At 59.6% G+C, this 45,112-nt stretch carries 44 protein-coding genes (1 of these 44 running past the window's edge); 9 read left to right on the plus strand and 35 right to left on the minus strand.

Annotated elements, in window-relative coordinates; all coding sequences use genetic code 11:
• The 10 genes from tssH to ACW9IB_RS07890 all read right to left on the minus strand — a co-directional run.
• On the minus strand, positions 1-1,765 hold the 5' portion of the coding sequence (tssH, locus tag ACW9IB_RS07845) for a type VI secretion system ATPase TssH (protein WP_457413079.1). It extends 872 nt beyond the left edge of the window; 1,765 of the gene's 2,637 nt are visible here — the first part of the coding sequence; its start codon is at positions 1,763-1,765; the stop codon falls past the left edge of the window.
• The gene (gene tssG / locus ACW9IB_RS07850; RefSeq protein WP_457413081.1) at positions 1,758-2,780 is read right to left on the minus strand and encodes a type VI secretion system baseplate subunit TssG; all 1,023 of its coding nucleotides are present in this window, start codon (positions 2,778-2,780) and stop codon (positions 1,758-1,760) included. Before tssG ends, tssH begins: the two co-directional genes overlap by 8 nt.
• A complete protein-coding gene (gene tssF / locus ACW9IB_RS07855) occupies positions 2,765-4,642 on the minus strand; it encodes a type VI secretion system baseplate subunit TssF (RefSeq protein ID WP_457364161.1) in 1,878 nt (625 codons plus the stop codon). Before tssF ends, tssG begins: the two co-directional genes overlap by 16 nt.
• Complete coding sequence (gene tssE / locus ACW9IB_RS07860) at positions 4,639-5,157, minus strand: type VI secretion system baseplate subunit TssE (protein ID WP_457364162.1); 519 nt, start codon at positions 5,155-5,157, stop codon at positions 4,639-4,641. The genes tssF and tssE overlap by 4 nt, the downstream gene beginning before the upstream one ends.
• Positions 5,158-5,279: 122 nt before the next feature.
• Complete coding sequence (locus ACW9IB_RS07865; RefSeq protein WP_457364163.1) at positions 5,280-5,762, minus strand: type VI secretion system tube protein Hcp; 483 nt, start codon at positions 5,760-5,762, stop codon at positions 5,280-5,282.
• Positions 5,763-5,791: 29 nt separating this feature from the next.
• Positions 5,792-7,291, minus strand: a complete 1,500-nt coding sequence (gene tssC / locus ACW9IB_RS07870; RefSeq protein WP_457364164.1) for a type VI secretion system contractile sheath large subunit — start codon at positions 7,289-7,291, stop codon at positions 5,792-5,794.
• Between the two features lie 91 nt (positions 7,292-7,382).
• Positions 7,383-7,883, minus strand: a complete 501-nt coding sequence (tssB, locus tag ACW9IB_RS07875; protein WP_457364165.1) for a type VI secretion system contractile sheath small subunit — start codon at positions 7,881-7,883, stop codon at positions 7,383-7,385.
• Positions 7,884-7,922: 39 nt separating this feature from the next.
• Entirely contained in the window at positions 7,923-8,969 is a 1,047-nt protein-coding gene (gene tssA / locus ACW9IB_RS07880) for a type VI secretion system protein TssA (RefSeq protein WP_457413083.1), read from the minus strand.
• A gap of 78 nt (positions 8,970-9,047) precedes the next feature.
• Positions 9,048-10,082, minus strand: coding sequence for a catalase family peroxidase (locus tag ACW9IB_RS07885; RefSeq protein WP_457413085.1), 1,035 nt, complete (start codon positions 10,080-10,082; stop codon positions 9,048-9,050).
• Positions 10,083-10,133: 51 nt separating this feature from the next.
• Positions 10,134-11,051, minus strand: coding sequence for an anti-sigma factor family protein (locus tag ACW9IB_RS07890; protein ID WP_457413087.1), 918 nt, complete (start codon positions 11,049-11,051; stop codon positions 10,134-10,136).
• Positions 11,052-11,524: 473 nt separating this feature from the next.
• Here ACW9IB_RS07890 and ACW9IB_RS07895 point away from each other — a divergent pair, with 473 nt between their 5' ends.
• Complete coding sequence (locus tag ACW9IB_RS07895) at positions 11,525-12,076, plus strand: RNA polymerase sigma factor (protein WP_457364169.1); 552 nt, start codon at positions 11,525-11,527, stop codon at positions 12,074-12,076.
• A 42-nt stretch (positions 12,077-12,118) separates the two neighbouring features.
• Here the strand turns inward: ACW9IB_RS07895 and ACW9IB_RS07900 are convergent, their stop codons facing one another.
• Positions 12,119-13,156, minus strand: a complete 1,038-nt coding sequence (locus tag ACW9IB_RS07900) for an AraC family transcriptional regulator ligand-binding domain-containing protein (RefSeq protein WP_457364170.1) — start codon at positions 13,154-13,156, stop codon at positions 12,119-12,121.
• Positions 13,157-13,360: 204 nt separating this feature from the next.
• Between ACW9IB_RS07900 and ACW9IB_RS07905 the strand changes: the two genes are divergently transcribed.
• Positions 13,361-14,302, plus strand: coding sequence for a SphA family protein (locus ACW9IB_RS07905; RefSeq protein WP_457413088.1), 942 nt, complete (start codon positions 13,361-13,363; stop codon positions 14,300-14,302).
• A gap of 146 nt (positions 14,303-14,448) precedes the next feature.
• Here the strand turns inward: ACW9IB_RS07905 and ACW9IB_RS07910 are convergent, their stop codons facing one another.
• The 4 genes from ACW9IB_RS07910 to ACW9IB_RS07925 all read right to left on the minus strand — a co-directional run bounded on the left by ACW9IB_RS07910 (position 14,449) and on the right by ACW9IB_RS07925 (position 18,394).
• Entirely contained in the window at positions 14,449-15,657 is a 1,209-nt protein-coding gene (locus tag ACW9IB_RS07910; protein ID WP_457413120.1) for a DSD1 family PLP-dependent enzyme, read from the minus strand.
• A 59-nt stretch (positions 15,658-15,716) separates the two neighbouring features.
• The gene (locus ACW9IB_RS07915) at positions 15,717-17,045 is read right to left on the minus strand and encodes a D-arabinono-1,4-lactone oxidase (RefSeq protein WP_457413121.1); all 1,329 of its coding nucleotides are present in this window, start codon (positions 17,043-17,045) and stop codon (positions 15,717-15,719) included.
• 77 nt (positions 17,046-17,122) lie between these two features.
• Entirely contained in the window at positions 17,123-17,479 is a 357-nt protein-coding gene (locus tag ACW9IB_RS07920; protein ID WP_457413089.1) for a c-type cytochrome, read from the minus strand.
• Between the two features lie 96 nt (positions 17,480-17,575).
• Positions 17,576-18,394, minus strand: a complete 819-nt coding sequence (locus tag ACW9IB_RS07925) for an arylamine N-acetyltransferase family protein (RefSeq protein ID WP_457413090.1) — start codon at positions 18,392-18,394, stop codon at positions 17,576-17,578.
• 120 nt (positions 18,395-18,514) lie between these two features.
• On the opposite strand from ACW9IB_RS07925, the gene ACW9IB_RS07930 reads away from it, so the two are divergent.
• Complete coding sequence (locus ACW9IB_RS07930; RefSeq protein WP_457364174.1) at positions 18,515-18,751, plus strand: DUF6555 family protein; 237 nt, start codon at positions 18,515-18,517, stop codon at positions 18,749-18,751.
• A gap of 109 nt (positions 18,752-18,860) precedes the next feature.
• On the opposite strand, the gene ACW9IB_RS07935 is transcribed toward ACW9IB_RS07930, so the two are convergent.
• On the minus strand, positions 18,861-19,808 hold the full coding sequence (locus ACW9IB_RS07935; protein WP_457413091.1) for an alpha/beta fold hydrolase: 948 nt from the start codon (positions 19,806-19,808) through the stop codon (positions 18,861-18,863).
• 242 nt (positions 19,809-20,050) lie between these two features.
• Between ACW9IB_RS07935 and ACW9IB_RS07940 the strand changes: the two genes are divergently transcribed.
• Positions 20,051-20,554, plus strand: coding sequence for an NUDIX hydrolase (locus tag ACW9IB_RS07940; protein WP_457413093.1), 504 nt, complete (start codon positions 20,051-20,053; stop codon positions 20,552-20,554).
• Between the two features lie 87 nt (positions 20,555-20,641).
• On the opposite strand, the gene ACW9IB_RS07945 is transcribed toward ACW9IB_RS07940, so the two are convergent.
• The 3 genes from ACW9IB_RS07945 to ACW9IB_RS07955 form a co-directional block, all read right to left on the minus strand.
• Complete coding sequence (locus tag ACW9IB_RS07945) at positions 20,642-21,160, minus strand: hypothetical protein (protein WP_457413094.1); 519 nt, start codon at positions 21,158-21,160, stop codon at positions 20,642-20,644.
• A 15-nt stretch (positions 21,161-21,175) separates the two neighbouring features.
• The gene (locus ACW9IB_RS07950; RefSeq protein WP_457413096.1) at positions 21,176-21,586 is read right to left on the minus strand and encodes a hypothetical protein; all 411 of its coding nucleotides are present in this window, start codon (positions 21,584-21,586) and stop codon (positions 21,176-21,178) included.
• Positions 21,587-21,865: 279 nt separating this feature from the next.
• Positions 21,866-23,083, minus strand: coding sequence for an MFS transporter (locus ACW9IB_RS07955; protein ID WP_457413097.1), 1,218 nt, complete (start codon positions 23,081-23,083; stop codon positions 21,866-21,868).
• A 98-nt stretch (positions 23,084-23,181) separates the two neighbouring features.
• Between ACW9IB_RS07955 and ACW9IB_RS07960 the strand changes: the two genes are divergently transcribed.
• From ACW9IB_RS07960 to ACW9IB_RS07970, 3 genes are all read left to right on the plus strand, one after another.
• Positions 23,182-24,132 carry a LysR substrate-binding domain-containing protein gene (locus tag ACW9IB_RS07960; protein ID WP_457413099.1) on the plus strand — a complete coding sequence of 317 codons (951 nt, stop codon included), beginning with the start codon at positions 23,182-23,184 and terminating at the stop codon, positions 24,130-24,132.
• Positions 24,133-24,289: 157 nt separating this feature from the next.
• The gene (locus ACW9IB_RS07965; RefSeq protein ID WP_457413100.1) at positions 24,290-24,715 is read left to right on the plus strand and encodes a GNAT family N-acetyltransferase; all 426 of its coding nucleotides are present in this window, start codon (positions 24,290-24,292) and stop codon (positions 24,713-24,715) included.
• Between the two features lie 415 nt (positions 24,716-25,130).
• On the plus strand, positions 25,131-26,195 hold the full coding sequence (locus ACW9IB_RS07970; RefSeq protein WP_457413102.1) for a RelA/SpoT domain-containing protein: 1,065 nt from the start codon (positions 25,131-25,133) through the stop codon (positions 26,193-26,195).
• A 255-nt stretch (positions 26,196-26,450) separates the two neighbouring features.
• On the opposite strand, the gene ACW9IB_RS07975 is transcribed toward ACW9IB_RS07970, so the two are convergent.
• The 6 genes from ACW9IB_RS07975 to ACW9IB_RS08000 form a co-directional block, all read right to left on the minus strand.
• Complete coding sequence (locus ACW9IB_RS07975) at positions 26,451-28,736, minus strand: nSTAND3 domain-containing NTPase (protein WP_457413104.1); 2,286 nt, start codon at positions 28,734-28,736, stop codon at positions 26,451-26,453.
• Between the two features lie 754 nt (positions 28,737-29,490).
• Positions 29,491-30,174: a hypothetical protein gene (locus ACW9IB_RS07980; protein WP_457413105.1), complete on the minus strand. Its 684-nt coding sequence runs from the start codon at positions 30,172-30,174 to the stop codon at positions 29,491-29,493.
• A 209-nt stretch (positions 30,175-30,383) separates the two neighbouring features.
• Positions 30,384-32,159: a hypothetical protein gene (locus ACW9IB_RS07985; RefSeq protein ID WP_457413107.1), complete on the minus strand. Its 1,776-nt coding sequence runs from the start codon at positions 32,157-32,159 to the stop codon at positions 30,384-30,386.
• A 95-nt stretch (positions 32,160-32,254) separates the two neighbouring features.
• On the minus strand, positions 32,255-32,713 hold the full coding sequence (locus tag ACW9IB_RS07990) for a hypothetical protein (protein WP_457413108.1): 459 nt from the start codon (positions 32,711-32,713) through the stop codon (positions 32,255-32,257).
• A gap of 654 nt (positions 32,714-33,367) precedes the next feature.
• A complete protein-coding gene (locus ACW9IB_RS07995; protein WP_457413109.1) occupies positions 33,368-33,565 on the minus strand; it encodes a DUF6021 family protein in 198 nt (65 codons plus the stop codon).
• A 14-nt stretch (positions 33,566-33,579) separates the two neighbouring features.
• The gene (locus tag ACW9IB_RS08000) at positions 33,580-33,756 is read right to left on the minus strand and encodes a hypothetical protein (protein WP_457364190.1); all 177 of its coding nucleotides are present in this window, start codon (positions 33,754-33,756) and stop codon (positions 33,580-33,582) included.
• A gap of 117 nt (positions 33,757-33,873) precedes the next feature.
• Here ACW9IB_RS08000 and ACW9IB_RS08005 point away from each other — a divergent pair, with 117 nt between their 5' ends.
• Positions 33,874-34,395 (plus strand): DUF3087 family protein, encoded by a 522-nt coding sequence (locus tag ACW9IB_RS08005; protein ID WP_457413110.1) that lies wholly within the window; start codon positions 33,874-33,876, stop codon positions 34,393-34,395.
• Here the strand turns inward: ACW9IB_RS08005 and ACW9IB_RS08010 are convergent.
• The 10 genes from ACW9IB_RS08010 to ACW9IB_RS08055 form a co-directional block, all read right to left on the minus strand.
• Complete coding sequence (locus tag ACW9IB_RS08010; RefSeq protein WP_457364192.1) at positions 34,392-34,865, minus strand: MEKHLA domain-containing protein; 474 nt, start codon at positions 34,863-34,865, stop codon at positions 34,392-34,394. The two genes, ACW9IB_RS08005 and ACW9IB_RS08010, sit on opposite strands and share 4 nt — an antisense overlap.
• A 10-nt stretch (positions 34,866-34,875) precedes the next feature.
• Positions 34,876-36,006 (minus strand): MFS transporter, encoded by a 1,131-nt coding sequence (locus tag ACW9IB_RS08015; RefSeq protein ID WP_457413112.1) that lies wholly within the window; start codon positions 36,004-36,006, stop codon positions 34,876-34,878.
• A gap of 70 nt (positions 36,007-36,076) precedes the next feature.
• On the minus strand, positions 36,077-37,441 hold the full coding sequence (locus tag ACW9IB_RS08020; protein WP_457364194.1) for an MFS transporter: 1,365 nt from the start codon (positions 37,439-37,441) through the stop codon (positions 36,077-36,079).
• An 86-nt stretch (positions 37,442-37,527) separates the two neighbouring features.
• The gene (locus tag ACW9IB_RS08025; RefSeq protein WP_457413115.1) at positions 37,528-37,980 is read right to left on the minus strand and encodes an alpha/beta fold hydrolase; all 453 of its coding nucleotides are present in this window, start codon (positions 37,978-37,980) and stop codon (positions 37,528-37,530) included.
• Complete coding sequence (locus tag ACW9IB_RS08030) at positions 37,973-38,722, minus strand: HvfC/BufC family peptide modification chaperone (RefSeq protein WP_457413117.1); 750 nt, start codon at positions 38,720-38,722, stop codon at positions 37,973-37,975. The genes ACW9IB_RS08025 and ACW9IB_RS08030 overlap by 8 nt, the downstream gene beginning before the upstream one ends.
• Positions 38,719-39,543, minus strand: a complete 825-nt coding sequence (gene bufB, locus ACW9IB_RS08035) for an MNIO family bufferin maturase (RefSeq protein WP_457364197.1) — start codon at positions 39,541-39,543, stop codon at positions 38,719-38,721. Before bufB ends, ACW9IB_RS08030 begins: the two co-directional genes overlap by 4 nt.
• Positions 39,544-39,602: 59 nt before the next feature.
• Complete coding sequence (gene bufA2 / locus ACW9IB_RS08040; protein ID WP_457364198.1) at positions 39,603-39,875, minus strand: BufA2 family periplasmic bufferin-type metallophore; 273 nt, start codon at positions 39,873-39,875, stop codon at positions 39,603-39,605.
• A 27-nt stretch (positions 39,876-39,902) separates the two neighbouring features.
• Positions 39,903-40,664, minus strand: a complete 762-nt coding sequence (locus ACW9IB_RS08045) for an alpha/beta fold hydrolase (RefSeq protein WP_457364199.1) — start codon at positions 40,662-40,664, stop codon at positions 39,903-39,905.
• Positions 40,665-40,693: 29 nt separating this feature from the next.
• Positions 40,694-41,101: a DoxX family protein gene (locus tag ACW9IB_RS08050; protein WP_457364200.1), complete on the minus strand. Its 408-nt coding sequence runs from the start codon at positions 41,099-41,101 to the stop codon at positions 40,694-40,696.
• Positions 41,098-41,370 (minus strand): BufA1 family periplasmic bufferin-type metallophore, encoded by a 273-nt coding sequence (locus ACW9IB_RS08055; protein ID WP_457364201.1) that lies wholly within the window; start codon positions 41,368-41,370, stop codon positions 41,098-41,100. Before ACW9IB_RS08055 ends, ACW9IB_RS08050 begins: the two co-directional genes overlap by 4 nt.
• Before the next feature lie 574 nt (positions 41,371-41,944).
• On the opposite strand from ACW9IB_RS08055, the gene ACW9IB_RS08060 reads away from it, so the two are divergent.
• Positions 41,945-44,782: an ATP-binding protein gene (locus tag ACW9IB_RS08060; protein WP_457413118.1), complete on the plus strand. Its 2,838-nt coding sequence runs from the start codon at positions 41,945-41,947 to the stop codon at positions 44,780-44,782.
• The last annotated feature ends 330 nt before the right edge of the window (positions 44,783-45,112 follow it).

Consider the following 45,112-nt stretch of genomic DNA (forward strand, 5'->3'; position numbering starts at 1 on the left):
GCGCGTGGTTCTGGCCGATGATGCGCTGGCCCAGACGGTCGGCCAGGCGCAGTACGTTTTCGATCTCGTTCTTGACCATGCGCCCCACGGGAATGCCGGTCCAGTCCTGCACCACCGAGGCCACGGCCTGCTCGTCGACGCTGATCAGCACCAACGGGTGTTCACCTTGTTGCGCCGCCAATTCGTCCTGCACCTGGCGCAGCTCCGCCAGGCCGGCTTCACGGTCGGTCGCTTCGGCCAACTGGCTGCGCAGACGCTGGATCTGCTCCACCAGCGCCAGCTCGTTGTCCCAGCGCCCCTCCACTTCGTCGAGGCGTTCACGCTCGGTCACCAGCAGCGCTTCGACGGACGCGCGACGGCTGGCGGTCTCGACGCCAATCGCGGTTTCACGCTCGATGATCGCCAGTTCGGTTTCCAGCGCTTCGATGCGGCGACGGCTGTCGTCCACCTCGGCTGGCGTGGCGTGCAGGCTGATGGCGACGCGGGCACAGGCGGTGTCGATCAGGCTGACGGCCTTGTCGGGCAACTGACGCGCCGGAATGTAGCGATTGGACAGGCGCACCGCCGCTTCCAGCGCCGAGTCGAGGATCTGCACCTGGTGGTGGTTCTGCATGGTTTCAGCGATGCCACGCAGCATCAGCAGGGCACGGGTTTCGTCGGGTTCGTCGACCTGCACGGTCTGAAAACGCCGGGTCAGGGCCGGGTCTTTTTCGATGTGTTTCTTGTACTCGGCAAATGTGGTCGCGCCCACGGTGCGCAGGGTGCCACGGGCCAGTGCCGGCTTGAGCAGATTGGCCGCATCACCGGTGCCGGCGGCACCGCCTGCGCCGACCAGGGTGTGGGTTTCGTCGATAAACAGCACCACCGGTTTGACGCTGGCCTGCACCTCATCGATCACCGAGCGCAGACGCTGTTCGAACTCGCCTTTCATGCTCGCGCCGGCCTGCAACAGGCCCACGTCCAGGGCCAGCAACTGCACGTCTTTCAGGCTCGGTGGCACGTCGCCCCGGGCAATGCGCTGGGCGAAGCCTTCAACCACGGCGGTCTTGCCCACGCCCGCCTCGCCCACCAGGATCGGGTTGTTCTGGCGACGGCGCATCAGGATGTCGATCACCTGGCGAATCTCTTCATCGCGACCGACGATGGGGTCCACCTTGGTGGTGCGCGCCTGTTCGGTGAGGTCAACGGTAAAGCGCTTCAACGCCTCCTGCTTGCCCATGGCCGCCGGTGCCAGCGCGCCTGCGTCTTCACCGGGCACCTGGAAGCCATCGCTGGCGGTCATCTGCGCTTCGGGGGAGTCCTTGAGCAACGCGCTGAACTGTTCGCTCAGGTCGTCGACGCCGACCTTGTTGAACTCGCGCGAAACGCCATACAAGCCGTTGCGCAGGCTCGGGGTTTTCAGCAGCGCCAGCAGCAAGTGACCGGAACGTACCTGGGTTTCGCCGAGCATCAGGGTGGCATAGACCCAGGCGCGCTCGACGGCTTCTTCGACCTGGCTCGACAGATCGGTGACCGAGGTCGAGCCCCGGGGCAGACGATCGAGGGCAGCGGTAAGATCCCGGGCCAACACCGCCGGGTCGATGCCGTAGTGCCGGATCAGACGCAGCAGGTCCGAGTCGGTCAGTTGCAGGATCTGCTGCAACCAGTGCACCAGCTCCACATAGGGGTTACCGCGCATCTTGCAGAACACGGTACTGCTTTCGATCGCCCGGTAGCACAGGCTGTTGAGTTTGCCGAAAAGCGCGACGCGACTGATATCAGCCATGGGCAGATCCTTGAGAAGAATGGACGGAGATGCGCGGGTTGATCAGCAATTGCCGGTCATCCTGCTTGGGGGCTTTGCTGCTCAGCCAGCTGGTCCAGCCCAGGGGCGCGGAACCGAGGCGCAAGCCAGGCAATTGTTCTTTTTTGACGATCAGGTTGACGTCCCAGTCCATCGCCAGGCCGACGTACTGGCGTACCCAATCCTGCACCCGTTGCAGGCTGTCGCCACCGGGCAGCAGGCGGCGGGTCTGGTCCAGGTCCAGGGGGCCGATCAGCAGGCGGAATTTGTGCTGGGTGTTCCAGACTTTCTTGCCCATCACGGTGGTCTGGCCGAGCACCGGCGCATCCGGGCCGCTGCGCAAGGCACACAGGCCGTCAGCGGGCAGCGTCATCCAGTGGCCGACAAACTGCTCGACCTTCACCGGCACCCCGAGGTAATCCGTGAGCAACGCCGCCAGGCCTTCGGCATTGCGCGTCTGCGGGCCCAGGCGACCGGCGAAGTGCAGCTTGCCCACGTCCGGCAGCGAGTCACGCCCCAACAACGAGGGCATGCCGATGCCGATCAGCGACCCCAGGTAATGGGCAAAACGGTCGGCGCCGGGCCGGTCCAGGCTCACCGCCGGCTGGGCGCTGGCCCAGGCGCGGTAGAACAGGCTGATCATGCGGTGATGGAACACGTCGCAGAATGCGGCGAGCGTCGGGTCATTCTGGTTGCGCTGACGGTCGCGAATGTATTCGGTGAGGTGAATCGGCAGCGGGCCATTGGCGCCCATCAGGCCGAAGAAATTCAGCAGCAGTCTGGGCGTTGCACCCGGCTTGAGCCCGGCGATCATCGCCGGCTCGAATGCCAGCGACGGTTGCTGGCCGAATCGCACCGCCTCATCCGCCGGGCGCGCGGCCTGGCCGATGCGGGGCAGTTGCGGGAACGCGCATTCCAGCTGGCGCAGGGCGCCATAAAAATCGAAACGCCCCGGGTGCGCTTCAAGGGCGCTGAGCAGGCTCAGAGGATCTCGCATCTGCCCACCCGCGCCGGCCATTGCATGATCACACCACGGGTGGTGCTTTTGATCACCGTTTCGGTGAACGAATTGAGCGACACGTACTTGGCGAAAAACTGTTCCAGCACCGAGCCCAGCACAAACACGCCGGCGCCTTCGAAGGCGGCTTCATCCAGGGTCACGCACACTTGCAGGCCACGCCCATAGGTGATCGGGCCCGGCAGCGGCAGGCGCCGCACAATGCTCTCGGCGGTGACCGAGCGCAGGCCTTCGATCTGCTTGTGGGCGGCTTCGTCTTCGACGCGGCAGTACAGGCGCAACAGGTCACGCAACGCCGTGGCGCCCTGCTCCTTGTCCTGGTCCAACAGCGACAGGTAGTTGAGCGACAAGTGACTGACCAGCCGCCACGCCGTCTCGCCTTCGGCAAACGATGGCGCGGGCACGGTGGGCCCGGCCACGCAACGCACTGACTGCACCGGCGCGCCGGACTCGACGCTGAAATCGGTGCGGCCGCTGCCCACCGGCATGCTCAGCACCAGGTCGCGGTTGCTGCACAGGGTGTCGATGCCCAATTGGCGCAGATCGCTGCGGTGCGGCGCTTCCTGGGCGTCGACCAACGACAGGAACAACTCGCTGCCGATATAACTGGAGCGCGGCCCCTGGCGTCGTTGCTGCTCGGACAACACCCGCGTGTCGCGACGTACCTGGTAGAACGCCTTGGGCGGCGTACGCGCATGCAGGTCGTTGGCGCGGTAAAACGATTCGAACGTCTGGCTGGCGTCGGCGCCGCTGCCATAGCCGGTGACGTCTTCGACCTGGTAGATCTCGTAATCCATCGGCCGGGTACGGTCGGGAATCACGTGGTATTCGGCTTGCTGGTCCGACAGGTGCACCCGCTCGGCGCGCATCGGGAACAGGTTGATCGCCGGCGTGCAGTGCAGGCCGAAGTTGGCGGCGCTGAGGCTCTGCTCCAGCACCGGGTCGAGCTTCTTGAACAACACGATCACGTCCAGTTGTTCGGCGGTGCAACGGCTCACGCTGTTCGCCAGCCCGGCCACTTCAGCGAACAGGAAGCGCTGGGGCATGGCGAAGTATTCCTGCAGCAGCCGATAGCCCTGGAACGAACGCGGACCGGTGGGCAGCAAGGCTTCGCTGTCGCTGTAGCCCACGCTGCGAATCGCGCTTTTGGGCAGGAACTGGTGCCAGTCCACATGCTCCTGCACCGGCATTACCAGCACCCCGGCCGCCTGGGCCAGCAATTGCTCGAGGATGCGTGACGGCATGGCTTCACCGCCACGGATGTGCAGCGACAGGTTGTCCAGCGCCAGCTCGCTGAAGGTCAACCCGGCGCCCACCCGCAGGCGCAGACGCAAGGCCGCCTTGACGGTGCCGAGGCGCGACAGGTCGACCCCGGCCACTTGGGCACCGCAGGCGAAGTAGCGCGCTTCCACCAGTTCCATTGGCCACAGGGTCACATCGTGGGCGGTGCGAAACTCACAGGCGGTCTGGTCGCCTTTGCCCAACTGGCTGTGCAAGGCACTGTCGCGGGGGACCTTGAACCCTTCGGCCAGCCTGCCCTCGCCCATGTCCGGCTGTAATTGCACCACCGCCATCGAAGGTGTGGGCGCCAGGTATTGCGGGTAAACCAACTCCAGCAGGTGGTTGGTGAAGCGCGGGAATTCGGCGTCGATTTTCAGTTGCACGCGTGCGGCCAAAAAGCTGAAACCCTCCAGCAAGCGCTCCACGTAGGGGTCGGCGCAAGCGTAGGTTTCCAGCCCCAGGCGACCGGCGACCTTGGGGTAGTCGCGGGCGAATTCACCGCCGACTTCCCTCAGGTGGGCCAGTTCACGTTCGTAGTAGCGCAACAGTTTGGCGTTCACCGCACGTCCCTTGTTTCGATATCGAAGACCCTGGCCTCGCCTGCTTCCAGGTCGAGTTCGGTCTTCAGGTACAGGCGCTCGGGCAACGGCTGGCCCCAGAGTTCGCCATGAATTTCAAAGGCCACCTGATTGGGGCTGGCCGCTGCGCCTGCGGGTGCAACCGGCACCACGCGTACGCTTTCACGCAGAATTCGCGGTTCGAAGTCCCAGATCGCCTGGCGGATACGTCGCGCCAGCTCTTCACGGTCCAGACCGGCGGCGGTCTTGCCGGCGAGGTCCGGCAAACCAAAATTGATCACCGATTGCACGGCCAGCGGGTGCGCACTGAGGTCGCGAAAGCTGCCCAGGCTGGTGCTGTTGAGCAGCCACCCCAGGTCACGCAGCACCGCCTTGCGCAAGCCGCGCATGGACAACACACGCTTGTCGCGCGGCTCCACGGCGTGGCCGGTGTCGTCATCGCTCAAGCGATCGAGCAAGGACGGCTGCAGGCGTTCGCGGCTGGTGAGTTCAGCCATTGGATAAAGCCTCCATCAGTCAGTGAGCGGGCCTATCGGGATGAAGGGCTTCTTGTGGTGAGCGGGCTTGCCCGCTCACTACAAAAAAACCATTCAGTGCAATAGTCCGCCGGGCAGCCGGATCAGATCTTCTGGTTCTTTTCCAGGTCCCACTTCTTCGGTGTACCGGTTTTCACGGTGTCGCCGGTGAAGGAGTCGAACTCGTAGCTGATGGTGGTGAAGTTGATCGAGATGGTTTCGCTCGGGCGCTCGCCGTTACTGCTGGCGGAGTACGAGCTGATGATGGCGCTGCCGAGGATCAGCTTGAGGAATACCTGTTGTTTCTTGTCCGGACCGCCGGTCTGGATGAAGTGAATCTCGGCATCGCCCAGGCTCTTGCCGCACACCGCTTGCATGAACAGGTCGGCCGAGGCCAGGTCGGTGGCCTTGCTCAGGGAGATTTCCGAGAACGACGGGTTGCTGGTGTCACGGTCGGTGCCGCCACCGCTGGTGGAAATCGCGCGGCCAACGCCCATCTGCATGGCGTCGATGGTGATCCAGTCAGTGTGCGCCTCAACGGTGGAGGTGCCTTTGATTTGGGTGCCTTTGAAGTTCAGCAGGATCATGATGGTTACCTTTCAGGGTTGATCAGTTTTTATGAGGCTTTGGTGGACGGCAGCTTGGAAACCAGACGCAGGGACACGGTCAGGCCTTCGAGCTGGTAGTGCGGGCGCAGGAAGAACTTGGCGCCGTAGTAGCCGGGGTTGCCTTCGATCTCTTCCACCACCACTTCAGCGCCGGCCAGTGGCTTGCGGGCCTTGTCGGCATCGGTGGCGGTGGCCGGGTTGTGTTCCACGTAGCGACCGATCCAGTTGTTGAGCCAGATCTGCATGTCGTCGCGCTCTTTGAACGAGCCGATCTTGTCGCGCACGATGCACTTCAAGTAGTGCGCGAAGCGGCAGGTGGCGAACAGGTACGGCAGGCGCGCGGCCAGGTTGGCGTTGGCGGTAGCGTCCGGGTCTTCATACTCGGCAGGCTTGTGCATCGACTGCGCGCCGATGAACGCGGCCAGGTCGCTGTTCTTCTTGTGCACCAGCGGCATGAAACCGTTCTTCGCCAGTTCGGCTTCACGACGGTCGCTGATGGCGATTTCGGTCGGGCAGGTCATGTCCACGCCGCCGTCGTCGGTCGGGAAGGTGTGCACGGGCAACCCTTCCACCACGCCGCCGGATTCGATGCCGCGAATCTGCGAGCACCAGCCGTAGTGTTTGAACGAGCGGTTGATGTTCACCGCCATCGCATAGGCGGCGTTGGCCCAGGTGAAGTCCTTGGCGCCGGCGGCGTCGGTGGTCTCTTCGAAGTCGAATTCTTCCACCGGGTTGGTCTTCGCACCGTAAGGCGCACGGGACAGGAAGCGCGGCATGGCCATGCCCACGTAGCGGGAGTCTTCACTGGCGCGGAAACTGCGCCAGGCGGCGTGTTCCGGGGTCTGGAAGATCTTGGTCAGGTCACGCGGGTTGGCCAGTTCCTGCCACGACTCCATCAGCATCACGCTGGGGTCGGCGGCGGTGATCAGTGGGCAGTGGGCAGCGGCACTGACGCGAGCCATCTGGGTCAGCAACTCGACGTCCGGCGCGCTGTTGTTGAAGTAGTAATCCGCCACGAACGCGCCGTAGGGCTCGCCACCGAACTGGCCATATTCCTCTTCGTAGAGTTTCTTGAAGATCGGGCTCTGGTCCCAGGCCACACCTTTGAACTTGCGCAGGGTCTTGTGCACTTCGTTCTTGGAAATGTTCATCACCCGAATCTTCAGCGACTCGTCGGTCTCGGTGTTGTTGACCAGGTAATGCAGGCCGCGCCAGGCGCTTTCCACGCCCTGGAATTCCTCGTGGTGGAGGATGTGGTTGACCTGCTCGGTGAGCTTCTGGTCGAGGGCGGCGATCAGGCCTTCGATGGTGCCGAGCACGTCGTTGGGCATCAGGTTGGTGCCGTGCAAGGCCTGCTCAGCCAGGGTGCGTACGGCGGTTTCCACCGCTTCCTTGGCCTTGTCGGTCTTGGGCTTGAACTCTTTCTGCAACAGGCTGGCGAAGTCGCCGGCGTCGAATTCCGTGGCCGGAGCGAGTTGCCCTGGCTGTTCCGATTGCGTAGTGGACATGACGGTATCCTTGAATTTTGGGCAAACGCGTCCCGTACCGGGGCAAACGAGGCACCGGCGGCGTAAGCGTTCAGTCGGTTATTCGGGGTGGTTATTCAGTCGGCTTGGGCGCACTGCTCAAGGCTTGCATCACGGTCGGATCGGCAAGCAGCTTGGCCAGCAGTTCCTCGGCACCGACCTTGCCGTCCATGTAGGTCAGCAGGTTCGACAACTGGCTGCGCGCGGTGAGCAACTGGTTGAGGCTGGGCACCTTGCTGGCAATGGCGGCCGGGCTGAAGTCGTCCATCGACTCGAAAGTGATTTCCACCGGCAGGTTGCCTTCACCGGTCAAGGTGTTGGGCACCTGGAACGCCACGCGTGGTTTCATCGACTTGAGCCGCTCGTCGAAATTGTCGATGTCGACTTCCAGAAACTTGCGTTCGGCCACCGGCGGCAGCGGCTCGGCCGGTTTGCCGGAAAGGTCGGAGAACACGCCCATCACGAAGGGCAGCTGCACGGTTTTTTCCGAACCGTAGATCTCCACGTCGTACTCGATCTGGACGCGCGGCGCACGGTTGCGGGCGATGAATTTCTGACTGCTTTCTTTGGCCACAGGAATAGCTCCAGTGAGTGAGGGTTAGGACGAAAAGGGTCAGTTGTCGCTGTTGCGAATACCGCTGACCAGCGCCAGTTGCGCAAGCCCGTCGGGGGCGAGGTCTTGCAACAATTCCATGAAGTTCTTGTCGATCAGCGTCTTGGCCCGTTGCAACAGAAACGGCACCGGGCTTGCGGGTTCGTGGGTCTGGAAATAAGTGCACAGGCGGTCGATGGCCTGGCGCGCGTCGTCGCGACTGTTGATCTCGCCGCGTGGGGCCTGGGGCGCGGCGGCGACAGGCGCTGTTGCGGCTTCTGGCGTGACGTTCTCGACGGCCTGCACCGATGCGCCTCCGGGCTGATACCGATGAATCGCTTCGCCGGCCCGGCGCAGCAAGGTGGCCAGGCCGCTCAGGTCGATGGCGCGGCCCACGCCGACTTTTTCGGTCAAGCGTTGCTCGATCTGCACGCTCAGGGTCATGGCCTGTGCCAATGCCGCCTCGGTGGCGCTCAACGCGGCCGGATCCGCTTCGGCAAACGCGCCGTCGATCATGCCCAGGCTGAGGCCGTCACCCTCGCCGCCTTGCTCGGTGCCGGCCAACTCGATCTGGCGCAGGCTGATGGGTCCCACATTGCGGGCGTTGACCAGCGGCGCATCCAGCGCATCGCGCAACAGGCCGACGGGCTCACACAGGAACGCCAGGATATTGATGCGCAGCAGCGGGTCGTTGTCGTCGTCAGGATCCAGTTGCGGGTGCAGGCCGTCCCAACAGTGTTCCAGCAACGCGTGCACCAGTTGCAGGCCCGCGGCCAGCCCGGCGAAGCCTTGCAGGTTGAGTTGGGCACGGGTCAGCCAGATGGCCAGACGCAGATCGCGACTGCGCTCCATCAGGGGCAAGGCGAGTTGCATCACCCGCTTCCAGTTAGGCTCGATGGCTTGGGTGATGGTGTCGCCGTACTGCACTTCGGGTTTGCCGAGGGCCTCTTCTTCCAGTTCGAGGAATTCGGGGTCGTATTCGAAGTTCTGGCCACAGGCATCGGCCTCGCCCAAGGGCAAGGCCAGCGCAGTGAAATCCAGTGGTTGAGCTTCGGTGGGCAGGCCCATCGTACTTCCCTCGTGCAAGTTGTTCTGGGGATAGAACAAGCGAGGGAAATGATTTATTCCGCGGGACCGGAAAATTTCTTAATGCGAGCTTTCCTCAGCCACACGCCGCCGATGAGACTCGGCATACGCCGCCTTGCGCGACAGCAGCAACGGGTCGTCCGAAGGCTCGATGCCGGGCGGTAACTGCAGCGGGTTGAAATCAACGTCGCGGCAGGCACCGTCCATCTGGGACTGCTGGTCGTCGATCACCAACACGCCGGCGTCGATCTGCCGACGACCTTCAGGCCAGAGCACCGTGGCATCGGTGGTGACATCCCCGGGCTCGGCCAGGGTGAAGATCAGGTGCCAGCGCACCGGGCCTTGATCCAGCAAGGTGGCGAAGCCAAAGGCGAGAAAATCCGGGTCGCTGCGCTGCTCGGCTGTCATCTCCTTGTAAGGCGTCTCAGGCACCATGCTCCAGCGCACGAAGCGCACCCGCCCCTGGGCGTCGATCATGCGGAAGGCGTTGACGCTGTAGAACGTGGTGTTGTCGAACCCGGAAGAGCCGGGATGCTCCTCCAGCCAGGTCTCGAACGGGCGCATTTCGGGATGGGTATCCTTGAAGGCCTGCATCTTGTCCGGGTCGGGACCGACGCCGCCGTACTCCGGCACCGAGGCGCGCAATTGCGCGTAGAAGCCTTCGGGCGTGTTCACGGCGAACACCGGCACGGAGTTCATCGCCAGGTACCAGGGCTCTTCATCGCTGCCGACCAGCCACAGGGCCATGCTGCGAACCATGCCATGTTCATCGGCCTGGGTCGGGTCGCCGCCGGCGGCGGACAGGCGGCCGATCACGGGCACGGTGCCACGCTGCAACACGGCGGCGCGGGAAATTTCCACCGCGTTGCCGTTGCTTTCAAATCGGCCGCTGATGCACTGGCCCTTGGCGTGATTGCGACGAAAACCGGGATGGGCACCGCCGGCGACGTTTTCCATTTCATCGACGATGCGCTCGGCGGTGGCCGAGGGAACATACAAGGAGGAAAAAAGCCACGCACCGAGGCCGACGATTGACACCGCAGTGAGGGCAAGAGGCAGGCGATGACGTTTTTTCAGCAGAAGAAGTTTTTTCATCAAGCTATCTGGGATCGCGGCATTGGGTACCCATGCCCGACCCCAGCATGGTCATTTCTGGAGGCCGGCGATCCACAGGGGAGCGGGCGAACCAGTAAACAACTGGCCTGCACTGCGGTCGGCGACAAGTCGGGCAACGGCGTTGAGGTCCACACCTTCGGGCTCGCCGATCAGGGCGTAGCCCAGTTCGGACTGACGCCAGGTGACAACGTTCATTTGCGCGACGCTTTGCTGGGTGATGGACTGGTCCGGTTTCGGCTCTTTCATCACACACAGCGCGACGGGCGCACCATTGGCCGGCAAATATACCAGCTGAATCAGCGCTTTGTTGTTAAAACGCAAACGCTGCACACGCTTGAAGGTCAGGCCGGCGGCGCTGAGGTCCGGCACGCGCAGGGCAAGACCGTCGATGTTGCGGATATCGGCCAGGGTCTTGATGACCGCATCGGACGGCTGAGCGCCGTAGGCCACGGTTTCGCGCGTATAGAGATGCTGGTATGCCGCCGCCTGTTGCACCCAGGGCGAGGCTTGCGCAACCGCGGGCGCGGCTGCATCAAAACCGGGCTTGAGCACGCCGCTGAACGCACCAACTTGAAGCACCAGCGCGTAACAGGCCGCGCCCGCGACGAAGGTCAGCGCAGGCCATGCAAATTTAGGTTGGAGAAACGCGAACAGGCGACCGAAAACGCTGTCTGTTCTACCAGTCGTCGGAGCAGAGGCCGTTTTCGGCGCCTGAGCAGCCGTATGCTGAGCCGCCAATGCCGCAATACTGAGCTTCAGACTTTCGGGAACCGGTGGCACGTTCTGCCGGGCAAATGCTTCCTCATAAGGCAGGCAGGAAGCCATCAACCGAGAGACTCGTTGAGCCAGGTCCGGCGAAGCGTCTATGAGCCGCTCTAGCTCCTGGTTCTGTTGCGGCGAAAGGTCGCCGTCAACATAAGCCATTAGCAAGGCATCATCCGCTACCATGGGGTTATCTCTCCGTTTGTATTCATCAATTTTTTGCTGTGTGGTTCCCGGCTTTGTGAGCCGAAGCGGCGAGTCAGCGGGTAGCGACAAGCCATCATATTGATATCATCTTTACTGTTGCAACAGGGCAAAAAAACTTTAAAGCAACCAGCGAATACTCGGCGACACGTGCAAATACTCTAAGAGAACACCCTAAAACTGAAAATATTCCCAGCGTCGAATAAATCTTATATGTTTCACTCAGTGTCTGGCGAATTTTCCTGACACGATTGTCAGAAATACTGGCCTGTTACATGCATAAGCTTTCAAAAAGCTTTCAAATTGATACACTTTGTCAGCATCTTGATACAATTCACTGCGACCCCAGGACCCTCAGCACGCAAAAAGGACGCCGCGACACAGGCATCCGCTACGGTATCGACCTCGTAGCCTGACCGCACCATTTTAGGCAACAAGAAATAAAAAGAGGAAATATGTCGATCACCGGTGCTGACTTACCCGCACTGCTCCCGGAACTGCTGCCCCGCTTGTGGGCATTCGCCTTGCGCATTTCCGGCGACAAGCACGATGCCGAAGACCTGGTTCAGCTCGCCTGTGTCCGCGCGCTGGAACGCTCCCATCAGTTGCAGCCCGACACGTCGGTACTGAGCTGGATGTTTTCGATCGTCCATTCCACCTGGATCAACGAACTGCGCTCGCGCAAAGTACGCAGCCGTTCGCGCATGGACTGGAACGACGAGTTCCTGGAAACCGTCAGCGACCCCGAGGCGCCCAACCCGGAGTCCGACCTGATGCACCGGCAGATCATCGAAGCGGTGGAAAAACTCCCCGAAGGCCAGCGCGAAGTCATGCTGCTGGTGGGGGTCGAACGCTTCAGCTACAAGGAAGCCGCCGAAATGCTCGACCTGCCGATCGGGACCATCATGAGTCGCTTGTCCCGGGCGCGTCAGGCGATCGGCGCGCTTTTTGATTCGCCAAAAAGCAAACCTTTGCGCGCTCGGCCCCAAAGTTCGTCCGCCTCCTGACAACCGCTCTGGATCGGCCTCCTGACGGGATCACCCGAAGGATTACGCCACCCCGCCGCCTTCACCGCGAAACGTACTGGGGCTGACCCCCGTCCAGCGCTTGAACGCCCGCCGAAAACTGCGCACATCGCGGTAGCCGACCTCCTCGGTGATCCGCTCGATGGACAGCCCCGGATTGCCCAGCAAGCCCATGGTTCGCGCACGCCGCACCTGCTCCAGCAGCGCTTCGAAGGTCAGGCCGTGTTCGGTGAGGCGCCGGCGCAGGGTGCGGCCGCTCATGTTCAGGTCGCCGGCGACCTTTTCCAACTGGCTACCCTGCAAGTCACGGGCGATGGCCCGCTCCACCGCCTGGATCAGGTCCATCTTCTGATGCAACTGGGCGCTTTCCAGCTCCAGCAATTCCAACGCCTGGCGCAACGCCAGCGCATGGTGATTGGGCAGACACACATCCAGCCAATGGGACGCCAGCACCATGCGATTGTGCAGACAACCAAAACGCACATCGGCGCCGAACAAGCGCGCGTACTCCGCCTGATACGGCGGCGCGGCGTGCACGAACTCCACCCGCAGCGGCATGAAACCCGGCCCGACCAGCGCGCGCCCGTAGACCATCAGGCTGGCGAAAAACTCTTCGGCGGCAAACACCTGTACCTCGGCATAGGGCAGCAGGCATTCGACGTCGATAAACACTTCCGGGCCGTGTTCATGGGTACGCGTGGTGGCGATGCCGCCGGAGGTGTGCTGATGACGCTCGCCAATGGCGAAGGCATCGCGCAAGGTCTTGCACAGGGAAATCACATGGCCGAGCAACCCCAGGGTACCCAGCACATTTTGATTGCCCACCCACAGCCCCAGCCCCTGATCGGGCAAGGCCTTGAGCGCGCGCTGGATCATCGCCACGGCCTGGCGATAGGAAATGCGCTGGGCCGGGTCATCCAGATCGGCCAGGGTAAATCCCAGGCCCCGGCACAGCGCTTCGGCACTGGCGCCCTTTTGCGCCACCACCTGCCCGAGGGTTTGCAGCAGAAACGGCGACACAAGCGCCAGCTCGAAATGCGGGTCAACGGCTTTCCTTTGCATGGATCACGGCTTCCTGACTGAGTGCATCAGTTCTTGTTTTAGAAACATTCTGACAATCATAGGCGCTTGCAAGAGTCGCTGCACCCTGAGTGAAAACTGTCCGGCAAAGTCCCCCTATCTGTCCTCCAAAACCCTGCCCCGCCCGGCCTTCAAGGCTTATTTCTATGGCCAGCAGTGCCCTAACAATAATTAAAGAGGCCAGACATGAACCCCACCCGTGCGCTTCACCCGCTGCAACTCGCCCTGTTGAGCCTGATCAGCCTGCCGGCGCTGGCCACCGAAGGCGGCGTCGACAACATCGGCCCCGGCACCGACGGCTTCTACACCCTGCCCCTGGACGTGAACAACCTGCCGGACCACATGTTCGCCTTCAACCTGTATTACAACCATTACGAAGCCCGCAAACTGGACATCAGCTCCCTGGGCGGCAAGGTTTCCGAGGTGCGGATCAAATCCGATGCGATCATCCCGCGTCTGGACTACCTCAGCCCCGTACGCATTTTCGGCGGGCGCCTGGGCGGCTATATCGCCCAGCCTTACCTCAAGCAACAGGTGTCGCTGTTCGGCATGTCCGATACCCGCGAAAGCATGGGCGACACGACGCTGGCGCCGATCATCCTGTGGGACATGGGCCCCGACCTGACCCTGGCCGCCGCCGTGGAAATCACCCTGCCCACCGGCGAATACGATGCCGCACGCCTGGCCAACACCAGCAACAACTTCTACACCTACAAACCGCTGGTCTCGGCGACCTGGCTGCCCACCGACCGCACCGAGCTGTCGATCAAAGCCACCTACAGCTTCAACGAAGAAAACCACGACACCGACTACCGCTCCGGGCAGATCTTCCACTTCGACTACTCGGCCAGCTACAAAGTGACCGACAACCTGAGCCTGGGGCTCAACGGCTACTACCTCAAACAGACCACCGACGACAAACAGTTCGGGCGCACCGTCACCAATATCTTCGGCGAGGATGTGGACGACGGCGTACGCGGCCAAGTGTTCGCCATAGGCCCTGCGGTGTATTTCACCTTCCTCAAATACGCCAGCGCAGAAATCCGCTGGGCCAAGGAATTCGACGTGAAAAACCGCCCCGAAGGCGACATGTTATGGGCCAAGCTCACCATCCCCTTTGCCCTCTAAACCCACGCGGACTTTGTAGTGAGCAGGCTTGCCCTGCGCCGGGCTGCGCAGCGGCCCCAATAAGACCACCGCGCTTCCCCAGGCACACCGAGGTATCTGGTTTCAGGGCCGCTGCGCGCCCCGGCGCTGCTGTTAAACCCGCTTTGTCAGCTATACACCGGCCAGCGCTCGACGATCTTGCCAGCCCGCACCGCCAGCAAATCACCGAACTGCAACAGCACGAATTCGCTCTGGGTCGGGCGCAGGAATACCTGGTCTTCGACGTTCAAGCCTACTGCCGGCGAGCCATTGACCATTTCCTGGTTGGAACTGCGCCCATACAGGTCGTTGCTTTGCAGCCCCTGGGGCGATTCGAATTCCGCCAGCCAGTTACCGCCGTAAATAAAGTAGGTGCCGCGCTGGTTCGGATCCCACCACGAAAACATCCGCGACTTGCCGTCCAGCGCCGGGATGTTCACCGGCCCGGTGCTTTTCAACACGGGCGTGGCGATAAACGCCGCCGGCACGTGCTCGCTCAGGGACGGCAGATCGTAATGGGTGGGCTTGAGCAGCGCCGTACCCACCGAGACCTCACTGCTGAGGCGTTCCTGCTCATGGATGCGGTAACTCGGGCTGCCCGCCGTGTTCAGCGTCAGCCCGTCGCGCCACAGCCCCGCGAACTGCTGTCGGACGAAATCCACATGCCCGTTGTAGCGCTGCATCACCTGTTCGAACAACGCTTGGGGCGAGCCAAGAATCCCCGGCACGCCCATACCCACGAACGGGTCATAGCCCATGAAACCGGCAAACTCCAGGTGCTGCGGGTGCGTGCCGATCAGCGTGAGCATCTGCCCCAGCACCGCGTTATCACTGACTCCACCACGGTGCAGCCCCACATCCAGCTCGATATTGACCCGCAACCGCGTACCCAAGCCCTGGGCCAGCGCCAAGTACTGTTGCAACCGCTCCGGCGTATCCAGCAACCATTGCAACTGGCGCGACGGGTCGAACGGTCCTTTATGGGCCTGGTAGAAAATCTCTGCCGAGCGCACCGGCAGCGGCTTGCCCAACAGGATATCGGCCTCGGGAAACACCTGAGCATCATGGTTCAGGAACGGCTGGTGAAACGACATCAGGCGCTGCGTTCCCGCCCGCTGGGCGATATACGCCAACAAGCCCGGCGACGGCAGCGACTTTTCCACCAGCCGCAGGTGCTTGCCGCCGCGCTTGACCGACTGCATCACCACATCGATGTTGTGATCCAGGCGATCGAGGTCGATCAGCATCACCGGACGCATCGGCCCATGGGCCTTGAGCTCGGCGTTGAGGCTGCGGAAATAGTCGCTGTACGGCCCGCCGCGATCACTCGGACGCAAGCCCCACGCCCCGGCGACCAGCAACGCCCCGGCGCCCACTACGAAATGTCGGCGTTTCATCAGACCACCCCCAGGATGGATGCCAGGTGCGCGTTGAGGAATTTGCCGCCAGGGTCGAGCTCGCGGCGCACGCGGGCGAATTCGTCCCAACGCGGGTACAGCGGCTGCAACGTACGGGCGTTGAGGCTGTGCAACTTGCCCCAGTGCGGGCGCCCGGCGTACTTCCAGAAAATCGGCTCCACGGCGGCGAAGAAATTATGGTGGTCCATGGCGTAGTGCTGGTGCACGGAGATCGAGCAACTGTCGCGCCCCTCGAACATGCTCAGGGGAATGTCGTCGGCCTTGACGTAGCGGTACTCGATGGGAAACCAGGTGCGCAGGTCCTTGTCGGTGATCAGTTTGAGGATCTCGCGCAGGCACGCCGGGCCCTGCTCGGCGGGCACGGAATATTCCATCTCGTTGAAACGCACATTGCGCACGTTGGCATACACCTGGAACGACTCGGCCACCCGGTCCTCGAAGCTGGCGAAAAAGCGCAGGCTGTTGAGCAAGGTGCGCCGGGTGTCGGGAAAGTCGCTGGCGTATTTGTCGAGCTTTTCGATGATCGACACAAACTCATTGCCGCCCGCTTCCGCCGGGTCGACCGGTGGCGTTTCGGGGTCGCCGGTTTCGTTAAGTGCGATGGCCAGGGCGTAGTCGGAATGGGTCACCACCAGCATTTCCCAGTGCTGGTTTTCCCGGGTGTGCTTGTCGACTTCCTCCAGCAGCTCTTCGGTCCTGGCGATCCACTGGCGTTCGCGCAGGCGATACGGCGTGCGGTTCTGCGAGCGGATCTGCGTGGCCACCCCCAACGCGCCGAGGGACACCCGCGCCGCGTTGAATACCGCGGGGTGGCGCTGGGCGTCGCAGTCCAGCACCTCGCCGGTGGCGGTCACCAGTTGCAGGCCGGTGACACAACCGGAATACGAGGTAAACCCCACGCCCGTGCCGTGGGTAGAGGTGGAAATCGCGCCGGCCAGGGTCTGGTAATCGATGTCCGCCATGTTCGGCAGCGCCTGGCCCACCGCTTTCAGCGCCGGCCCCATGCGCGACATCGGCGTGCCGGCGGCGAAGGTGGCTTGCAGGCTGGCCGGGTCATGGTCGAGCAGTCCGTTGAAGTAACTCAGCGACAACAAGGTGCCGTCGGTGGGCACCAAGGCGCTGAAAGAATGCGCCGAACCCACGGGGCGAATCTGCCCCGGCGCCTGGCGGATCGCCTGCACCAGTTCATCCAGGTTCTTCGGTGCCAGACGCGCCAGAGGCAGGCAGGTTTGTGCCCCCGACCAGTTGCGCCAGGGAATCAAGCGTGGCGCCCGGGCCAATTGGGCCAGCACCGGGTTGCTGGCCAACGCCAGGAAAGCCCCGGCCAAGCCGCTACGCTGCAACAGTTGCCGCCGTGAAAGCGTCATCCGCCCTCTCCCCTTTCTTATGGTTGGATGGAAACACCGGCCATAAAGCTGATCAGCGCCACAAACTGCTCCTCGGAACACTGCATGCACAGGCCCATCGGCGGCATGCCGTTGTAGCCGTTGATGCTGTGATCCAGCAGGGTGTCCGCGCCCTGGGCCACGCGCGGGCTCCACGCGGTACGGTCGCCGGTCAGCGGCGCACCGGAGGCCGGGTTGGCGTGGCACAGCTTGCAACTGGTGTCGTACACCTGCGCCAACGCCGCATCCGTGGGCATGGCGCTGACCGCCGTGGCGGGTCCGGGGGCGTGTTTCGTGGTGTCGTCACAGGCGCTCAGCAGGCCGAAAACGGCCAGCGACAAGACAATGCGGCGCATGGCCACCCTCTCTGCTTATTGGTGTGGAAAGCGACTTTCACACTAAGGCAGCGAGGGCTCCACGTTGAGGGTTTTGGCGGACACAAAGGGGGCTTGTCAGGCCAGCAGCAAACGCTCCAGCGCGTCATGCAGCCCGGGATGCTGCGGCAAGCGAATCCCCAGGGTATCGCGCAACACCGCCAGCACCTCATCCACCTGCTTCAGGGTGCGCTTGTCACTCGGTCGGTCCAGGTAATGCACTGCGTAGTTGGCATTGCCCAGGGTATAGCGCCGCCCCGGCGCCAGCAGCGCGGCCTTCAACTGGCCGACGAAGGATGACTGCGGGTGAGTGGAGACGTACCAGTTGCCGATTTCGTAGTCGATGTCGGCCTGTTCCTCCAGGTCGAACACGTACAGACACCGCCACTCCTCGCCCACCTGGGCCCACAGCGTGTAGTGGCCGTTGTTGAAGGTCAGGCGATACGGTTCGTGGGCCGTCACCTGGGGCGCCTCGGTGTCCAGCCGCAACGGGCTGCTCGGCACCATGCCGCCAAAACCGACGTCGGTGACATAGTGCACGCCGTCCAGCGTCACCAGGCTCAAGCGATGGGTGCGCCCGGTGCGCACGTCCGGCGGCCCGCCCATCACCACCCACCCCGTCAGGCCGCGCGCCTCGAAGCCCAGTTCCTGCAACAGCGCCAGGAACAACTGGTTCAGCTCGAAGCAATAACCGCCGCGCCCATCGAGCAAGACCTTTTGCTCGACACTCGCCAGGTCCAGCGGCACCGGCAAATGCAACAGCGACGACAGGTTTTCAAAGGCAAAAGTACACACATGGCGCAACTGCAACTCCCGCAAAGTTTGCAGCGTGGGCGGTGGCGGCGCGTCGTAGCCCAGGCGTTGCAGGTACAGGCGGCTGTGGGTCAGATGGGGCATGGCACACTCCTTGGGCGCATGGCAAAGGCGCCACTATGCCGCGACAGTATGCACCTTGTCATTTTGACTGAACCTTTTGGAACCTTGCGCTCTCCATTTATAACAAGACAGGGAGGCAACATGAGCAGCGCGAAAATCTACACCATCCACTACCAACTGCACGGTCAACCGAAAACCTTCGTCGTCCGCGCCGAACTGATGAACAACGCCGAAGCCTGGCACTGGGCAGCCGTGGACGCGGATATTGCCCACGTCAGTCGCGTAGGGCGTGTGGGGCATGAGCAGGTGAAGAAGACCACACGACCGTGGGCGGAGAAGTTCGGGATCAGTGAGGTAACGTGGGTGGCGCCGAGATAAGCAAGAAAAACCCCGCTGATCAGGCGGGGTTTTTATAGGTAACGACTTCGATGACGGGTGTACCTGAAGTCAGAGATCGCGTGGTAGTGATGCCCCCTCCGTCAGCGCCTTACTGCTTGCCCAGGAAGCTGGCCGTGCGCTCGACCACCTCATCCAGCCGGGTGTCCATGGCAAAGTGTCCCGCGTCGAGAATCACGATGCTCGCAGTGGGCAGATCGCGCTTGAACGCCTGGGCCCCCTCGACGATAAACGCCGGATCGTACTTGCCCCACAGCACCAGCGTGCGAGGCGCATGGCTGCGCAACCAGGCCTGCCATGCCGGGTAAGCGGCGATGTTGGTGCGATAGTCGTAGATCAGCTCCATCTGGATGGCCGCCTCACCCGGACGATTGAGGAAGGCGACCTCGTCGTGCCACAGGTCGGGATCGTAGGCACTCACATCCGGGTCGGTGCCGATATGGCGCGCCCGCGTCAGCTCCACCGAAAGATGCGCGGTTTGAATCGCAGCCTCATGGGCCGCGCGGTTCTCCCAGTACGCCTTGCGGGTCTCCCACATCTTGCCCAGGCCTTCGCTGTACACGTTGCCATTCTGGAAGATCATTGCCGTTATCGCCTGCGGCCTGGCCATCGCCAGACGCATGCCCACCGGCGCGCCGTAGTCCTGCATGAACAGCGCGTAGCGCTTGACGCCCACGGCATCGGTAAAGTGCGCCATCAGCTGGGCGTAATGATCGAAGGTATAGCTGAACTGGCCCGGAGCGGGTGCGTCACTGTTGCCAAAGCCCGGGTAGTCAGGCGCGATCAAGTGGAAGCGTCCCCCCAGGCGACGCATCAAGGCGTCATACATCCGCGAAGAGCTCGGCACGCCATGCAGCAGCAAAACGGCGGGAGCCTCAGGATCACCAATCTCGCGATAGGCGATCTTGACGCCGTCCACCACCACATCGCGGTAAGCCATCCGGGCCTGTGCCGCCCCCGAAGAGGCCGCACAGGCCTCACCTGCTCCCACCAGAAATGCCAACAACACACCCAGGTAACCCTTGGCCCGAAAAGACATAACCATCACTCCTTTATCACTACGTTGAGAGGTTCCCGAACTGGCCGCGTCGTACGGCTAGCCCGCTGAACCAAATGATCAACGTCTTTGTTTTTGATAAGAAGCGACGCCCCGGGCAATGGATCGTTTCGTGGAATGAAATGGTGGTTGCCAGCTACCGGCCAGTGACAGCTTGCAGGGTGGGGTTGCTGTGGATGAGATTGCTCTCCACACTTCAACGCCTTACAGGAGATCAACATCCCATGCGTGAACGCAAAGCCGCTCGATTGCTCGTCATCAGCCCCTCTCGAAAAGTCCTGCTATTCAGATTTGTGCATAAAAACGGGGCCTTGGCCGGCGACAACTACTGGGCCACCCCAGGCGGGGGGTTGGAAGCAGGAGAAACCTTCCACGCCGCCGCGTTGCGTGAACTACGCGAAGAAACCGGTATTCAGACCACCACCGTCACAGGCCCCGTAGCGGAGCGCAACGTTGCATTGCGCCTGCCCGACGGTGAAAAGGTATTGGCGGTCGAGCAGTATTTTGTTGTGCACGCGCAGAGCGAGAGCGTTTCCAGTGCGCAATGGACGACACACGAGACCCAAGTCATGGCGGAACATTACTGGTGGTCGGTTCAGGAACTGAAGGACACGGAGGAACAGGTGTGGCCGGAGGGGTTGGTGGGCATGCTTGAGAGGGTCTTTGATTCCCCTGCAGAGCGTGGGAACGGTCATCAAGGCTTGACCACCGAAATCGCCGGACACTGAAAGCTGTAGTCCACTCTTTTTTGGATAAAGTCGGTCTCATTGTCTTGCACCTCGCAGCAGTACGTAGTGGCGGTTAGCTTTCGTACGCTACTTGCAGATCAGTGGTGCTATTTTTTTAACAGGCTCCCGATGCGGCACACCATTAAGCAGGCTTAGTTGACTGATCTTGAATTTGCAGCCGCTCGATGTATTGCTCACCAGGACAACTTCATATTGCGCCCCTGCCTCAGTGCGAAAGCTTAAACCGCCGAGGCAGCGTCCTGGGAAAGGGGTGACAGCAATATTGAGCGTTTGACCGCCTTTGAACGAGTACTCTGCTGCTTCTCGCGAGTTTGGATCGGGAGAATCAATCATTCCAATTCTTTTAGGCGCTCGCGCGCGCAGTGACTCTATAAAGTTGTCGACGGGATTGTCAAAAACCACAAGTGCACCGTTATTACAGTCTGTCTCAGGGTATAGGTTAATCCATCCCATCTCTCGCGGAGAAACAAAGCGAACCTTGGTTGAAGATTCGCTATTGTCCTCGACTAGTGGAATAGTCTGAGAGACACACCCTGCTGTTCCGACGAGCAACACAAAACCAAGAAATGATAAATTCAGCCTCATGCCCCCTCCCTGGGTTCAATCAAAGGTATTGGTTTCTTTATACTCAGCCCTGACAGCGGCTCGGTCCATCACAGGTTTGGCTGTGAACAGATAGGTCTTGCCAGGTTTGGCGTCGACGCTGACAAAAGGATAGGCTACGCCATACCCATAATTAACTCTCAATGCAACACCGTATACCCCAGGAGCAACTTTTACCTTACCGTAATCCACAATTGAATTGGGTTCCAGTACAGGTTTCCCCACGACTGGGTATATAGCAACTACCGTAGTTGATAGCCCACCCAACGACCAATCATTATCGGACTTGAAGTAGGCGCTTGCATCATTGGCAAGCCCCTCCGCTCCACGAGCGAAGGCGTTTTGTGTACATCCTGATATCTGCACTGCAAAGGCGAGCACGCTGACGAGATAGAAAAGTTTTTTCATGGCTTCCTGCCGATTCAGACAAAGTCAAAGTCTAAAATAACACTCCCACTAAACCTTTAAAGATGAACATCGATGATCGGAAACGCTGACCTTAATGAAAAACAACATACTGACCTCGCTATTATTATATTTATAATCGCAGTTTCACTGCCTATCTCTTCAATAACATCCTCAGTGAAAAGCTAAAAACTCATAAAACGATAGGATAAGCTGATATCACACCGCCACCATCCAGTCAACGCCTTGCTATTGTCTATTTAATAATTAGGTGTGGAGCCTTCAGCCACTAACCGCCTTTGTGGCTAGCCCTCCCCAAACAACCATCCCTCCCGGCACCAACACTCCCAACACCACCCACGGAATCGCACCCGCCCCGCAAGACTCCAACATTACCCCGCCAATCACTCCACCCCCTGCAAACGCCAGGTTAAAAACCGTCACCAACATCGACTGCGCAATGTCACCCCCCTCCCCGGCAACATCCGCCAGAGCGGTTTGCAACAAGGTAGGCGCACCACCAAAACTCATTCCCCACAGGACGATGCCCAGATAAATCGCACTGACCGACAGCCCGCCCACCCCAAAGGCAAACGCAACCAGGGTGAAGGCTGCAAGGCTAAGCAACATCAGGAGCCGAAGCCTGCCGTCAATCAACACGCCCGTAATCCATAGCCCAACCAGCGCCGCCATGCCGAATGCAAAGAGCCCCCGCTCCACCTGATCGGCCATCCCGACGGAGGCCAGGAACGCAGCAATGTAGGTATAGAGCGTGTAGTGCGCCAGAATCCAAAGCATGACCACCACCAGTACTGGCCGCACACCTGGGGTAAGCAAAACGGTGCGCAGCGGCAGGCGTCGGTCGGAGCGCTGGCCTGGGTAGTCAGGCACGTTGAGGCAGATCCAGGCCATCAGTAGCAGGCTTAGCCCGGAGAGCGTGCCGAACACCCAACGCCAGCCTGAAAACTGGCCGAGCCAGGTGCCCAGCGGTACGCCGAAGGCCAAGGCCAGTGGGATGCCGAGCATGGCCAGCGCCATGGCACGGCCGTGCAACGTTGGGGCGACCAGGCGTCTGGCGTAACCGGCCAGCAGGCTCCAGGCCAGGCCGGTGGCGATACCGACGAAGAAGCGCGCAGCCAGCGTCAAGGAAAACCACGGCGACAGAGCCGTCACCGCATTGCACACAAAAAACATGGCGACGGCCAGCAGCAGGACCAAACGCCGGCTCCACCCCTGAAGTGCGAGGGTCAATGGAATGGCCGCCAACCCGGAGCCGAGTGCGCACAGGGTCACCAACTGGCCCGCCCAGGCTTGCGACACCCCGAATGCCTCGGCGATTTGCGGCAGCAGCCCTGCGGGGACGGTTTCGTTGGCGGTGGCGATGAAGCTGCCCAGGGTCAGGGCCAGCAAAGCCGCCAGTGGCAGGCGTGCGGTGGAGCGATGTTCGCTCTCGCCGGGTGGGGTTAAAACGCTATTTTCAAGTTGCGATTCGCCGTTCATGACCTGTGCTCAACGGGATAGGAGGCACCAGTGTGGGGAATTGCAATGGTTTTGATAATTAGCCTACTCTTTGAAGAATTATCAAAACTAAATTGAATATGGCCACTGACCGATTGGGTGATATGCGTTTGTTCGTCGAGGCGGCAGCACTCGGCAGTTTGTCTGCTGCGGGACGCAAACTGGCGCTGTCGCCTGCTGCGGCCAGCGCGCGGCTGATCAAGCTGGAGGCGGCGTTGCGCACCAAGTTGTTTGATCGCACCACGCGCCAGCTGCGTCTCACGGAAGAAGGCCGGTTTTACTTGCAGCAGTGCTGGGTCGCCTTGCGGGCGATCGATGAGGCCGAAGCCGGGCTTCAAGCCAGTCAAACAGAAGTGCGGGGCAAGGTGCGGATATCCGCGTCGGCTGATTTTGGCCGCAACCTTTTGAACGATTGGCTTGAGGCATTCAGCAAGTTGCATCCGCAGTTGCGCGTGGCGCTGACGTTGTCGGATTCGGTGTCGAACCTGATGCAGGATGATGTCGATCTGGCTATCCGGTTTGGGCAACCCCAGGACAGCTCGATGATCGCCAGGCAACTGGCGCCCAATTGGCGGGTGCTGTGCGCCTCGCCCGATTACCTGGCGCGATACGGCGAGCCTCAAACACCTGCCGACCTGGATCATCACACGTTCATCGTGCTGGTAACGTCCGCTGGCCCCTTGAACACCTTTCACTTCACCGTGGACGGTCAGGAATGGAACCACACCGTGCCCATGAACCAAGCCTGGGAAACCAACGATGGCGCGCTCGCTCGCGCCTGGGCGTTGGCCGGACACGGCATCGCCCGCAAGACCATTTGGGATGCGGCTTCCGATATCCGTGCTGGACGGCTGAAAGTCCTGTTGCCGGAGTTTTGTGTGCGTGAGGCCGGCGTCTATGCGGTGCTGCACGGCAATCGCTACCGGGCTCCCCGGGTACGGGTGTTGCTGGATTTTCTGACTGATCATTTTGGTCGCGCAACCGACGCGCTGTTGCTCGACGTTGAAGCGCCGCGTGCGGGGAGATTGTGAGCCAACCGGCTCTGGCAGCCTGGAGGTTTTCGTTGTTTGAATAGTCTTCAGGGGAAGTTGCACAAGCGTTGCCCCATGAGCGTTTGCTGACCCACTTGTCGACACCAGAAATGCGCTAGTTTGCTGTCTCGATGATTTATCGCTCAGGGAGAGCGCCATGCCTTTGGAAATCCAGCTTTCGACAAATGTGACCGAAGCAGAGAGGTCAGGAATCTTGAACCCGCTGCTGGCCCATAACCAGTCCAAGGGTGGGGACGATGCCCATGAAACCTTTGCGTTGTTGCTACGAGACCCCAATAGCGATGAAGTCATTGGTGGACTGTATGGCAAGGTCTCTTATCGATGGCTACTCATCGATCTTGTCAGTGTTCCCGAGTCGATGCGGGGTCAGGGTCTCGGAGAGCGGTTGATGCACATGGCGGAAGAAGTCGCGAAGAAAAAGCACTGCATTGGTATCTGGCTGGAGACCTTCAGTTTTCAGGCACCGGGGTTTTATCAAAAACTGGGTTACTCCGAATTCGGACGCCTGGCAGATTATCCGCCGGGGCATACCCGATTCTATTATCAGAAACGGCTGTGCTGACAGGGTATTGGGTGGATTGCTCTACTTTATGTTTGAATGCATTGGTTATTTGGCGCTTGTCTTTTGCGTCAAATTTGGGTTGGAGGCTGTCCTTCGCGATTGGCCGCTATCAGCCAAAAGCGGACCATCATAAGCAGGTCAGCAGCATACCAAGTGTTCTTTCACCGAGGCATCCAAGGGTAATGGTGGATCCGTTTCAACTGGGCGTATGAAAATCTGTATGATTAATGTATTTTCTTAGTTCACGAGTTGATGTTGAATTTTCTCTAATCAAGAACGAACGAAACGGAAAAGCATGCCTGTTGCATAGAACCGATTGCCAGCGGGTACACCTTCCGTCAATAATCACACCTCTGAAGAAATTTACGTGCATTATCACGCACTCAAGCTAACTATAAATGGACGTTAGAGCTTAATGAGACCTCAAGACAACAAAGAATTCTATGCTTTCTACAACACGACCGCAGACAAGCTTGCGCAATATAATCTGAAGGTATCCACACTCACAGAGATATACGACGATCACGTACTACAAACACCAGCATTGGAGCACACGGCAACACTTCTGGCCTCCACCATTCAGAAAATTTCAGACGTCCACTCGGTGCGCTGGAGAATAAAAGACGCATCACACTTGATTTCGAAAGTCATCAGAAAGCAAGAGAGCGGAAATATTAAATACAAAAACATTGATGCGATGAACTACCGCTCAATTATTCAAGACCTCATAGGTCTGAGGGCACTGCATCTTTATAAAAGCGGTATGTTCTCCATTGACGACGAAATCAGGAAAACGCTCAATCTTCTAGAAGGTCCCACTGCATACATACGCCTAGGTGACTCTAAGTCGGCCATGGAGGACAAGGGATTCATTGTACAGGAGCACGCCGATGCATACCGATCGGTGCATTACATCATCCAGACCACGCCTTTCAAGGAAACTACTTATTCAGAACTTCAGGTCCGAACAATTTTCGAGGAGGGCTGGGCTGAAATCGATCATGACGTCCGCTATCCTGATTACAGTGATAATGCGGTAGTGAAGCAATTCTTGAGCATCTTTAATCGTCTTTGCGGTGGCGCAGACGAAATGGGCGAATTCGTAAAGACACTGACCGATGCGCTCTCTGCTGGAAAAACTAACAGTTCAGGTGAGACAAAAGATACACCTTCCCAAATAAGTTTGCTAAGAGCCAATATTTCAAAGCTGAAATTGCTACCAGCTTCTGACGAGCAAAATGAAATCATCGAGGCCCTGACACAGCAAATCAATGATCTGGAATCTAGCTATACACAGGCAATCGTTGTATCTAGTAGGACTGTACAAAACTCCTACAAGGACCTTGATGGCTGGGCCTTAGCTACGCGAATTATTTCGGATGTTATAGCCGCGTCTACCGCTGCAGAAAAAGTTAAACAAGCGCAACGTAAAACATTAGACATGGGTAAGGCTATAGTTGTAGATAATCCACCGACGTAAAGATGGAAGGCATAAATGCCCGCTTATTTTTCTAAATACCAATAATCTTCCATTAGTTGCCTTTCGTGTCACTTGCGACTGGCAGCTTTGGGCCGATTGCTGCCTGTCGTGAGGGGCAGCAATCGGCCAAAAGCTGCCGGTCGCGAACGGCAGTAATCGGCCATAAGCAGTCTGTCGCCAGCTTTAGCAGCCAATATCAGTCCGCCAATCACAAATGCATGGCAGTGTCTATGAAATCAGGGGCGTTTCAGAGTTTTACTGATCGGAGCTGCTCAATGTGTTGAATAATTCGTCAATGGAATACCCTGCGTCATGGTGTAAGCCTCTGCTCTCCCTCCAACTCTCATATTCATGATCGGATTGTTCAGCGTTATATGCCTCAATTTCACCGATTTTCTCCGCAATGTATTCACGCTCTGTAGTGATGTCGACCTCTATTGCTTCACTTAAGGTAAGTAAGTCTTGTTCAAAGGACTCGCACTCTGATAGCGAGCTGAGGTTGGATAATTCTTCTGTGAAGCCCTCCTCTAAAAACTGTTCTATCGCGCTTGCTAGTAGCTCGGACCGCGAGGAACTAGGAAGTTTATTCTTGATGCTTAAGAGTGAGCATAGTTCGTCCGAGCGAGGCTCGCTCAAAGAGTGGCCAATTAGCGCATCAATGATATAATTCAGGAAAAAATCTTTATCTTTGACTGAAATTGATTTGCTTTCGTGCAGCCTTTTAAATACGGCTGCTCCACTTATGACGTTTGGACTGGATCGTTCCCAGGAATTAGTAAGAGTTTTAAGGGCTTCAAGTGCGATTGCTTGCATGCGCGGGGTGGGTATGGATGTTGCTATCTGCAGTATAATATCGGTTTGTGATTCTAGGGAATTCGAGGCATAAGGAGAGAAGCCTGCATTGCATTCAGCAATCATAGGAGTGGGGAACAATCTTTTCAATGCTTGCGCTAGATGATCGGATTCGCGCACTAGGCAGTCCATAATCTCGGTGCTTTCTTGCGTATGGGAAAATATCCAAATACGTCGAATTTGGGGGAAGCTATATGCGGCATCTATCAGATCGATCAAGTTGGAAAAGTCTAGCCTAACAACTTCGTTCAACATATCAACAACGGAGGGGTTGATAAATTCAAAATTGTCGCCTGGACGAATGAAAGAACCGTTCAGCTCCGCTAGTGCCTTGCGCCAATCAGACGGCTGGGTACGAAATCCATAACGCTGTGACCTGCGGGAATGTAAGGAGTTGTATGCTTTCCCCAAATTTTTTAGAGTTGTTTTCCCCCCGCATAAATACAGCGCCAACAACATGCTTCTGGCTGCGTCACTAATTTGACTTTCGTACGCGTGAGACCAGATTTCCGCAGGGTTGGCTAATAAGCTTGTAATAAAATCTTGGTATTGATCAGCAGGAACTGATTTAAGGCGACGAAATGATGAAAGCCATTCAATTAGTCGAGGATTGAATTTTGCATGTTGCACGATGGCTGCGTAGAAACGATTCTTCAACAAGGCCGATATATAACTTTTTGGTAGGTCACTGAAATAGATGTGATTATATAAAATTAGGGCGCGTTGTTGTTGAGTGTAGTCCGATATTTCAAGTATGCAGTGCTTATCAATAATTGTGGAGTGCTTTAGTTTTTCTGAGATGGTGATCGCTTGCCTGAGAATATGTTCGCGGGTGGTTAGGATAAGTCGTGAATAAGGAGAGCTCTGTACCAATTCGATGAAATCGAGGATCTCTCTATCTTCGTTCCGTGTGAAAGACGATCCGCTTTCCCCTAGGAACGTGGCGCCGATAAAATCGTCATAATAAAAAATCTGCTTTTTTCCCTGCTGATGTCGTTCTCGTCCAGTGCGGAAGCTATCAACGATGGATACAACTTCGTATCCCTTCTCAAGGTAATTGAAAAGCAGCATTTTAGCTAGGCTGGTTTTACCAACTCCCGGTGCGCCTGAAATGATTGAAACACGCTCGTTCTCTAGCATGTTCAGCGCTCTGGGCAAAGCGGCACTACTTACGTAGCGCTGTATGTCTCTGTGCACACGTTGAACATCGAGCTCGCTTTGAGTAATAGAGGCGTTGTGGAGGACTCGATCTAGAACAACTTTGCTTGCGAGCCAAAGTTTGTAGTGTGTTAGCTCTACATTTGGATAAAGAGTAAGGAGGTTGTTTAGGTCATCCTGGCCAATTATGTCGGCCATTGATAGTGTAGGGCCAAACAGTTGTGCAATTTTTTCTTTGTTGTCTGGGGTTAACCCCACCGAGGTCACTAAGATGTAGCGTGCGGGGTTTAGTTTTTGGGCTTTTATACGCTCTTTGTTAAGACTGCTTAAAAGTCCGGAAAATCCTGTACCGCTATAGTGTTTGCACTGTACTATTATATTTAGAGGCGCGCGCGCGGTACGAAAATCAATTCCCCCATCTCTTCCGGACTTGAATGATTCAAGTGTAATCCGATCTCGTGCCTGGATGAGATCTCGAGCAAGCTCCTCGAAGTCGTTAGGGGAAAGCTGTTTGAAATCATAGCTAGGCATTATGTACTTCCGTTCAACCGGTCTTTATGAGCGTTACGCAGTTTGTTGGTGCTTTATCCAGGGCGCAATTTTCGTTTGCTGCTGACGAAAAGGCCACAACTCAGGCGACCCCTCCTGTTTGAAGCATATCACTAACATCATAGAGGAGGCTGAAGGGGGACATAATGCCACTATAGCTCCTTGAGACCTTGCATCAAGCCTATGCGCAGCCGATCGTTGCTACGATTGAAAAATAGGTTGGCATTCTCTTGATTACTGATCTCATCCCGCTGTGTGTGCGGGTTAGCATTGATACTGCTGTTATAGCGAGCGCAGATGAGGATATGTTGCCAACAGTGGCATTTCTGCAATTGGAAGGGCTAAAGGTCATCCACACCAAGCGGCTTTTTCCACCCTATGGGCCGGAACTAGCGAAGGCGTGTTGGGAATCATTTGACGTTACGGCCATTTGGAGAGCCTTAAACTGTAATTGCTGCAGCACCTTGCTTAGGGCAAATTTAGGGGGCATAACCGGGGCCCGTTTCTGTCCTTACAGCCTACCCAAAACCCGATGCAATTGCGGCCTAGAGCGGGTTGTGGCGGCCGCGGCTTCGAATCCCTAACCTTTAATTGGTTTCTAATGACCGTATTCGACCCAAAGCCGGTCCTTATGTCGAAACTGGCTAACCAATCGATCGCCGCCGGCACGGCTGCAAGGTACTGAAAGTCCGTAGCGGTTAGCCGGCGTTTCTGCTGGTTGATAAGCCCCGTCACGTCAATCCCCTCGCCAGTTATTCCGATGAATCTCGCGGCACCGATGTACTATTTGCTCTACCAGCGAATTACGTGGGGTGGCTTGGATCCAACCATCCTCAAAAGGTGGGAGCGGCCCATCGGTCTCTAGCACCGCATTCAATTCCAACGAAAGCAGGATCAGCGTTTTGAATGCGTTAGGAGCCTGGATTTCTTCGAGCTGTTTTCTGTGAGCATCCATCTCATCTAAATGCGCGTGCTTGCCGTTCCATTCCTTGGATTTATGATGCACCAAAGCGTTACGTGCCTTGACCAGGCCCTTCAGCCCATTGATGGCGGGGCCATCCGAGTTCAGCGATCGACCACAGACCAAGCGTGGGACGACGAGCCATTTACCCACCATATCCAGCTTATCCAGATAATCTCTTGCCAGGCGCTCTCCCAGCTGTAGGGTGGCAAATTCGAATGCGGCAGCTTCCAACGCCATCGCCGAGAAGACGATTGTTTTTATAGCTGCGACGTTTTTTCTAGTTTTCTGGTCGTCGTAGGCTGTTGAATCGCCGGGCCATTCTTGCTTTGGGAGGGGATTGCCCTTTTCGAATAAAAAAGATCCGAATGCCTCCTCCGCGATTTCAAAATAGGTGTCCACCATGGAATCGACTAAGACCCAGTTATCGCGGACTTCAAACGGTTTGGTCGTGCCCATGACTGTCCCTGCAAAAACTAACGATAACGTATTTTATCGCTAATGGATGGTGTCTTAGCCAGGGTTAAGTTCAGGTCCGCTTTTGGCCGTTTGCAGCCCTTCACGACAGTCAGCAATCGGCCAAAAGCATTAACTTGAAGTTGATATAGCTGAGGTGACCCATTCATTTTCCAAGGTTTGTAACTTTTAGCAACAAACTTGGATAGTGTCTAGGAAATCTCGGGCGATTTAGTTATCCCTGAGGCGTTACTTTTCAAAAACTCCGACAGTTCATCCAATGAGCAAGCCCATCGTAGTTTACCTACAGACATTGAAAGAGACGCAGGATGGCTCGTGTACACGGCAAAGGGCGTGCAAACCACTCCAACGATCTGCTTGTAGCTTGTTAAATTAAAATTATCACCTTCCTTCCGAGCTTGGAGTTGGCTGACTATGTTTGCCCAATAATCGACCCCTTTGTCCACCGTCGATGCTGCGTTGCGAATGGCGTTGTGCGTACCGCGATCATACTCGCGCGTGTACGGAATGCTTTTGCACGAAACCACCAATAGGGTGCCCTCGTAGGAGCCGATAGCATCAATGTCGGTCAGCGCTTGGCCGTCCACTTTAAGCTCCCGTTGCCGTAGCCCCTGAATGGAGCTGTCTGCCCAAGGGGACAAGTCGATCACCTCTTGAACCACGTCCTCAAACCTGGCTGCACGCTCATTAGCAATTTGCCCTTGAGTCTTCGGGAATTGGAACCACCCCAGGAAACCAGTAGAAGCGGCCCACATGTCAATACATACGTAGTCGTTCGTAACCCGGAGGATATCCCCGTGAGAGAGGGGCCAGACCTCACCTTTAAATTTCAAACAACTTGTGACGAATGCGCTGTAGTTTTCAGGTGCTTGAAACTGAGGAAGATACTGACGAACCTCATCACATGCCTTGGAGTACTGCCCGTCGGCAAAATCCTCCCACTGCTGGAAATCCATAATGAAGTAGCCCAGTTCCATGACTCGAAGGAACGAGTAGCGCCGTGTCTGAAGCCAACGCCCAGCGATAAAAAGCAGCAATAGGCAAAGCGCGGCGTTGTTATCAATTTCGACTTTTGCCATAACAGGTAGGCGGTAAAGCTCGAAAAGTTTTGCGTAGTCAATGTTCGACGGGCCGAAACGAACAATGATTTGTCGATTGCTTCCATAAATTTCAGCTCGTGGGTTTCCGGCAAGAAACTCTTGAGGCGAAAACATTTTTTCATCATGCATTCCCCACATCGCCTGCGTGATATCAACACCGGTTTGTATTTCGCCGTTTACCGCGTCGTAGTGAGCGAGGCCTGCCAGGCTCATCGCTACCCCTTGGAAAGTGCGCCGTTGGTAGTTATGGCGCTGGTCATAAATCTGCACCGCGGACTCCAGTAACGGGTTTTGCACACGGCGTGGAAGGACTGATTTAAAAGCTGATAGACCCGCCATGAAATTGCTTTTTACTAGTGCGCGGTGATGCCGACTGGAAAAGTCATATTCGGAACCTTTACTTGCGAACCGAAATCCAACTTGCAAGTCATAAATAATAGTAATGAAAGATATAAAGCGCGCGACGTGCCTTAACGTGCTGTCGTTGATCGGAAAAACAAAACCGTTACTTCCATATGCAGCTGTTTCTGATTTTGTGCTTTGATTTGCGTAAATTTCAGCTAATGCCCGTGAGTTAACGCCGGTGGAAGATAGGTCTCCACCGAAAACTGCATTAGGTGTACGCCGCAGGTAATACATCCAACGCATTGCTGAGTAGGAGTTGAGATCGCCAGCGAATGCCTTCTCTAATGCTTCAATGCTCTGAGTGAAGAACTCCGAACTCTCTCGGGCCGCCAGCAGTTTCTTGACTTGCGCAGCCCGAAAAAAATGAAAGCGTGTAATTTTTGACTCCAGTTCGATGATGTACTTTTGGACATCCGCTTGGAATTTTTTATTTAGTGGAGCTTTCAGCAGCAGAGCGCTCATTTAGTTATTTATCCAGAATCGAGGATGTAGCTTTAATACGGATCGTGGAAACGCGAATCCGTCATTGCTGGGGCGGTGCATCTGTCGATGGAAACTCAATGTGGTATCACGAGATCTTTGCGCAGCATAGTTCCGGCAGTAGCAGCAGGCTTAAAATCCACGATGCCGGCTGCTCCGAGCGGTGTGGTGGCCTGTAAAGGCGGTTGAAGGGTATAGGTTTTGCCGGTGGTGTTGAGCTGTATCTGATTGAAATACACGTCATGTACGTCATTAACTATGTTGACTTGGCGTCCGAACAAGCGACTTCCTCTGGGTATAACGATGTTCTCAAATGCGTCGTAGACGTTCTCAAAGACCATCGCTGATACCTGGTTGGGATCAACTCGCTCCAATGTCAGGTTGATAAAGGTTCCTTGCGTCAGTTCATATGGCTCAGGAACATGCAGTTGAGCTTGAATTGCTGTCTCAACGGTTGGCTGTTGGGCCCAGGCAGTGCATCCCAGAGTCAGGATCTGGACAATTGCCAATGATGCAATGGTCTTCATAGAACGCATGATTTATTCCAGTGACAGAAGCTAGAAATGGTGTGGACAGCGAACAGCACAGATCACACTCAAAGACTTGGTAATCGGAGAGGACTTCTAGATGATTAGCCCCCAGGTTCTATAAGGCGGAGAATGAAGCTCTATTGATTGTTGGAAGTGAAGATCACGCCGACAATTGTGAGAACCGCCGCGTGATTGGCATGTCAGCGAATACGGTCCTCAAGAGCGTGTATATCGCTTATACCAACTATCGACAAGCGCATCAATTGCAAGATGGTGCGCGCTCTTTGCCAATACGATGCGATAGCTCACGCGGCTGTGCAATCCCTAGACGAAGCCTGCCTGCTCGACATACCTCTCTGCCGATTTCGTTGATAGCCCAAGCATTCCCGAATTACTGCTTTTGGTCGACAGCGGTCCCTTGCTGATGTCCGCTTCTGGCCGAAAGCAATCACTCGTGCTACGGGCACAGCAATACGCGGACGATGACTACCCCGCACCGCCCAAAGCCTTGCGGGATTTCGTGGAGGGCACGCTTGGCCTCAGCATCCCGGCCCGCGCATCGGAGCTCGTCCCCAGCACTACCAGCATGGACGCCGATGAATCCAGTGACCCTTTCTGGAATTGGCTCAAACGGGTCAGAAACGATTGAGTGTGGGGCCTTTACGGCTTCAAATCCCCCAACGGATCATAAGGCCGCTGTTTCTCCGCCGGGGCTTTCTCCTTGTCCAGCGGCGCAATCGCCGGGCCTATGGGGTCGACTTGCGGGTCTTGCACATCCGGCGAGTCCGGGTCGAAGCCCAGTTCATCTTCGCCGCTGCGGTGTTCGTCCGAGCGGGGGCCTTTCGGGGGATGGCTCATGGTGGTCTCCTGGTTTACAGCGGGCGGGCCTTGTCGTGGAGGTTTTCCAGGTCTTCTTCAACCTGTTCCACGTCGTTGTCCTGACGCTCCGCCGGGTCGTTGGGGCGCAACGCATCGTTGTCGCGCTCTTCTTCGCCGGGGGTGCGGTCGGGGTTGGGAGTGCCGGGCGGTGGCTGTGTGTAGTCGGGCATGGTGTTCACCTCGCGGGGTCTATAGGGTTTTAGAGAAACCGCGACGAGCCATCGTTCAACTTGTTTGCCCAGGCATGCGAAGATGCCTCCCCTGCCCCTTCTGGAGACCTGCCCCGGATGTTCGAACTCAAGCCCTGCGACCCCGTCACCTACCGCCAGCAAACCCGACGCAGCACGCTGATCATCGCGGCGCTGTTCCTGGCGTTGGCGATGCTGCTGTCGACCCTTGCGGTGCAGCTGTTCGGCGAGCCGGGCGGGGATAATTTTCGCTTCAATGTCGGTGGGGTGTTCGCGGCGATGTTGATCACGCTGGCCTTGCTGCGCGGGCCGTTCTGGACCCAGCCGTGGATGGCGGCGGCGGTGTATGGCTGGCAGCTCAAACGCAGCCTGATGAGCGTGACCAACGTGATGCACAAGGTGACCGAGCGGGTGCAGGCCAATGACCCGCAGGCGATCAAGGTGCTGCGCTTCTACCACTTGGGGCTGACGCAGATGCATGCGCTGGACGCCAACTCCAGCGCCCAGGCGCAACTGATCGGCGAGATCCAGGCGCACCAGGAAAAAATGCAGGCCCTGGGGATCGATACCGACCAGCCGCGCCTCGATCCCGCGTGGCTGGAGGGCCTTAAAGGCGCTTAAGCCAGCACGCCTATACGCGACTCGTCCGGCCAGAACAACGCGGCCTGGCCGCAGGCTTGGCCGGCGTCGTCGAGCAGGGTCCACACCTCACCGGCGTAGATCATGAACGGCTGGTTGTGGGCGTCCACCCGCCAGCCGCTGTAGCCGGCGGCGATGCCCTTGGCGGTGACCTGTTCCAGCAGCACCTGGCGCGCGGCGCGGTCGAGTTCAGAGGCGCTGAAGCGCGACGGCATGCCGATGAAGGTTTCGCGCGGGTACTTGAAGCAGTTCAGCGCGCATTCATTGACGTAGGTAAAACGCGGGTCCGCCGCGCCATCGTGGGACAGCAGGCTGTAGGGCGCTTCGGCGTGCAGCCAGGCCAGGCGTTGCTGCGGGTCCAGGTGCGCGGGGGCCGGCAGTCCCTGGCCGGTCCAGTGTCGGTACGCCTTGTCCAGCTGTTGTACGAAATCTTGTTGAAGGGACACACACAACCTCACATCGTCAGTGGGAAATCTTTGCTCGCCAGCAGAACACCGCGCTCAAGGCGATGGCCGCACCTGCCAGGCCAAACACCCAGGGCGCCGACGCCACCGGCAGCAGCAGGCCCGCCAGCAGCGGCCCAAGGCCGGCGCCCACGTCGCGCCACACCGCGTTGGAGGCCAGTGCCGACACGCGCATCGAACCCGGGTTGCGCTCGGCCACCAGTGTGGTCACCAGCGGCAGTTGCAAGGCGCGCAGCACCAGCACCGCCGCCGCGCCGACAATCACCCAATAGCTGCCGAACGCGGTCAGGGCCAGGGCACTCAAAAACGAGAACAACAGCAGCATCGAGGTGGCGCCGAAGCGTTGCGCGGCACGGCCGCCCAAGGGGCTCAAGAGCATTTCCGAGGCGTAACGCAGGGCCATCAGGCCGCCGGCGATCAACACCGCGTCGCCGCCGAGAATTTTCTGGGCCTGGATCGACAGGCCGAAGATAAACAGCCCGTCCAGCGCCACGCCTTCGATAAACGACCAGGTCGCCACGCTGTCGGGCCACTTGAAACGCCGCCCCGGCGTGCCCTGCAAGTCATGCCCGGCGGTGGGCAACCCGCGCGCCATCCACAGGCCCACCAGGCATAAACCGGAGAGGATCAGAAAAATCGGTCGCGGCCCCGCCCACAATGTCAGCCAACCGCCCAGCGGCAGCGCCAGCATCGGCCCCAGGGCGATCAACGCCCGGGAGCGCCCTGCCCGCCGCGCCGCGCCGACGGGCTCGGAGGTGGCCAACACTTGAGTCGACAGGTTCAACGCGGCAAAACACAGGCCCCAGACCAGTCGCAATCCGAGCAGCGCGGCAAACCCGGAGAGCATCGAGTTGCCCAGCGCACACAGGGCAGCGGCGCCGGCGGCGAGCGAGCAAGTCAGGCGATCGCCATGGCGTGCGTAGAAATTCAAGACATGGCGGTAGCCGAAAATCCGCACCAGGCGGTTGGCCGCCAGCAACACCCCGGCCTGGGCCAGGGTAATGCCGAAGGCCTGGGATTCCATGGGCAGCAGCAGGTAGAGCAACACGTCACTGGGCAGGCATAAACCGAGGGTCAGCGCGGCGCGGCGGGAGGTGATATCAGCGGTGCGTAGGGCCTGGCTCGACATAAAATCTGAAACATCCCGAAATATTCAGGCTGCCACGGTAGCCGTCTATCGCCGTGTTTTACAACGCCAATTACGCTTTTTTACCGTAGGGCAACAACCGCAGGCCGCTCGCCAGCGCACCGGCCAGGGCAAACGCACAGCCTAGCCACAAGGCCGATTGCGGGCCGCTGTCCAACGCCAGGTGAAAACACAAGGCCACCAGGGAGGCGCCGAGGGTCTGGCCCAGCAACCGCGAAATCGCCACGATGCCGCTGGCGCCGCCACTGCGGGCCAGGGGCGCACTGGTCATGATGGCCTTGAGGTTGGGCGACTGGAAAAACCCGAAGCCGGCACCGCACAAGGCCATGCGCCAGCCGATGTCGAAGGCCGACGCGCCGCTGGCCAGGGTCGCCAGGGCGGCCATGCCCGCGCTGAGCATCAACAGGCCGATGCCGCACAGCACCGCCAGCGACAACCGGTCCGCCAGGCGCCCGGCCACCAAGGCCATCACCGCCACCACGGCGGGCCAGGGCGTCATCAGAAAACCGGTTTCCACCTGGCTGTGGCCGAGCACCGCTTGCAGCAAAAACGGCAGCGACACAAACGCCAGGCCCTGGGCGCTGAAGGCGCAGATGGCGGTCAGGGAGGACAAGGCAAACACCGGGCGCTTGAACAGGTCCAGCGCCAGCATCGGCGCCGGGTGCCCGGCCTCGCGGCGCAGCAGCAACGCCCCGCACACCAGCGCCACGGCGACCAGTCCCAGGGTCAGCACGCCCTGGGCGCCGTGCACGGCAGTGCCCAGCCCCAACACCAGCAAGGCGAACAGCCCGGCACACAGCAGCGCCGCCAGGCGGTCGAAAGCGTGCCCGCTCATGGGCAGGCTCGGCAGGGAGCGCAGCCCCAGTGCCAAGGCCAGCAAGCCCAGCGGTACGTTGATCAAGTAGAGCCAATGCCAGGTGGCCACGGAGAGAATCGCCGATGCCGCCGTCGGCCCGAGGGTAAACGCCAACCCCACCACCAGCGAGTTGTAGCCCAGGCCACGGCCCAGCATTTTCGAGGGGTAGATATGCCGCAACAAGGCGGTGTTCACGCTCATCACCGCCGCCGCGCCCAGCCCTTGCGCCACTCGCGCGGCGGTCAGGGTCACCAGCGAGCCGGCCAGCCCGCACAGCAGCGACGAGACGATAAACAGCAGTAAACCGCCGAGGTACACGCGGCGATGGCCCCACACGTCGCTCAACGACGCAAAGGGCAACACCGTGGCGATGATCGCCAACTGGTAGGCGTTGACCACCCAGATCACCGAGGCGGAGTCGGTGCCGATGCCTTCGGCCAGCGTCGGCAACGCGGTGTTGACGATGGCGGTGTCCAGGGTCGCCATGCCGATGCCCAGGGACAGGGCGATCACGGCAGGCAGGCGTTTATTGAAGGGCAACCCATCGGCAACAGAAGACATGAACGATCCGCACAGGTGACAAAGGCCTCTAGATTACGGGCAGCGCGGATTTTTTTCAGTGGCCGATTGCCTGGCTGTCGAAATTTTCATGTTCGCCAGTGGCCGGTCTTCGCCATCACCGCCACCGCATCGGCGAACCCGGCCTGGGGTTTGGTGTTCAGGGTGACCACCCCCACGCAACGACTCGGCTTGAGCACCGCCGTCCGCGCCGCGACCCGCGCGCCCTGCTCCACCCCGGCCAGCACGGCCTCGGGGATATGCAGTTCGTTCATCAAGTCCAGCACATCCTGACCCTGCACGGTGTCGTCCTGCTCACGCAGGTACGGCAGGATCACCCGATAGCCCTGGGCCGCCAGCGCAGCTGTCACTTCGGCAAATACCGCGACATCGCCCGCCAGCAGAATGATCGCTCGACCATCCTCCGGCCCGACCTGCTCATAGCGCAGGTCCGCCTCATCGGTACTCACCTGCTGCACGGCAAACGCGGGCGCGGCCATCACCACGCCGGCCAACAGCAAAAAACTTCGACGATCAAACATGAGTCACTCCTACAATCAATTCACTGCCCAGCCAGGTGGCCAGGTACTCACCCGCCTGGGTCACGCCCGCCTCTTCCCCCAAACGCGCCACCAGAAACTCGCACAACCCGGCGAAGCTGCCGTCGGCCTGCAAGTGCAACAGGGCCTGCAACTCCAGGGCGTCCACCGGGCGCAGCCGCGAGGTGAACTGGCGACGCCACACCAGCATGCCGCCGGGCTCGGCCAGCATTTCAGCCTCGGGCAGCGGCGCCTCTTGCCACAGCGCCGACCAGATCGCCTCGGCATTGGTGGTGATGGCCCGGCAGCGCAACGACGGCGCCAGTTGCAACACCGCCGTGTCCCAGTCCACCTCGGCCAGCGCGTCCAGGGCCAGGGCCGGCGCATCGGCGGCGACGAAGGCTTCATTCAAGGCCCATTCGATCCAGCCCAGTTCGTGCACGTCCGGGTTGTGCGGGAAGTGCGCTTTCAAGGTGCGATAGAACGCCTCGGGGTACACATCCAGCGTCCAGGCATGGGGCGGGAACGCGTCGATATGGCGAATGCTCGCCGTCAGAAACGCGTCTTCGCCGACCCAGCGCCGCAGGTTGGGAAACGCCTGCTCCAGGCACCCCACCAATTGCGCGCGGTAGTTGTTCTGGTAAACCGCCAGGCCCGCGCGGTGGTTGCCCAGCAAACGGGCGGATTCGTCCGACGCGTCCACCAGCCACTGGCGAAAGGTCTGCTGCAATTCGGCCAGGTTCATCGCGACGCTCCCAGGGCACGGGCCATGGCCAGCTCGTCGAGCAGTTCGCCCAACGGCGGGATCTCGTCGTCGCGCTCGATCATGGTCGCCACCGGCCCCAGTCGTTTGATGGCTTCGGCATACAGCGCCCAGACGCCGGCGCACACGGGGCTGTCATGGCTGTCGACGAGCAATTCGCGGCCCTGGCTATGGCCGGCCAAATGCACCTGGCGCACCCGCTCGGCGGGAATGCCGTCGAGGAAAGCCAAGGCGTCGAAGCCGTGGTTGCTCGCGCTGACATAAATGTTATTGACGTCCAGCAACAGTTCGCACCCGGTGCGTCGGGCCATGGCGGCGATAAATTCCCACTCGCTCATGGACGCACCGTCAAAGGCCAGGTAGCTGGACGGGTTTTCGAACAGCATCGTGCGGCCCAGCGCGTCCTGGGCCTGGTGAATATTCGCGCAGACCCGGTCCAGCGCCTCGTCGGTGTAAGGCACGGGCAGCAAATCATGGGAATTGAAACCGCCGCTGCGCGACCAGCTCAGGTGATCGGAGACGAACAGCGGGTCGATCTCGTCCACCAGTGACTTGAGACGGCGCAGGTAGTCCGGGTCCAGGCCTTCGGCGGTGCCGATCGACATCGACACGCCATGCAGGGCCACCGGGTGCCGCTCGCGGACCTGGCGCAGAATATGCCGGGGCTGACCGCCCGCGACCATGAAATTTTCGGAGATCACTTCGACGAAATCCACCGGCACCGAAGTCTCCAGGAAGTCGCCGTAATGCTCCTTGCGCAACCCCAGGCCGTAGCCTGAAAAATGGGGATTGGATGTGGGCATGAATGATTCTCCGCGAAAACATGTGGGAGCGGGCCAGCCCGCTCCCACAGGGGGGCGTGTTACTTCGGCTCGGTCAAGGTGCCGCCGGCCTTCAGGCATTCGGACGGCGTCTTGACGATCACGCCTTCAGCCTTGCAGCTATTGAGGCCCTTGCAGTCGTTCTTGGCGGTGGCGCACAGGCTGGTGCCTTTGCAGGTGTTGACGCCGTAGCAGCGGCCGGGTTTTTCCGGCTGGTCGGCGGCGCTGGCGGCCTGGGTGAACGATGCGGAGGCGAGCGCCACCAGTGCAGCAGCGGCGGCCAGGCTCAAGCGGGATTTGAATGCAGTGTTCATGGGTATTTCTCCAGGGGTTGGGGTGAATTACTTGATAACGGATGCCGCGTCTTCGATGACCTTCGCCACAGCCTCAGGCTGGGAGATGTACACCGAGTGGCTGGCCTTGATTTCGGTGACCTTGGAACCGGCGCGCTTGTACATCCAGCGCTGCAGGTCGGGGCTCAGGGCGCGGTCTTCGGTGGATACCACGGCGTAGGTCGGTTTTTTGTGCCAGGCCGCGGCCCACACGGTGCCGCCGAACAGCGCGGCAGTGGCCGGCACTTGGGAGGCGGCCATGAAGTCGGTGCGGTTGGTGGTCAGGTCGGCGGCAAAGTCCGCATTGAACTTGGCGCGGTCGAAGAACAGGTGGCCGTCGCGGGTTGCCTGCACGTCATCGCTGGGTGCCGGCATCGAGCCGAGCAACTGGCCCATGGTCTCGCCGACTTCCGGCTGCAAGGCCGACACATAGACCAGCGACTTGACCTTGTCGCGCTCGCCGGCAATCGAAATCACACCACCGGCGGAGCTGTGACCCACCAGCACCACGGGGCCGACCTGCTGCTCAAGAACCTCGCGGGCCTCGGCCACGTCGGCGGCCAGGCTTTCGTGGCCCTGGTGCACGACAGTGACCTTGTAGCCCTTGTGAATCAGGATGTCGTGCACCACTCGCCAGCCGGAACCGTCGACAAACGAACCGGGCACGATCACCACGTTTTTACCGGCACCGGGCTGCGGTGCATCGGCAGCCTGGGCCAGCAGCGGAACGGTCATGGCCATGGCAAGGGCCAGGGAAGAAAGCATGCGCATAAGAAAACTCCATCAAAGTCGTATAAAGGTCAGCCACGTTTGGCGAACAACAGACGATCCAGCGACCAGGCACCGCCGCCCTGCGCCAGCAGTGGCAGCAACAACCCCGCCCACGTCAGGTGCACCGGCCAGGCATCGGGGTACACGAACACCTGAATCACCAGGGTCATGCCCAACAGCGCGGCGGCGGCCGGGCGGGTCAGCAGGCCCAGCACCAGCAGCAGCGGGAACAGGTGCTCGGCGTAGGTCGCCAGGTGCGCGGCCCAGTCCGGCGGGATCAGCGGCAAGGCGTACTCGGAGCGGAACAGCGTGTAAGTCGACGGCTTGAGTTCAAGAAAGCCGGTGACCTTGGTGCGTCCCGAGAGAAAGAACACCGCCGCGATCCCTACCCGCGCCACCAGCAACAGCAGCGCCTGGGGCAAGACACGCTGGATCACGGCTGCTCCGTCAGGCTGCCGTAGCCTTTGGGGGTCTTGATCTGGGTGCAGGTGCCTTTGTCTACCAGCACCCAGGCGTTGCCTTGATAGTCAGTGGTGGACGTGGCCGCGCACGAGGTGCCTTTGCCCGCCGCGCAGTCGTTGGCGCCGGCCAGGGCCACGCCGAAGCATTTCTCCTGGGGCTTGGGCTCATCGGCGTGGGCCACGGCCGAGAAGGCGCTGATGGACAGGGCGAGGGTTGCCGCGAGGGCTGCGTAAGGACGCTTCATGGGATGGATCTCCTGGCTTGACTGAATGTGGCCAGGGCGTCTCGACGGTCGGTGACCGTCTGCGCCAGCTGGTGGACATAGTTAAAGCCAGGCGTGTATCCGGTCTGTGTCGCCAACGCGACAGAACGTCATGCGGGTGTATCAGGATGGTGCGAAGACACACTGTGATACACAGCCAGAAAAACCACGCCAAACCACCGCCGGTTTATTCGGCATCCCGAACGACACAATTGGAAATATTCGCCTTTCCGAACGAAGCGTGATCCAGAGATCCGACGACCGCAAAAATCACCATAAATTTCATGAGGTTGTTGTCATCTTTGCGACATGCCAACTGGCATACATTCTGCTACATCCAGGCATCTGGTAATAAAATGTTTCAGTGTTGAGACAGTCTCACTCACTGGATCCAGAGCCGTGACACCCGATAAAAATGATCGTGCCCCAAAGGAGGGCAACCTTCTCGACCTTCTGATCGACATCAACTTTCCAAGACTGCTGCTGCACATCTGCACCCAAAAGGGCGACTGGCTTGATCGCCAACGACAAGCCCGACTATAAAAAGGACGAATTGATGAGCTCGAGCAAGAACCACGCAGTGTCCTACATGGACACAGATCACCCGGCCCCGGCTTGCGCCGAGAGCGCCATAAGTTTCGGCCCCTTCCTGTTACTGGCACGACAGCATGTGTTGCTGCGAAACGGCGAGCCCGTCACCTTGGGTAGCCGCGCCCTCTACCTGCTGATCGCTCTGGTCAACCGGGCCGGCGAACTGCTGGAAAAATCCGAACTGATCTCCTTCGCCTGGCCCAAGGTGGTGGTGGAAGAATGCAACCTGCGCGCACAGATCGTCGCGTTGCGTCGGGCATTGGGTGACGATGGCAACTTCAGCTATATCGTGACCGTGCCGGGCCGGGGTTACCGCTTTGTCGCGCCCATCACGGTACAGGCGGCGAGCGACGAGATGCTGCTGCCCGTACCGGTGCCGATGCCATTGCCCCAGGCCAGGGGCGAAGAGTTGGCCCCCTCCGTGCAGCCGGGTGACGTGATCGGCCGTGAAAGCCTGATCAGCAGCCTCGCCGACCAGGTGCAGAGCCATCGATTCGTGACCATTACCGGCCCTGGTGGCATCGGCAAAACCACCGTGGCCATGGCCGTGGCGCACCAGTTGGCCAGTGAGTTCGGCCTGGACACTTGCTTCGTCGACCTGGCGCCCGCCACCAGCGGCCAGTGGGTGGCGGGCATGCTCGCCAGCGCGCTGGGCATCCAGACCGTCAGCGTGGACCCGCTGCGCAGTATCGCCGCGACCCTGGCCAACAGCCGCTTGCTGTTGGTGCTGGACAACTGCGAGCACGTCCTGCCGGACACCGCCGACGCCGTCGAAACCCTGCTGCGCAACGCCCCGCAGTGCTGCGTGCTGACCACCAGCCGCGAACCGCTGCGCGCCGAAGGCGAACGCGTGCACGACCTGGCCCCGCTGCAAGTGCCGGACGAACACGTAACCCTCAGCGCCACCGAAGCCCTGACCTGGTCCGGCGTGCGCCTGTTCGTGGAGCGCGTGCGCGCCCTCGACCCCGACTTTGTGTTCAACGACGCCGATGTGTCGGCGGTATGCGCCATCTGTCGCAAGCTCGACAGCAACGCACTGGCCATCGAAATCGCCGCCGCGCGGGTGCGCACCTTTGGCGTCCAGGACCTGGTCGGCCTGCTCGACGGCAGCTTCCGCCTGCAAATGACTGGCCGTCGCACCGCCCTCGCCCGCCATCGTTCCCTGAGCGCAACCCTGGACTGGACCTACGCGATGCTCAGCGACGATGAGCAAGCGATGCTGCGCCAGTTGGCGGTGTTCACCGGCTCGTTCACCCTCGACGCGGTCAAGGCGATGACCGCCAGCAGCAGCCTCGACCCCCGCAACGCCTTGCCGCTGCTTGAAAGCCTGATGGACAAGTCGCTGCTGATCGCCGGCGAGTCCCAGTTGCTCAAGCGCTACCGCTTGCTGGAAACCACCCGCGCCTACGCCCTGGAAAAACTCACCGAACAGGGCGAAGCCAATTCCACCGCCCAGCGCCATGCGCGTTATGCCCTCGGCGTGTTGCAGGAAGCCGGCCAGACGCTGGACGGCCTGTCCCCGGAAACCTGGCTCGCGCTCTACGGCCCGGAGATCAACAACATTCGCTCGGCGCTGGAATGGGCCTACTCGCCCAAGGGCGACCTCACTTTGGGCATTGAATTGACCCTCGGTGGCGTACCGTTGTGGCTGCGCTTGTCGCTGGTCCGCGAGTGTCGCACCTGGGTCGACAAGGGCCTGGCGAGCGACGCCACGACACCACTGCCGTTGCGCCAGCGCATGCTGCTGCAAACCGCCTTGGCCAGCGCACTGATGCTCACCTACGGCACCGGCGGCTCGATGCGCGAAGCCTGGCGCCAGGTCCGCGAAGACGCCCGCGACCTGGGCGACGCCGAGCACAAGCTGCGTGCCCTGTGGGGCCTGTGGAGCGACCGCTGCGGCTGCAACCAGTACGCCGAGGCGCTGGAACTGGCCGAGCGCTACATCGCCCTGAACCAGAATGGCAGCCAGCAGTTGCTGGGCAAGCGCATGCGCGCCGTGGCCTTGTTCCACATGGGTGACCTGCTCGGCGCGCGGCAGAACATCGACGAAGCCCTGGGCTCACCTTCAGCGCCGCGCTCGCACATCATCGACGTACATTTCGACCAACGCATCGCGGCGCGCTGCCTCAAGGCCCAGGTGCAGTTGCTGGAAGGCGACGTCGACCCGGCGCTGCGCCTGATCGGCACCTGTGTCGAAGAAGCCATCAACCTCGACCACCCCGCCACGCTCTGGTACACCCTGTGCCTGGGTGCCATCCCGCTGGCACTGCTCGCCTCCAACCTGCCGAAAGTGCGCCACTACCTGGGCCTGCTGCAAGACAGCACCACCGGCCAGGACCTGCACATCTGGCAGCAATTTCGCCGCTGCTTCGAGAGCATCCTGCTGATCCGCCAGGGCTCGCCGGAAGAAGGCGTGCCGCAACTGGGCGACGCCCTGCACCATCTGCAAGGCCAGGGCGACAGCCAGCTCTACAGCCTGTTGCGTTGTGAATACGCTCTGGGCCTGGCGCGCCTGGGCCTGGAAAAACTCGCCCTGGAAGTGCTCGAAGACACTCTGCAACTGGCCCTCGGCCGCCATGAACGCTGGTTCGTGCCGCAGATGCTGCGCATCAAGGCGCAACTGACCCTGCGCCAGGCCCAATACGGCTCGGTGGACAAAGCCAAAGTGCTGCTGCGCCAGGCGTGGGTCGACGCCCAACTGGCCGGCGCGCACTTCTGGCGCGCGCAGATCGCGGCAGACCTGGCACGGTTGCAGGAACCCAAACTGCGCATCGCCTCCCTGCCGCGCTTTCAGCACCGCTGAAGGCGTTCTTGTAGTGAGCGGGCTTGTCGAATCGTCGCACCGCCCGCGCCGGGCTGCGTAGCGGCCCCAATACAGCCATCGCGTCGTCCGGTTTTGGGACCGCTTCGCGCTCCAGCGCAGGACGAGCCTGCTCACTACAAAAGCTGCGTTGACCTCAGACCCACTGTGGTGAGCGGGCTTGTCCCGCGCCGGGCTGCGTAGCAGCCCCCTTACAGACACCGCATTGTCTGATTTTGGGACCGCTTCGCGCTCCAGCGCAGGCGGTGCGACGATTCGACGAGCCTGCTCACTACAAAAGCTGCGTTGACCTCAGACCCACTGTGGTGAGCG

The sequence above is a fragment of the Pseudomonas sp. SDO524_S393 genome, assembly GCF_054071875.1.

Coding starts and splice junctions, on each gene's coding strand:
- tssG (WP_457413081.1), bottom strand. CDS start 2,780: ATGCGAGATCCTCTGAGCCTGCTCAGCGCCCTTGAAGCGCACCCGGGG.
- tssE (WP_457364162.1), bottom strand. CDS start 5,157: ATGGCTGAACTCACCAGCCGCGAACGCCTGCAGCCGTCCTTGCTCGAT.
- ACW9IB_RS07865 (WP_457364163.1), bottom strand. CDS start 5,762: ATGATCCTGCTGAACTTCAAAGGCACCCAAATCAAAGGCACCTCCACC.
- tssC (WP_457364164.1), bottom strand. CDS start 7,291: ATGTCCACTACGCAATCGGAACAGCCAGGGCAACTCGCTCCGGCCACG.
- tssA (WP_457413083.1), bottom strand. CDS start 8,969: ATGGGCCTGCCCACCGAAGCTCAACCACTGGATTTCACTGCGCTGGCC.
- ACW9IB_RS07885 (WP_457413085.1), bottom strand. CDS start 10,082: ATGAAAAAACTTCTTCTGCTGAAAAAACGTCATCGCCTGCCTCTTGCC.
- ACW9IB_RS07890 (WP_457413087.1), bottom strand. CDS start 11,051: ATGGTAGCGGATGATGCCTTGCTAATGGCTTATGTTGACGGCGACCTT.
- ACW9IB_RS07895 (WP_457364169.1), top strand. CDS start 11,525: ATGTCGATCACCGGTGCTGACTTACCCGCACTGCTCCCGGAACTGCTG.
- ACW9IB_RS07900 (WP_457364170.1), bottom strand. CDS start 13,156: ATGCAAAGGAAAGCCGTTGACCCGCATTTCGAGCTGGCGCTTGTGTCG.
- ACW9IB_RS07905 (WP_457413088.1), top strand. CDS start 13,361: ATGAACCCCACCCGTGCGCTTCACCCGCTGCAACTCGCCCTGTTGAGC.
- ACW9IB_RS07920 (WP_457413089.1), bottom strand. CDS start 17,479: ATGCGCCGCATTGTCTTGTCGCTGGCCGTTTTCGGCCTGCTGAGCGCC.
- ACW9IB_RS07925 (WP_457413090.1), bottom strand. CDS start 18,394: ATGCCCCATCTGACCCACAGCCGCCTGTACCTGCAACGCCTGGGCTAC.
- ACW9IB_RS07930 (WP_457364174.1), top strand. CDS start 18,515: ATGAGCAGCGCGAAAATCTACACCATCCACTACCAACTGCACGGTCAA.
- ACW9IB_RS07935 (WP_457413091.1), bottom strand. CDS start 19,808: ATGTCTTTTCGGGCCAAGGGTTACCTGGGTGTGTTGTTGGCATTTCTG.
- ACW9IB_RS07940 (WP_457413093.1), top strand. CDS start 20,051: ATGCGTGAACGCAAAGCCGCTCGATTGCTCGTCATCAGCCCCTCTCGA.
- ACW9IB_RS07945 (WP_457413094.1), bottom strand. CDS start 21,160: ATGAGGCTGAATTTATCATTTCTTGGTTTTGTGTTGCTCGTCGGAACA.
- ACW9IB_RS07950 (WP_457413096.1), bottom strand. CDS start 21,586: ATGAAAAAACTTTTCTATCTCGTCAGCGTGCTCGCCTTTGCAGTGCAG.
- ACW9IB_RS07955 (WP_457413097.1), bottom strand. CDS start 23,083: ATGAACGGCGAATCGCAACTTGAAAATAGCGTTTTAACCCCACCCGGC.
- ACW9IB_RS07960 (WP_457413099.1), top strand. CDS start 23,182: ATGGCCACTGACCGATTGGGTGATATGCGTTTGTTCGTCGAGGCGGCA.
- ACW9IB_RS07965 (WP_457413100.1), top strand. CDS start 24,290: ATGCCTTTGGAAATCCAGCTTTCGACAAATGTGACCGAAGCAGAGAGG.
- ACW9IB_RS07970 (WP_457413102.1), top strand. CDS start 25,131: ATGAGACCTCAAGACAACAAAGAATTCTATGCTTTCTACAACACGACC.
- ACW9IB_RS07975 (WP_457413104.1), bottom strand. CDS start 28,736: ATGCCTAGCTATGATTTCAAACAGCTTTCCCCTAACGACTTCGAGGAG.
- ACW9IB_RS07980 (WP_457413105.1), bottom strand. CDS start 30,174: ATGGGCACGACCAAACCGTTTGAAGTCCGCGATAACTGGGTCTTAGTC.
- ACW9IB_RS07985 (WP_457413107.1), bottom strand. CDS start 32,159: ATGAGCGCTCTGCTGCTGAAAGCTCCACTAAATAAAAAATTCCAAGCG.
- ACW9IB_RS07990 (WP_457413108.1), bottom strand. CDS start 32,713: ATGCGTTCTATGAAGACCATTGCATCATTGGCAATTGTCCAGATCCTG.
- ACW9IB_RS07995 (WP_457413109.1), bottom strand. CDS start 33,565: ATGAGCCATCCCCCGAAAGGCCCCCGCTCGGACGAACACCGCAGCGGC.
- ACW9IB_RS08000 (WP_457364190.1), bottom strand. CDS start 33,756: ATGCCCGACTACACACAGCCACCGCCCGGCACTCCCAACCCCGACCGC.
- ACW9IB_RS08005 (WP_457413110.1), top strand. CDS start 33,874: ATGTTCGAACTCAAGCCCTGCGACCCCGTCACCTACCGCCAGCAAACC.
- ACW9IB_RS08015 (WP_457413112.1), bottom strand. CDS start 36,006: ATGTCGAGCCAGGCCCTACGCACCGCTGATATCACCTCCCGCCGCGCC.
- ACW9IB_RS08020 (WP_457364194.1), bottom strand. CDS start 37,441: ATGTCTTCTGTTGCCGATGGGTTGCCCTTCAATAAACGCCTGCCTGCC.
- ACW9IB_RS08025 (WP_457413115.1), bottom strand. CDS start 37,980: ATGTTTGATCGTCGAAGTTTTTTGCTGTTGGCCGGCGTGGTGATGGCC.
- ACW9IB_RS08030 (WP_457413117.1), bottom strand. CDS start 38,722: ATGAACCTGGCCGAATTGCAGCAGACCTTTCGCCAGTGGCTGGTGGAC.
- bufB (WP_457364197.1), bottom strand. CDS start 39,543: ATGCCCACATCCAATCCCCATTTTTCAGGCTACGGCCTGGGGTTGCGC.
- bufA2 (WP_457364198.1), bottom strand. CDS start 39,875: ATGAACACTGCATTCAAATCCCGCTTGAGCCTGGCCGCCGCTGCTGCA.
- ACW9IB_RS08045 (WP_457364199.1), bottom strand. CDS start 40,664: ATGCGCATGCTTTCTTCCCTGGCCCTTGCCATGGCCATGACCGTTCCG.
- ACW9IB_RS08055 (WP_457364201.1), bottom strand. CDS start 41,370: ATGAAGCGTCCTTACGCAGCCCTCGCGGCAACCCTCGCCCTGTCCATC.
- ACW9IB_RS08060 (WP_457413118.1), top strand. CDS start 41,945: ATGAGCTCGAGCAAGAACCACGCAGTGTCCTACATGGACACAGATCAC.